This window comes from Allobosea sp. (genome assembly GCF_035944895.1).
In the GTDB taxonomy this organism is placed as follows: domain Bacteria; phylum Pseudomonadota; class Alphaproteobacteria; order Rhizobiales; family Beijerinckiaceae; genus Allobosea.
Window position 1 is genome coordinate 334,449 of the sequence record NZ_DASZAT010000006.1, and the last position, 57,671, is coordinate 392,119.

Genomic DNA, 57,671 nt, shown 5'->3' on the forward strand with positions numbered 1-57,671 from the left:
CACGACCAGCAGCGTGTAGCCGATCAGCAGGATGCGCTTGAGGACGTAACTCGGTGACACGGCGCTGCGGTCCCGTCCGGCTCAGCCGCGCTTCGGCGCCTTGGCGCCGAGCGAGACATGGTCGAGCCGGAAGACGGCGCCGCGTGGATGCAGCTGATAGCCCTCGACCCAGTCGCGCTGGGCGCCGAGCAGGTCGAAGAAGGCCGGGATGATCGAGGGCACTTCCGTATGCATCAGCTTCTGCGCCTCGGCATAGAGCGCGCGGCGCTTGGCCTCGTCGACCGTGGCCCTCGCCTCGAAGATCAGCTTGTCGAAGGCGGCGTTGTTCCAGCGCGTCTCGTTCCAGGCGGCGTTGGAGGTGTAGAGCAGCGAGAAGATGGCGTCGGCCGTCGCCTGCATGTTGTAGAAGCCGACATAGAACGAGCCCTTCTTCCAGACCTGGTCGAGATAGGTCGCGTGCGGCATGGTCTCGACCTTGATGTCGAAGCCGGCGGGCTTGGCCATCTCGCGCAGCGCGACCGCGAGCTGGGTGCGCTGGCCCGGCCGGTCGGAGGCGATCAGCGTCGCTTCCAGCCCTTTGGGATAGCCGGCCTCGGCGAGCAGCGCCTTGGCCTTGGCGATGTCGGCCTTCTTGGCCGGCAGGTCGGCATAGAAGCGATAGGCGGGATTGAGCGGCGTATCGTTGCCGGCCGAGCCGAAGCCTTCGGTGACGAAATCGACCATCGCCGCACGGTCGACGGTGAGCGCCAGCGCCTGGCGCACGCGCACGTCATTGAACGGCTTCTGATCGCACCCGAAATTGACGTTGCAGAACTGGCCCGAGGGCACGCGCAGCGCCTTGACTCCGGAGGCCTTCTGCAGGCGCCCGAACTCGGTCGGCGGGGTCGTGGTGATGAGGTCGGTATCGCCCGAGATCAGCGCGGAAGCCTCGGCGCTGACGTCCGGGTAGACCACCACCTCGATCTTATCGAGATAGGGCCGCTCCTTGTCGTAGAAGGCCTCGTTGCGGGCGACGACGATCAATCGCTCCGGCTCGAAGGAGACGAGCTTGAACGGACCGGTGCCAACAGCCTGCCGGTCGAGCTTGTCCAGCCCGCTTTTGATCACGGCGGCCGGCACGATCTTGGCGTTGGTATAGGCCAGCGTCACCGGCAGGTCGGCGAAGGGAGCCGACAGGTTGAAGACGACGGTATTGTCTTCCTTCGCCGTCACCTTGGCGATCGGCCCGACATTCTGGCGCGCGGGCGAAGCGGTCTTGGCATCGAGGATCGCCTCGAAGGTCGCGACGACGTCGGCGGCGGTGCAGGGCGAGCCGTCATGGAAGGTGAGGCCCTTACGCAGGACGAAGGTCCACTCGGTCAGATCGACGGAATTGGTCCAGGATTCAGCGAGATCAGGCTCGGCGCTCATGTCGGGCTTGAGCCGCGTCAGGCCGGAATAGAGCAGCTCGGCGACGAGATATTCGGGGTTCACCCGGGTGACGAGCGGATTGAGCTTGGCGACCGCCTGGTCGACGCTGACGCGCAGCGTGCCGCCGCGGCGCGGCGCCTGGGCGAAGGCCGGCACACCGGACAAGGCAAGGCCGCTCAGGGCGGCGGAGACGGCGAGGAAATCGCGACGATGGATGCTCGGCATGGGGCGCTCCTTCAGCTCTGGGACGGCGGGATGTCGGGGTTGAGATCGGGCCTGAAATCGGCGGCGAGGTAGGACAGCACGGCCTGCGCCAGCGAGACGATATCCGGCACCGTCGTGTATTCGCCGGGCGAGTGGATGTTACGGTCGGGCCGACCGAGGCCGCCGAGCAGCACCTCCTGCTGGCCGGTCGCGCGCTGGACCCAGCCGAAATCGGAGCAGCTCGCGGCGCCCCAGCGCCGGAAATCCTCTGGCGCGTACCCGAAGCCCTGCCCCATCGCCGCCTGCCAGCGCGGCCAATGCGGGCCGGCCGGATCGGCGGTGGGCATGAGATGGCCGACCAAGGCTGTCTCGACGGTGAGGCCCGGCACGGCGGCGACGCTCTGGCGGATCACCGCCTCGATCTCGGCCAGCGCCTCCTCGAAGCGCTCCTCGGGGGCATAGCGGCGGTTGATCGTCAGCTCGAGCAGGGCGGGAACCTGGCCACCGGCGGTGCCGCCCTCGATCGCGGCGAGGTTGAGCTGGGCAGTGAGCGGCGGCTTGCCGAGCGGCGGCGGCAGGGCGGAGGTCCGGGTCGCGATCTGCGCCTTCAGCGCCATCAGCCCATTGAGCAGCGGCAGGGCACCCTCGATGGCGTTGAGGCCGGAGCCCTTGCGATTGCCCTCGCCGGCATGGACGGCCTGGCCGTGGATGCGGACCAGCAGGTTGAACAGGCCGAAGCAACCGGCCCAAACCCGCGCCTCGGCGCTGCCGTTGAAGTTGAGGATGTGGCCGGAGAGCTTCCCCTGCTCGGCGAGATAGCGGATGCCGGGATAAAGGCCGCCCTCCTCGTCGGTGCAGAACAGCAGCATTGGGTCATAGGCGAGTTCGATCCCACAAGCCCGCGCCGCGCGCAGGGCCAGCAGAATCGCGGCGATGCTACCCTTCATATCGGCGGCGCCGAGGCCGATCAGGCGATCGCCGTCGCGCTCCATCCGGAGCGGATCGCGTTGCCAGCCGGCCGTGGCGGGTACGGTGTCGACGTGGAAATAGAGGCCGCAGACCGGCCGGCCGCTGGCGCGGCTAGCGACCAGATTGGTGCGCGGCCCGGCTGCCGGGCCGTTCGGCACCTTCCACAGGCTTTCGGGGACGGTCACACGCTCGGTCGCAAAGCCAAGTGGGGCGACGAAGCCCTCCATCAGCCCGGCGAAATCGTCATAGCCCAGGCCTGGCGGGAAGGAGGTGTCGACCGCGATCATCCGATCGAGCTCGGCGACGGCGCCATCGACATTGGCGGCGATCCAGTCGCAGGCCTCGGACAGCGCGCGCTCGTCGCGCAGCAGGGATTTGGACTCGCTCATCGCTCAGCCCAATGACGCCGCGCTTGTCCAGCGCCGGCGCGATCTGCGATGGAACCTCCGAAAAGCCGCAGCTGGCAATGCCATTTGCGGAGCTCCCTCTTTCATATAAACTATATAGAAATAGGAACCGACGGCATGCCCCCTGTCAATGCCAAAAAAGCGACGCTCGCTGCCGCCGGAACGGGCAACGGCGCCGGAGCCTCGGCGCCGGTCCTGCCGAACTTCGGCGCCGGGGAAGCCGCACCGCTCTATGAGCGCGTGAAACGGCACATGTCGGAGGCGATCCTGGTCGGCGAATGGCCGCCCGGCATGGTCCTGCCGAGCGAGACCTCGCTGGCCCAGGGCTTCGGCATCGCGGTCGGCACGGTCCGCCGGGCGATGACCGATCTTGTGGCGGAGGGGCTGCTGACGCGTCGCCGCAAGACCGGCACGGTGGTGACCGGGCGCACGCCGCATCACAGCCTGCGTTTCTTCTTCCAGTATTTCCGGCTGCACCGGGCCGATGGCAGCCTGGTGCGCTCGACCAGCCAGTTCCTCAGCGTCGAGGCCCAGCCCGCGACGCCGGCGCAGACCGAAACGCTGCAGATCAAGACGGGCGGGGTAATCAGGATCCATCGCATCCGTCATGCCGACGGCCATCCGGTGATGCATGACAAGCTGGTGCTGGCGCAGGAGCGCCTGCCGGACTGGCCGCGCGACGTGGCCGAGCTGCCGCCTCTGCTCTATCTCCATCTGCTGGAGCGCTATGGCATCCGGATCTCCGCCGTGCGCGAGCAGATCACCGCCGACCTCGCGGGTGACGAGGACGTTGCGCTGCTGGCGCTCTCCGCCGGCGAACCGGTGCTGACGATCGACGAGGTCGCCTATGACCAGGCAGGGACGCCGACGATCCTCGGCTGGCACCGCGCCACGACGCGAGCTCATATCTACGTCAACGAGGTGCGGTAGAATCGGCGCTTTCAGCAGCGCTCGTAGATGTCCTCGATGCGGATGATGTCGTCCTCGCCGAGATAGGAGCCGACCTGCACCTCGATGATCTCGAGCGGGATCTTACCGGGATTGGCCATGCGATGGACGCAGCCGATCGGCAGGTAGATCGCCTCGTTCTCGTGCACGAGGATGGTCTCGTCGTCGCGCGTCACCTGTGCGGTGCCGCGGACCACGACCCAGTGCTCGGCGCGATGATGGTGCTTCTGCAGGGAGAGGACGCCGTTCGGCTTGACGGTGATGCGCTTGACCTGATGGCGCTGGTCGAGATCGACGGAGAGATACTTGCCCCAGGGCCGGTGGATCTCGCGATGGCTGGCCGCCTCCGGCTCACGGTTCGCCGCGACCAGCGCGACGACATCCTTGACCTTGTCGGCCTGTGCCTTCGACGTCACCAGGATGGCATCGCGGGTGGCGATGACGGCGACATCGTCCAGCCCGACGACGGCGACGACCGCATCCTCGGAACGGACGAGGTTGTTGGCGCCCTCGAGCACGTAGCCGCGTCCCTGGACGACGTTGCCGTGCGCGCCTTTCTCGGAAAGCTGCCAGACCGCGCTCCAATTGCCGACATCCGACCAGCCGAAATGGCCGGAGATCACGGCTGCGGTATCGGCCTGTTCCAGAATGGGAGGCTCCGCCGCGATCGCCGGAAGATCGGCAGAACCGTCGGTTTCGAGCATGCGGATGCCGAGATTGGCTCCGTTCGCCTTGCCGTTGCCGATCGCCCCCCTGTTAGCCGCCTGGAGCTTCATCTGCATCGTCGCCGCATCGAAGACGACATTGCCGGAATTCCAGAGATAGCCGTCGGCGAGATAGCGCGCCGCGAGCGCCGCGTCAGGCTTCGCCGCGACATCCTCGACCCCGCGCACGCCCTCGGCGATCTCCGTTCCCGGGCGGATATAGCCATAGGCGCTCGCCGGATAGCATGGCGGTATGCCGATCGCGACGATACGGCCCTGGGCGGCGACCACCGCGGCCTTCGCGCAGGTTTCGACGAAGAGCTTGCCGTCCTGCACGACATGATCGGCGGGGAAGATGCCGACGAGCGCGGATTCACTCCGGGCGAGGCCGAGCTCGGCCGCGATCGCCGCGGCCGAATGGGCGCCGCGCCCGGCGGGCTCCAACACGACCTCGGCGCGCAGGCCGATCGCTTGCAACTGGTCGGCGACGGTGAAGCGGTGGTCCGCGTTCGTCACCACGATCGGCAGATCGAACACATCGGGATCGGACAGCAGCCGAAGCGTGCGCTGGAAGGAGGAATCCCGGCCGAACAACGGGATGAACTGCTTCGGCATCGTCTCACGCGCGATCGGCCACAGGCCGGAGCCATGTCCCGTGCACATCACGACCGGGATGATCTTCGGCATCGGTTCTGCTCCCAGAAAGCGGCTGCTGATCGCGCCGCAATACTGGAAGAGAAACCGCCGGGCTCAAGCGGCCATCTCGGCTGATCTGCCGAGCGAAGTTGCCGCATCTTCGGGCGATCGGCTCCTCCGATCGCCCTACCCCATCCGCGCTCACTCCTCCCGGAAGCTGGAGCGCATCGAGTCGGTCAGCGGCTGCATCAGATAGGCGATGGCGGTGCGCTCGCCGGTCGGGACATAGACCTCGGCCGGCATGCCGGGCCGGAGCTTGGCCCTGACCTTGGGCGGGAAGCCCGAGGCCGAGACGCTGACGCGCAGTTCGTAGACCATCTGCTGCAGGACCTCGTCGCGCAGCGCGTCTGCAGCGACCGATTTGACCTCGCCGACGGTGAACGGCGTCGCCCGGCCCTTGAAGGATGGCAGGCGCACTTCCGCGGCCATGCCCGGGTGCAGGTTGTTCACATCCATCGGCGAGACCTTGGCGGTGACGATGAGCTCGTCGTCCTGCGGCACGATCTCCATCAGCGTATCGCCCGGCTTGACCACGGCACCGACGGTGTGGACCTTCGAGGCGACGACCCGCCCGGCGCGCGGGGCGCGGACTTCGGCGCGCGCCAGCACATCCTCGGCGATGCGCAGCTTCTCGCGGGCATCGGCGAGCTTGACCCGACATTCGGCGAGCTTGGTCGAGGCCTCTTCGGAGGCTTTCAGGCCGATCTGGCTCATCTGCAGCCTGATCTCGTCATTGGCGACCGTAAGCCGCGCCAGATCGGCCTCCAGCGAGCCGATGCGGCCCTGCAATTCGGTCAGCGAGCGCTTGAGCGGGTTGATGCGCGTCGAGGCGACGAACCCCTTGTCGGCGAGAGGCCGCAGGCTGGTCAGTTCCTCGTTGACGCTCGCAGCCTGTCCGATCGCGGCCTCGCGCTGCGCCTCGTTCGACTGGTACTGCTTCTCGGATTGCGTCAGCCGTTCCTTGAGGATCGAGACCTCCAGCTTCTGCGTGGATTGCCGTTCCTTGAACAGGCGCTCCTGGTCGAGCATGATCCGGCGCGCCTCCTTTGCTTCACCAGCCTCGAGCAGTTCGCTCGGGAAGGTGATGCCGTCGAGCCGGTCGATCTCGGCCGTGAAGCGCGCTTCCTCCCCCAGGGCCTGCAACACGATCAGCCGCGCCACGCTGCGCTGCGCCGCCGCCTGCGTCGTATCGAGGCGCAGCAGGGTTTCGCCGGCCTTGACGTCGGCCCCGTCGCGCACCGCGATCGCTTCGACGAGCCCGCCTTCGAGATGCTGCACCGCCTTGCGGTCGCTTTCGACGACGATGCTGCCATGCGCCACCACGGCGCTGTCGAGGCGCGCGGTCACCGACCAGAGGCCGCCGGCCCCCAGCGCAAGGCCGACCACGACATAGCCCTTGCGCACCGGGGCGCGCCAATCGCCATCCCCCGCAGCGGGCAAACTCGTGCGCTGTAGCCATTGCCTCGCGATCCCGAGCACGGGTTCGAAGCGCTGGCGCCAGGCCAGCCGGTTCAGGATGGATTTCATTGTGTTCGGGACGCGCTTCAGCTTGTTCAGAACGGAGTTCATCGGCGTGCCCACCTTGCTGCCGAGAGCGGCTCGACCTGTCCTGTCTGGCCGCGCTGCGGCGGCTGGATGCGTGCGCCATTGCCCGGCTGCAGCAGCACCGGCAGGATTTCGTCGCGCCCGCCGACCCTGACGGCCTGGCCCTTCTGCATCAGGATGATCTTGTCGACCTGCGAGAGCAGTTGCGGGCGATGTGTGATCACGACGACGATCGCGCCGGCATCCCGCAAGCCGGCCAGGGAGCGCGCCAGCGCGGCATCGCCATCCATGTCGAGATTGGCATTCGGCTCGTCGAGCACGACCAGCGCCGGCTGTCCGTAAAGCGCCCGCGCCAGCCCGATGCGCTGGCGCTGCCCGCCGGAGAGGATCGCTCCGCCCTCGCCGATCTGCGTCGCATAGCCGTCCGGGAAGCCCTGGATCAGCTCATGCGCGGAGGCAGCCGAGGCGGCAGCGACGGCGGCCTCGTCGGTCGCGTCGGGATCGAAGCGGGTGACGTTGTCGCGCACGCTGCCGGCGAACAGTTCCACATCCTGCGGCAGATAGCCGAGGATGCGGCCGCGCTGCTCGTCGGGGAAATGCCTGATGTCGTTGCCGTCGAGCCGCACCACGCCATGGGCCGGGGACCAGACGCCGACCAGCGCCCGGGCCAGCGACGACTTGCCGGAACCGGTCAACCCGACCACGGCCGCGATCTCGCCAGGCTCGACCTCGAACGAGACGTTGTGAAGCAGCAAGGCGTTCCCGTTCGGGCTGCGCACGCTCAGGCCTTCGACCCGCAGCGAGCCGGCCGGATTCGGCAAGGTCATCGGCATCGCCTTATCCGACGGCGCCTTCAGGGTCCGGCTCAGTCGCTGCAAGGCGCTGCGGGCAGAGACGAAGCTCTTCCATTGGCCGACGGCGCCCTCGATCGGCGCGAGCGCCCGGCCCATGATCAGCGATGCCGCGAACATCGCGCCGGCCGCGAGGTTCTGGTTGATCGCGAGATAAGCGCCGACGCCGAGCACCGCGCATTGCAGCGCCAGCCGCAGCAGCTTCGTCGCCGCCAGCAGCGTCCCGCCCCAATCTGCCGCGGCCGTGTGGTAGGCCAGCGCCTGGTTGCGCTGGCGCTGCCATTGCCCGCGGATCGGCTGCCCCATGCCGAGCGCCTTGATGATCTCGGCGTTGCGCAGCGAAGCCGTCAGCCGCTCGTTCGCGCCATGGCCGAGCTCGGAAGCGCGGATCAGCGATCCCTTGGTGATGCGCTCGTTCAGCAGGGCGACACCCAGGATCGCGATGGCGCCGAGCGTGGCGACGGCGCCGATCGCCGGATGCAGGATGAAGCAGAGGGCGAGATAGATCGGAATCCAGGGCGCATCCATCAGCGACGGCACCAGGCTACCCGACAGCGTCGCCCGCAACGTCTCGACATCGCGAATGGGCAGGGTCGGCGAGCCCTTCGCATCGAGCGCGCCGTGGAAGGCGGCTTCGAAGGCCGGCTCGGACAGAGCCTTGTCGACGCACAGGCCGAGCTGGACCAGCGCCCGGCTGCGGAAATGCTCGAGCGCGGCATAGGCCGCGAACAAGGCGAGCACGATCAGCGACAGCATGACCAGCGTGGTGCCGTTCCGGCTGGTCAGCACCCTGTCATAGATCTGCATCGTGTAGAGCGGGGAGACGAAGACGAACAGGTTCAGCACGAAGGAAAGCCCGAACAGCGATGCGAAGGCGGGCGTCAGCTTGCGAACCGTTTGCGAGAGCATGTCCGTCGGTTTCCTTGGCGCGATTGCAGCCGTCGACGCCGGCGGATCCGGGCGAGCGGCAATCATTGGAGGAGGAAGGCGAGGCCCCGCGAAGCTCGCCGCGGAGAATGGCGACCCGGCCGCGGTGGCCGGGTCGCCGCAAGGCAGCGGCTAGGCGCTACCAGTGCCAGTGCGAGAGCTGGCTGTGGCTATGGTGGTCGTTGTCGTCGTCATGGCGCCACTGACTGCCTCGCCAGTCGTTGCGGCTGGCGCTGTCATCGCTGGCCGCCTGAGTGTCCCGCGACCAGTTGCGGCCGCCGCCATGATCGTCACCACGAGATGAGCCGCCATCCCAGGACCAGCGGCCGCCACTGAGGCCGCCCCAGCCGCCATGACCGCCCCAGCCGCCCCAGCCGCCCCAATGTCCGGAATTCGACGGGGTTTCGGTGTCCGTCCCGCCCGTGCCGGTATCGACATCGGGGATGGTGATCACGTCCGGGTTCCCACTGCCTGGCTCGGAGGTGCCGGGCGTCGCGCCCTCCCCGGTCGTAGGCGTCGTCGGCGTTTCCTCGCTCGGCGTCGACGGCTCGGCCGTCACCGGAGGCGTCTCGTTGCCGGGCTCGGAGGTGCCAGGCGACGTGCCTTCCCCAGTCGACGGAGTCGTCGGCGTCTCCTCGCTCGGCGTCGACGGCTCGGCGGTGACCGGAGGCGTTTCGGTAACCGGCTCGGAAGTCGCCGGCGGCGTGCTGCTCCCGTTCCCGCCCGACGGCGTCTCGACCTCGGGCGAGGTCCCGCTCAGTGAAGAGCCGACCGAGTCGAACGGCACCGAGTCGATGCCATGCGCCTGCGCCACCGATCCAGAAACGAAGCTGTAGTCACCGTTCGCCGCGTCCTTGAAACCAGCCTGGCTCGTCTCCGTGCTGCCGGTATCGCCGCCCTGGCGCTGGAAGCTCGCCAGCGAGACGTCGGCGATCGTCAACTCGCCGCCATTCGGGTTGTAGTAGACATTGTCGTGGATCAGGCTCGGATCGGTCTGGTCGGTATCGATCGTGTTGCTGCCGTCTCCCGAGACCTCGATGAAGTTGTTGTAGGTCTCGTTGCCGCCGATCGGATTGTCGTCGGCAACGATCGTCGAGATCCCGTACTTGCCGTTGTCGAGCAGCGTGTTGTCGTGGATCTCGTTGTTCGAGCCGCCATGGATGAGGATGCCGCTGAACGTCGTCCCCTCGACGTAGTTGCCGTAGATCTGGGCATTGCTCGCCATGTTGTCGAGATAGATGCCGGAGCTCCAGTCCTCCGCGAAGCCACCATCCTTGGTGTTCGTTCCACCGGTGTCGACGATGGTGTTGTAGCGGATGGTGCTGCCGTCCGCACCGGAGTCGTCGGCCGAGAACAGGTAGATGGCGCCAGTATCAGGCGTCTGCTGCCCGGAATGGCGGATGTCGTTGTACTCGATGGTGTTGCCACCGGACTGGATGTCCGGATCGTAATTGACCTCGGAGATGCCGAAGCGCGGTACGTTCGTGATCGTGTTGTGGTCGATCTGGTTGCCCGCCGACTCCTGCATGTCGACGGAGCCGTACTGGACGAACACCTCGTTCGAGTGGTCGACGGTGTTGTTGGTGACGCGGTTGTCGCTCGTGCCAGCCGTCATGGCGATGGCGCTCGACCAGGTGTGCTCGAAGCTGTTGCTCGAGATGGTATTGCCGCTGCTGTCGCCGTGCAGGGCGACGCCGACGCCGACATTGGTGAAGTGATTGCCCTCGACGACCAGCCCGGTCGCATCGTTTGCCTCGATCGCCGCGGTCGTCGGGTCGCCCGACTTCGAGGCGGTGTCGGTGAAGGTAATGCCCTTGATGGAGACGTTGTCGGCCCCGTCGACGGAAATGATGCTGTGGTCGCCAGAGACGACGCCGCCCTGTCCGGTGAAGCCGTCCGGGGCCTTGTAGGAAATGGTCTGCGTTTCGGCGTCGTAGGACCATTCGCCGACATTGTCGGGCGTGTCCTGCGACACATAATAGCGGCTCGCGGCGCCGAGATCGTAATTGGCCTCCGTGGTGAAGGTCATCACGTTGCCCTGGACCGAGGCGATGGTCAGCACTTCGCTGGAATAGCCGTTCTCGGTAAAGACCGTGACCGTGTCACCGGCTTTCGGCTGCTCGCCGGCCGGGTAGTCCGACGGATCGAACGCCATCGACTTCTGGGCGTCGTAGCCCGCCGGGAGATCCTGCCCCCAGAGCCAGCCGCCATGAACCGGATCGTTCGGATCGACGTCGGGATAACGGCTCTCGGTCTGCTTCTCGCCGTTGACGGTGAACTGCTGGACATCTTCAGCATCGACATGCGCCGTCCAGATCCCGTCCGCGCCCTGGGTCCAGCCGCTCACCTGCGTGCCGCCGCTGATCACGACGTTCTGTCCGGACATCGCCACGATGGACGACCCCGAATCAGCGGAGGTCAACTGGAGGGCGTCATCGACATAGTAGGTACCACCGGCGAGGTAGATCGTGTCTGCCCCATTGCTCTGGTGCATGGCTTCGACTGCCCGCTCCAAAGTCTGGAAAGATGAATTTTCATCCAATCCTGTATTGTTGTCGTTTCCGGTGGTCGAGACGTAAAATGTGGCCATAAAGGGGCTCCTTTTTTGGCGGGAACACATTAAGTGATCGCTGCCTAGATACCCTTGAGGCCTGATTCGGTGCTACCCGCACCGACGAACCCTTACTCCGAAGGATTAGTCCAAACGGACTATTCGTCTTGTTTTGGCACAATATATCAATGGATTATTTAGTAGCGGCGCCAGCCTAACCCTGTTGATGGATTGGCTTCATACGCCCCGAGGCACTGGTTTGCCTCGCAGATCGAGCCCTCAAATGGCCTTATTCTCGAAACCAGAGGGCGAAATCGCCGCTCATGTCAACGCCGTCGGGCCCGGCCCGGTTCCATCGTCCGAATGACAGACCGTCAAATGATGGTCGCAGAATCGGGCACTCGCGGCCAGGCGATCGACATAGGCGCGGAAGGCCGCCAGCGTCCCGACCGGGCGCTGGCAGCCGTCGCAGATCACCAGTGCGTCCCCCGAGAGATCGTTCGGCAGATGGACGGCCGGCGACCCGCAAGACCCGCAGCTGAACCCGCCAGCCTGCGGCGCCGGCGAAGATGCGCCGAGATCCGGGGCTGCGAGCAGCGCGGCGTAACGATGCAAGCGACTGCTCATGCCGAGGCCTGATAGAAGGACTTGTAGTTGCGATAGACCCGGCCGCGGTCGGAGACGTCGTAGCGGCCCTGCTCCTCGAGATCGACGCCGTTGAGCACGACGCCGGCAACATCCAGGCCGAGCTTGCCGAGATGATCGAGGGTCGCGGCGACGGTGCTCTTCAGCGTGTCGTTCCATTTGACGACGTGCAGAACCGTGTCGGCATGCTCGCGCAGCAGGGCGCTATCAGCCGACAGCAGCACCGGCGCCACCTCGAACAGGATGACGTCGTAGCGTGCCCGCGCCTCGCGCAGCATCGCCTCGAAGGCCGGGTTCGAATAGACGTTCTGGCTGTCGCGCAGGCCCGAGGCACGCCGGACCGTGGCGACCGGGCTCGTCCCCGGGCCGCCGGCGTCGCCCACCTGCGGCAGGCACTGGTCGAGCAACGCCTCGTGCGGGAAGTTCTGGCCGAGCAGCAGGCGCCGCGGCGAGCCGTCCACGACCAGGACCCGCTGGCCCATCATCGCCAACACGCGCGCCATGGCGGAGGCGACGAAGGACTTGCCCTCCCCCGGCGCCGAAGAGGTGATCAGCACGAATTTTGGCGGATTGCTGGCCGGGAACAGCTCGGCCACCATCGAGCGCACCGCCTCGGCAAAGACCAGGCTCTCCAGCCCGCCCGGATAATGCTCGAGATTCGGCAGCAGGCCGACGCAGTTGGTCCTGGTCTCGGTGGCGAACTCGTTCTCGCTGCGGAAGCCGCGATCGCGCTTCTCCAGAAGATAGGAGAGCCCTGCCCCGGCCATCAGCCCGCCCGCCATGGCCAGCCCCAGCACCAGCGACGGCTTGATCGAGCTCGGCAGCGAGGGAATGTCGGCCGGCGCGACGATCTGGGCGATGATCGGCCGCAATTCGCTGACGGCGCTGGCCTGCTGATGCGCATCCGATAGCTGTTTCAGCCGGTCGCGCGCCGCAGTGGCTTCGGCCTGCAAGGTACGCAGCTGGCCCTCCAGCCCCCTCGCCTCGATCGACTTGGTCTGCAGCGACGCGACGCGTTCGCGCAGCGCGGCCTCGGCGGCGCGGGCGGCCTGGACGTCGGTCTCTATATTGGCGACCGATTGGGCCAGTTGCTTCTGCAGCCGCTCCTGCACCGCCGTCAGCGACAGCCGCAGCCGCTGCACGGCCGGATGACGCTCGCCCGAAACCGCGACCATCTCGTCGAGCGCCCGGCGAGCCTTGCCCTCCTCGTCCAGGAGCTGCTGGACCACCGGCGAGCTGCCGAGATCGCTGGTCTGCGGGATGTTGCCGGCGGCAAGCGAGACCCGCGCGCGCTGGAGGCGTGTCTCCTCGGCGAGCCGCGTGGCGGAGACCGTATTGAGCTGGGTCAGCATGTCGCGAAGCTGCTGTTGCTGGATGTCGGCGCCGTCCTGCCCGAGCTCGACGAAGCCGGTCCGCATCCGGAAGGCTTCAATCTCCTTCTCGATCCGTCCCAGATTGGCGCGGGCCTCCTGAGCCTGCGCGCCATACCACTGGCTGGAGCGCTGTGAGGCATTCGCCGTGGCTTCCATCTTTCGACGCAGATACTCGTTGCCGAAGGTGTTGACGATCAGCGCCGCACGATCGGGGTCGGTGTCACGATAGGTCAGCGTGACCAGATAGGCCTTGGTATCGTTGCTGACGCCAAGCGATCCGAGCAGCCTCTGGGCGACGATGTCGCGCGTGGTCGGCTCGGCCGATCCGCCGCCGAAGCCGGTCAGATTGTGCAAGGTGTTGCGAACCGATGACGGGAAGACCAACTCGGTCGCGCCAGCCAGCAGGCGGGAGAACGACGAGGGCTCGCTCGACACTGCCTGGTCGAGACCCAGGCGCGCAGCGACGGCGCGCGCCGTCGCGAGCGAACGAATGATCCGTGCCTCGCTTTCGACCAGTGTCGAGGCATCGAGCGCGACGCTGCTCGCCTTGCCGCCACCACCGCTGTCTTCGCGCGTGAAGTCGAATTGCAGGACCAAGTCGGCGGTGTAGCGCTGCGGCGTCACCATCAGATAGAGGGCCGTCATCAGCATGATCCCGCAGGTGACTGCGGCGATCAGCAATCTGCGGCGCCAGAGCATGGAGAGGAAGTCGAAGGTCACCGCATCATAGTGCCTGGCGAGCGTCACAGGCTGACGGGGGCCTCGCATGTCGCTGAAGAGATCCATGGCCTCACGCCTCACCTGCGGTTTCACCCGGGGATACCGACCGACCCTGCCGGCGCCTCGCGAGCGACCGGCCTCGACTCAGATCGCTTGCGCGCTATTTCGCGCCGCGCCCATGCAGAACGGCCGGGACCGTCTGCAGCAGCACGTAGAAATCCAGCCAGAACGACCAGTTGTGGATGTAGAAGCTGTCCTGCCGCTTCTGGACGACGAGATCGCCGTCGCTGCGGTCCGTGACCTGCCAGAGGCCAGTCAGGCCGGGCGGCACGCTGGTGCGCAGCGCCTGGAAGGCAGTGTCGAAGCACTGGTTGTGATAGGCCGGGAACGGCCGCGGCCCGACGATGCTCATCTCGCCGCGCAGGACGTTCCAGAGCTGCGGCAGTTCATCGAGACTGGTGCTGCGGATGAACTGGCCGATCCTCGGCAGGATCCGGGGATCGCTCGACAGCTTGAAGAAGCGCTCCCATTCATGCCGGGCCGCGCTGTCGGCCTCCAGATGCGCGGCAAGCCGCGCCTCGGCGTCGGCATACATGCTGCGCAGCTTGTAGACCTTGAAGACATGGCCGTTCCGGCCGATCCGCGGCTGGGCGTAGAAGGCGGGTCCGTTGTCGACCGCCTTGACCGCAAGCGCCAGCACGGCGACCACCGGCAGGGCGAGAAGGGCGAGCGGGATCGCAACGATCAGGTCGAGCACCCGCTTCAGGCGCAGGTTGTGCGGCATGTGGATGGCGCTGCGCAGTTCGAGGCCGAGCAGCCCGCCCATGGCCCGCAATTGCGGATTGAGGACCTGCAGCATCGAGGCGTCGTGGACGACGAAGATCTGGCGCAGCGGCAGGCGCGCCAGCCAGTCGGCCTTCTCGACATGAAGGTCGCCCGAGGCGCAGAGCGCGACCTCGATCCCCGGCGAGATGATGTTGGCCTGGCCACGGGTGATCACCGGCAGTTCGGAAGCCTCCATGGCCTCGCTGAGCGCATCGGCCTCCTCGTCGGTGAGGATGGCGACCGGCTTCAGGCCGAGCTCCGGATGCGAAGCCAGATCGCGCGCCAGGGCCAGGCAGGCCGGCATCGTGCCGTAGAGCACGGTCTGGGCGCTCCAGAGATCACGGCGCACCAGTGCGCCGCGGACCAGCGCCTCGACATAATAGCCGAGAACGACCATCAACCCCGCGCCTGCGATCACGAAGCCCCAGAGATGGCTGGCAGGATCATCGAGCGCCAGCCAGGAGAGCACCACGGCGGCGGCGACGACATTGCCGAGCGTGCGCCGGCGCAGGCGATCGACGGGCTCGGCCCGGTCGGAGCCGTAAATCCCGAAGCCACCGAGGGCCCCGCAAAGCGCCAGGGCCCAGACCAGAGTCAGGCTCGCCATGTTGGTGTCGGTGTCGGACACCGCGATAGCCGCGCCCAACTGCAGCAGCCCGTTGACGATGATCAACGTGACGAGATCCCCGACCATCAGAGCGGCGGCGACAAGCCGCCGCCGCTCTGCCGGAGTGACATTGGCGCCGACCAGCCGGCCCGGCTTTGCCATGCCGACCGAGGCGGGCACGACAGTCGTGACTACATCCGGCATGACAGGCTCCCGGGATCTCGATCGGTTGGGCAGAAGGCAGCGGCGCTACTGCGCCGCGATCGTGGGGATGTGTTCGATGCCGGCCTCGCGCTCGGCCCTCGCCTTCACCTCGCCCGAGATCCAGGCATAGGTCGGGATCAGCCCCTGGCCGAGATGGATCGAGGGTTCCCAGCCGAGCACCTCGCGCAGGCGGTTGTTGTCGCTGTTGCGACCGCGCACGCCCTGCGGACGGTTGATGTTGAAACGCTTGTGGATCGTCTTTCCGGATATCCCGGCGATGATGTCGACCAGCCCGCTGACATCGACCAGCTCGTCCGTGCCGAGGTTGAGCGGCCCGGAATAGTCGGAGCGCATGATGCGGTAGATGCCCTCGACGCAGTCGTCGATGTACATGAAGGAGCGGGTCTGCTTGCCGTCGCCCCAGACCTCGATCGCATCGCCCGACTTCGCCATCGCGACCTTGCGGCAGATGGCGGCCGGCGCCTTCTCCTTGCCGCCGTCCCAGGTGCCGAGCGGCCCGTAGACATTGTGGAAGCGGACCAGCCGGGTCTGGAAGCCGTAATCCTGCGTGAAATACTCGCACAGCTTCTCGGTGTAGAGCTTCTCCAGCCCGTATCCCGGCTCGGGATCGGCAGGGAAGGCATCATCCTCCTTCAGGGGCACGACCGAGGGCACGTCCTGGAGATATTGCGGATAGACGCAGGCCGAGGACGAGAACAGGAAGCGCTTGACCTTGGCGTCGTAAGCCGCCTTCAGCATCTGGGCGCTGATCATCGTGTTGTTGAAGGTGATCGAGGCGTGCGCGCCGGAGATGTAGCCGATACCGCCCATGTCCGCGGCGAGATTGTAGACCTCGTCCATCCCCTGGACCGCTTCGCGGCAATCATCCATCTCGCGCAGGTCCAGGATGCGGAACTCATCCGCCGCGCTGGCTTGGTATTCCGGGTCCTTGATGTCGACTCCTCGGACCCAATAGCCTCGATCCTTGAGGTAATTGACAAGATGGAAACCGATAAAGCCGCCGGCGCCGGTAACCAGCACAGATTTCTTGGACATTACTTCGCTCCACTGAAAAATGGAACTCAGTGATAGCGTTTTTATCTTTTTAAATCAGGTGGTTAAACCGAACTATAACCCTTTTGGGACTAGTTATCTGTTGGGGTTAGGCCGGCCTCTTGGAAGCAGCGAGCTCGGTCCTCCGCCGAAGCAGTTGCAGGCTGGCGCCGAACATGAATTGCGGCACGATCTTGCCGTAGCGGCGCCAGAGCCGCCGCGGTTCCGAGAGCAATCTGAACAGCCATTCGAGCCCGCGCTTCTGCATCCAGGCCGGGGCCTGGCGCTTGGTACCGGCGAGGAAATCGAATGCGGCGCCGACGCCGATCATGACCGGCGCCTCGATCCGGTCGAGATGCGCGGCCATCCAGTATTCCTGCTTGGGCGTGCTGAGCCCGACCCAGACGATGTCCGGCTTGGCCGCGTTGATCATGCGCACGATTTCCTCGTCCTCCTCCGCCGATGAAGGACGGAACGGCGGCGAGAAGGTGCCCGCGACAGCGAGCCCGGGAAAGCGCGCGGTGAGACGCTCGCGCAGCCGTTCGGCAAGGCCGGGCGCGCCGCCGAAATAATAGTGGCGATAGCCCTTCTGCGCCGACAGCTCCGTGAGACGCAGCATCAGGTCCGGGCCGTAGACCCGCTCGGTCCGGCCATGGCCGAGCTTGCGTGCCATCCAGACCAGCGGCATGCCGTCGGGCGTCGCCATCCCCGCACGCTCATGGATCGCCATGAGCCTGGGGTCCGACTGGCTCTCGATCACGCCGTGGACCCCGGTGATGCAGACGTAGTTCCGATCTCTGCGAGCGATCCAGCCCTCGACCGCGCCGAGGGCGTCCGCCATGGTGATGGCGCTGACATTGACGCCCATGATCCGCGCGCGGGGAAGCGTCCCGTCCTGCGTCACGAGCTCATCCTCGCGACCTCGACCCGGCGTACCGGGTCATGCATCTTCGACAGCACGCCTTCGAAATAGGAGATCGTCCGCTTCAGCCCGTCCTGCAGCGGCACCTTGGGCCGCCAGTGCAGCAGCTCATGCGCCTTGCTGATGTCCGGGCAGCGCTGGCGCGGGTCGTCCTGCGGCAGCGGCCTGAAGACGATCTGCGAGCGCGATCCCGTCAACTCGATGATCAGCTCGGCGATCTCGGCCATGGAGGTCTCGACCGGATTGCCGAGATTGACCGCGCCATCGAGCTTCTGGGTCACGTTCATCAGGCGCATCAGCCCCTCGACCAGGTCGTCGACGAAGCAGAAGGCGCGGGTCTGGCGGCCATCGCCATAGAGCGTGATCGGCTCGTTGCGCAGCGCCTGGACGATGAAGTTGGAGACGACGCGGCCATCTTCGAGATTCATCCGCGGCCCGTAGGTGTTGAAGATGCGGGCGATGCGGATCTCGACGCCGTGGCGCCGCTTGTAGTCGTAGAACAGCGTCTCGGCGCAGCGCTTGCCCTCGTCGTAGCAGGCGCGCGGCCCGCTGATGCTGACGAGCCCGCGATAATCCTCGACCTGCGGATGAACGTCCGGGTCGCCATAGATCTCGCTGGTCGAGGCCTGCAGGATCGGGATGCCGAGCCGCTTGGCCATGCCGAGCATGTTGATCGCGCCGAGCACGCTGGTCTTCGTGGTCTGCACGGGGTCGCGCTGGTAGTGCACCGGCGAGGCCGGACAGGCGAGATTGTAGATCTCGTCGACCTCGAGATAGAGCGGGAAGGTCACGTCATGCCTGAGCGTCTCGAAATTGGGCAGGCCGAGCAACGCCGTCAGGTTCTCGCGGCGCCCGGTGTAATAGTTGTCGACCGCGATGACCTGGTGCCCCTGGGCGACCAGCCGCTCACAGAGATGGCAGCCGAGGAAGCCGGCGCCACCAGTGACGAGGATACGCTTCTGCATGTCTGAGCTCCGCCGGATCGTGCACGGGAAGGAGCCGAAAGCTTTGCTGCAAGCGCCGCCTTCTCAAAGGACGCTTTGGGAGGTGAGCGCCCCGGCGCGAACAAGGAAGGGCTACTCCCACGCGATGAGAATGGCACCTCGCCCCGAGGATGGCCGCCGCGCTCGACTATGGGATTAATCCGGTAGCGACGCGCCTTGGCCCGAATGCCAATGCGGAAAGCGGCCCTGCCCTGACATCCTGCCGGCATCGCATCGCCCCTCTGCGGGCAAGACGGTCGGAGCCGGCTTTGGACACGTCAATCCACCCCCGGAAATCTCACCATGCCTCGCGCGCCGTGGTCCTGGCCCAGCCGCCGCGGCCGCATCGACTTTGGCCGCTCGCCCTGGCGCTGATGGCATGGGCGCTCCTCCTGATCGCGACCGCAGTGGCGGCCGAGCGCGAGGCAGCCGACACGCTCTCGATCGGCGACAAGGTCACGATCTCGGTCTTCGGCCAGACGGACCTTTCCGGCGACTTCGTCCTCGACGGCTCCGGCGCTGTGAATATGCCGCTCGCCGGGCGGATCAGGATCGCCGGGCTATCGGCGCCGGAAGCGGAAGCGCGGATCCGCAGCGCGCTGATGGACGGCTATCTGCGCGATGCCGTGGTCAGCCTGCGGGTCGCCGAGCTGAAGCCGGTCTACATCATGGGCGAGGTGCGCTCACCGGGAACCTATCCCTTCCGGCATGGGCTCAACATCCTCGCGGCCGTCGCACTGGCCGGCGGCTACCGGGTCGGCGACGAGTCGATCGCCGTCCTCAAATCCGAGCTCCTGCTCGCCGACGAGCGCGAGCAGCTGCTCAACGCCTCGCTTCAGACCCTGACGGCGCGACGCCAGCGCCTCGAAGCCGAGCGCGACGGCGTCAAGCAGCTCGTGGCCGATGCAAGAAGCGCGGGCAGTGCCCAGATCCTGGCCGGCGAACAGGAGATCCTCGACTTCCAGCGCCGGGCGCGCGAGGGCGAGCGCGACTTGCTGAGCCAGCAGGTCGCGCGGCTCCAGTCTGAAAAGGCCGCCCTGACCGACCAAGCCCGACTGGTCGAGCGACAGGTCGAGCTGACCCGTGAGCAATCGACCGAGTACAACAAGCTGGCGACAACCGGCCATGGCCTGCGCACAGTCCAGGTCGAGCGCGAGCGCGACTATGCCCGCACGCAGGGCGAAGCCGCGCGCCTGCGGGCGGAACTGGCCAAGAGCGAGACGGCGCTCGGCGAGCTGACGCTGCGGCTGCGCGAGCTCGACACCACCTATATGCGCCGCGTCGTGCTCGAGCTGCAGGAAACCCGGCAGAAGATCCTCGAGGTCGAACGCAGCCTGCCGACCGCGCGCGAGATTTCCGAAAGCCGGCGCCGCAGGCTGGTAGCGAGCCAGGGCTCCGGCGCAGCGGCGGATTGGGACATCAGGATCACACGACAGGCCGGCCTCGCGCCGGTGACGATCCAGGCGAATTTCGAAACCACGCTGCAACCCGGCGACATCGTCCAGGTAACCCCGAAGACGCGCGCTGCGGAGAGCTCCCTTCCCGGGGAGGCAGCAAAGACGCCGGTACGCCAGCTCACCGGCCTCGCCAGCCAGCAATGACCCTGTCACGACCCACGCGCGGGCGCCGTCATGCCTGAAGGGCCAGTCATCGACCACATGACAGACCGCGATCCAGCTCGGTGAGCGAGCAATATCGAGGCGACAGGGAGAGGAAACCCTCTCCCGGCCAGGACGGAGGCACTCTTGACGAGTTCGGAGAAGCACAGCCGGGACGATGGCAGCAGCGCACGCACCGCCCCCTCGCTTCCGGCGGTGCGGAACTCCGCCTTCGCGAAACATTGGCTCGCTATCGACGAAGGCGGCGCTGAGCTGACCAAGGCCGTGTTCGGTGCGCCCGCCAAGCGAGCGGCACCCCGGCCAATTCCGAACAAACAGGTACAGTCTTCAATCCCGTCGATGCCCGCCTCGCCGAGCGCACCCGTGCCCTCTCGTTTCCGGGCGACCGTCGCCCTGCTCCTGCTCGTCCTGGCCGTGCTCTTTGCGCAGCCTGCCGCCAGGCTGCTGGGTTTCGCGTCGCAGCCGGAGCGGGCCGGCACAGCCGAAGTATCGCCGCGTGGCAAGGCGCCTCCGATGAAACCCAGCGCTCGCCCCGAGGCGAAGCGTGCCGGTGAGGCCTGAACGATGTCCGCCAGCGCGACATGGAAACAGAGTTTGCGCCTGACCGCGCGCACGGCCTCTGCCCGCTGGCCCGGCATCGCCCAGTTCCGCCGGAAGCTCTACGAGGCCCGCTTTCGCGCCGGCCGATATCACTGCGGCTACAGCGGCAGGTTTGCCGGCTTCGAGGCGGCCGAGCGCGCCTTGCCGGCCGGGCTCGCCGGCTTCGACCATGACGCGATGGCGGACATCGACCACTATACCACCATGGCCGGCGGGATCGAGCCGATGCCCGCGACCGAGTATCCGTTGCTGTTCTGGCTGCGCGGCGCGCTCGACGAAGGCGCCCGGACGCTGCTCGATCTCGGCGGTTATGTCGGGCATGCCTTCCGCCAGTACGACCAGTATCTCGGCTTCCCCGATGACTTCCGCTGGACCGTCTTCGACCTGCCGCACATCACCCGGGCGGGACAGGCGATCGCCGCGCGGCAGCCCACCTCGCGCCTGCGCTTCACCAACAGCGTCGATGACGGCTGCGGCATGGACATCCTGCTCGCAGCGGGCTCGCTGCAATACCTGCCGGAGAACTATCTGCACGAGAGGCTGAAGGCCTGGCCGAAACGTCCCCGGCATCTGATCGTCCAGCGTACGCCGCTCCATGCGCGGCACTCCTTCGTGACGATCCAGTCGGTGATCACGCGAACGGGCGAGGTTTCCTTCTGTCCCTACAGCGTTCCGGCACGCGCCGGTTTCATCGATGGCCTGCTCGCGCTCGGCTATGAGCTCGTGGATTCCTGGGAGAAGCCACGCAGCCTCGACGTGCCCTTCCATCCGGAATGCCATGTCGAGACCTATTCGGGGCTCTACTTCCGGCTGGGATCCTGAAGTCCCCGAACCACGTCCCCCGCATCCACAGCCCTTTCGGACATGCATCCCTCGGCTGAGCGCGCCCGGCGTGCATCATCCGTGCGCGGCACGCCTACCCCATGGGAAGATGGCGTTACTCCACCTGCTCCAATGTCGTCACGCCGGCTTGGCGCATAGCCTTCCCTGCATGACACAGACCGTCGACAGGAAAGCAGCCCACAAGGCCCCGCGTCGTAGCCGGCCTCGGGCGTCCGCCGCTCCCGATCTCGCTGGAGCCATCCGCCCGCAAGCCGCCCGGCAAGAGACGCCGCAAAGCGCGCCAACCGCACCGGCAACCCTGGTCGACCTCTTCGCCGCGCAGGTCGCCGCCCGGCCACGCGCAGTCGCCTTGTCCTTCGGCGGGGCCCATCTCTCCTATGCCGAGCTCGATGCGCGCGCCGAACGACTGGCCGGGCAATTGACCGCAGCGGGCGCCGGCCCCGGCGCGATGGTCGGGCTTTGCCTGCCGCGCTCGCTCGACCTGATCGTCGCGTTGGTCGCGATCCTGAAGAGCGGCGCCGGCTATCTGCCGCTCGACCCGGCCTATCCGGGCGAGCGCCTCGCCTTCATGGTCGAGGACGCCAATGCCTTGCTGATCGTCGCCTCCGAGCACGCCGACTGGCTGCCGCCAGGCCGGCAACGGATCGATCCGCATCAGGCCGAAGACGCCAAGGCGGCACCTTCGCCGACGCAGACCGCAGCTGCCGCCAGCGACCTCGCCTATGTGATCTACACCTCCGGCTCGACCGGCAAGCCGAAGGGCGTCGCCATCGAGCATGCCGCCGTGACGCGGCTCTTCAGTGCGACGGATAGCTGGTTCGGCTTCCGGTCCAGCGATGTCTGGACCCTGTTCCATTCCGTCTCGTTCGACTTCTCGGTCTGGGAGATCTGGGGGGCGCTGCTTCACGGCGGGCGTCTCGTGATCGTGCCGGAGAGCACGACGCGGGACCCCGCCGCCTTTTTGCGGCTGCTCGCCGACGAGGGCGTCACGGTCCTCAACCAGACGCCGTCGGCCTTCGCCGCCCTCGACCGCGCCGATCATGACCGGAGCGGGCGCGACCAGCTCTCCCTGCGCCTCGTGATCTTCGGCGGCGAAGCGCTCGATCCGCGCCGCCTCGCCGGCTGGTATCAGCGCCGCGGCGAGCATGCCCACCTCGTCAACATGTACGGGATCACGGAGACGACGGTGCATGTCACCTATCGCCCCCTCTCCCCTGCAGATGCGGAACAGCGGTCGAGCCTGATCGGACGGCCGATCCCGGACCTCAAGCTCCTGCTGCTCGACGGCGAAACCATGCGCCCGGTGCCGCGTGGCGAGGTCGGCGAGATCTTCGTCGCGGGAGCAGGCCTCGCCCGCGGCTATCTGAATCGGCCCGAGCTCAATGCCGCGCGCTTCGTGCCGCATCCGAACGAGCCCGGCGCCCGGCTCTACCGCTCCGGCGACCTGGCTCGCCAGGTCGACGAGGACGACTATGAGTATCTCGGGCGGGCCGACCAGCAGGTGAAGATCCGCGGCTTCCGCGTCGAGCTCGGCGAGATCGAGACGGCGCTGATGGCCCATCCTGGTATCAGGCAAGCCGCGGTGCTGCTCCGCTGCGATGACGGGAACGAGCGGCTCGTCGGCTATCTCGTGGCCGATGGAGCGGAACGTCCCTCCCCGGCAGCGCTGAAGGCCCATCTCGGCGCGAGCCTGCCGGAGCATATGGTACCGGCGGCCTTCGTCTTCGTGCCTGATATCCCGCTGACGGTGAACGGCAAGCTCGACCGCGCGGCGCTGCCGGCGCCCGGCCGGGCACGGCCGGAGACCGCCGCGCCCTATGCTGCGCCCCGCAATGCGATGGAGCGGCGCTTCGCCGATGCCATCGCCGACGTCTTCCAGATCGACATCGTCGGCATCGACGACAATTTCTTCGATCTCGGCGGCAATTCCCTGCTCGTCGCCGAACTGCACCGGCGCCTCGTTCGGGACCTGCCCTGGTTCGCTCTGGTCGATCTCTACCGCTACCCGAACGTGCGGGCCCTGGCCGGCCATCTGACGCCGCAGAAGCCGAGCGTGCTCGGCAGCCTCGCAGCGGCACGCGAGCGCGGCCTGCGCTCGCGCGGCCTGCCCTCACCCTTCCCTGAAAGCACGTCGATAGGCGGCTCGCATGACTGACCCCCTCCCCGAGCGCGCCATCGCGATCATCGGCATGGCCGGCCGCTTCCCCGGCGCACCGACCGTCGGCATGCTCTGGCAGAACCTGCTGGCCGGTGTGGAGTCGATCACGAGGTTCGAGCCCGCCGCGCTTGAGGACAGTTTCGACGCGGCAACACGCGCGCTCCCGAACTTCGTTGCGGCAAAGCCGGTGCTCGACGGCGTCGACCAGTTCGACGCGCCCTTCTTCGGCATGATGCCGCGCGAGGCCGCGCTCACCGATCCGCAGCAGCGCCTGCTGCTGGAATGCGCCTGGGAAGCACTCGAAGATGCCGGCTACGACCCCGCCGCGCCCGGCCAGTGCATCGGCGTCTTCGCCGGTGCCACCTCCAGCACCTATCTGCTGCAGAACCTGCTGCACGACCGCTCGGCGATCGCCGGCTACACCTCCGGCTTCCAGATCGGCAACCTGCCGATGCTGGTCGGCTCCGCCGCGGATTTCACCGCGACACGGATAGGTTACAAGCTCGGCCTGACCGGCCCCTGCGTCGCCGTCCAGTCGGCATGCTCGACCTCGCTGCTGGCGGTCGCCCAGGCCGTGCAGAACCTGCTCTGCCATGGCTGCGACATGGCCCTGGCGGGCGGCGTCTCGATCACCTTCCCGCAACGGCGCGGCTATCTCGCCCAGGAGGGTGGCATCGTCTCGACGGACGGCCATTGCCGCCCCTTCGACGCCGGCGCCAGCGGCACGATCTTCGGCAGCGGCGCCGGCCTCGTCGTGCTGAAGCGGCTGGAGGATGCGGTTGCGGATCGCGACCAGATCTACGCCGTCATTCGCGGTGTCGGCGTCAACAATGACGGCGCCGGCAAGGTCGGCTTCACCGCCCCGAGCGTCGACGGCCAGGCCGCGGCGATCGCCATGGCGCACGCCGCCGCCGATATCGATGCGCGCTCGATCGGCTATGTCGAATGCCACGGCACAGGCACGCCGATGGGCGATCCGATCGAGGTCGCCGGTCTGACCGCCGCCTTCCGGCTGACGACGGAGGATCGCGGCTTCTGCGCGCTCGGCTCGGTCAAGTCCAATATCGGCCATCTCGACGCCGCCGCCGGCGTCACCGGGCTGATCAAGACCGCGCTCTCGGTGAAGAGCGGGATACTGCCGGCGAGCCTGCACGTCACGCGGCCCAACCCCGCGCTGGAGTTGCCGGAAAGCCCGTTCTTCATCGCTGACCACAGGCAGGAATGGCCCGGGCATGAAGGGCCCCGCCGCGCCGGCGTCAGCGCCTTCGGATTCGGCGGCACCAATGTCCATCTCGTGCTGGAGCAGGCCCCCGCGAGCCAAACCGTGGCACCGGCCCGCCGCAACCAGGTCCTGACGCTCTCCGCCCGCAGCGCTGCGGCGCTCGGCAAGGCGCGGGACCGGCTGGCGGAGCATCTCGAAGCCCAGCCCGAACAGAGTCTCGCCGACATCGCCTTCACCTTGCAGACCGGGCGACGGCCTTTCCCCTACCGCCTCGCCGTAGCCGCCGGCAGTCATGCCGAGGCGGCTGCCGCCCTGCACAAGCAGAACACCGAGCGTGCCACGGCCGTGACCGGCGTCGGCGATCTCGTCTTCATGTTCCCCGGGCAGGGCTCGCAGTATCCGCAGATGGCGCGGGAGCTTTATGCCGGCGAGCCGGTCTTCCGCCGGACGGTCGATCTGTGCTGCGAGTTGCTGAAGCCTGAGCTCGGGCTCGACCTGCGCGGGCTGCTCTATCCGAGCAATGGCGGCGATCCCGAGCGGCTCTCGGCGACGCTGCTCGCGCAGCCGGCGATCTTCACGGTCGAATACGCGCTGGCGCAGCTCCTGCTGAGCTGGGGCCTGCAGCCTGCCGCCATGATCGGCCACAGCGTCGGCGAATTCGCCGCCGCCTGCCTCGCCGGCGTCTTCTCGCTGGAGGACGCCCTATCGCTCGTCGCCCGGCGCGGCCGGATGATGCAGGAGCTGCCCGGCGGGGCGATGCTCGCCGTGCGCCTTCCCGACGCCGAGATCGCGGCGCTGGCGCAAGGCGGCGTCAGCCTGGCAGCGATCAACGCCCCCGGCATGGGCGTGCTTGCCGGCCCCTTCGAGGCGATCGAAGCGCTGGAAGCCGAGCTCGCGCAGCGCAGCGTCACGCACCGGCGCCTGCAGACGTCGCATGCCTTCCACTCCGCCATGATCGACCCTCTGGTCGCGCCGTTCACCGAGTCGGTCGCGGCCATTCGCCTCAACGCGCCGGAGCTGCCCTACATCTCCGGCGTGACCGGCGACTGGGCCAGCGCCGAACAGACCACCGATCCCTCCTATTGGGCGCGGCATGCGCGCGAGCCGGTGCGCTTTGCCGACGGCATCGCCACGCTGGCGCGCAGCCTCTCGCCCATCCTGCTCGAAGTGGGACCCGGCGCCGCGCTGGCCAGTTTCGCGTTGCAAGGCGCTGGCGCGGGCCGGGCCGCCATCTCCTGCCTGCCCGATGCGCAAGGCGATGCCGAAGCCATGCTGGCCACCGCGCTCGGACGTCTCTGGACCGCTGGCACCGCGCCGGACTGGTCGGCCTGCCAGGCCGGCGACCGCCCGCGCCGCGTCTCGCTCCCGACCTATCCGTTCGAACGCAGCCGGCACTGGGTCGAGGCGCCAGTCGCCTCGGCTGCCGTCTCTGTCGCCGCGCCTGCGGTCGCCCCCGTTCAACCTCTTCCCACTCAACCCGAGCAGGAACCGGCCATGCCTCCCCATGCTGACACCGACATTCCCCTGGGCCGTTCGGAGCTCGGCGGCCGGATCGCAGCGATCTTCGAGAACCTGTCGGGGCGGCCCTTCGGCGCGGACGAGACGGGCGCGAGCTTCCTCGAGCTCGGCTTCGACTCGCTGCTGCTGACGCAGGCGGCGCAGGGTCTGCAGACGACCTTCGGCGTCCAGATCCGCTTCCGCCAGCTGCTCGACGATCTGCCGAGCGTCGACGACGTCACGCGCCATATCGCCGAGCTCTGCCCGCAGGAGATGGCGAAGCCGGCGCCGGTCGTTCAGGCGGCGGCTCCGGCCGCGCCTGCACCTGCCATGTCGGCGCCCGTCACAAGCGTTCCCGCGGCCGCCAGCGCGCAGCCAGCCGGTTCGGGCCTGGACGCGCTGATGCGCGAGCAGCTCGATGTGATGTCGCGTCTGATGGAGCGCCAACTCCAGGCCTTGAGCGGCCAGGCGGCAGCACCGGCCATCGCGGCCGCGGTGCCGGCCTTGCAGCCCTCGCCTGCTCCACTGCAGCCGGCAGCCGTCCAGCGGCAGCTTGCCCCCGCCCCCTCGGCTTCGACAAGCACCACCACCGGCTCAACGGCACGATTCAAGCCGCTGATCCGCACAGGCAACGAAAGCCTCAGCGAGGCTCAGCGCGCGCATGTCGCCCGGCTGACCAAGCTCTATGTCGGCAGGACCGCGACCTCGAAGCGGCTCGCCGACCAGCACCGCCCGGTCCTGGCCGATCCGCGCACCGTCTCCGGCTTCGCCGCCGACTGGAAGGAGATGGTCTACCCGATCGTCTCCGCCCGGGCGAAAGGTGCCCGGATCTGGGACGTCGACGGCAACACCTATATCGACCTCGTCAACGGCTACGGCCAGACCGCCTTCGGCCATGCGCCCGATTTCGTCGTCGAGGCAGTCCAGGCCCAGCTGACGGACGGTTTCGCGATCGGGCCGCAATCGCCGCTGGCGCATGAGGCCTCGAGACTGTTCTGCGAACTGACCGGCCACGCCCGCGTCGCCTTCTGCAACACCGGCTCGGAAGCGGTGATGGCGGCGATGCGCGTCGCCCGCACCATCACCGGCCGTGACAGAATCGTCGCGTTCTCAGGCGCTTATCACGGCCAGTTCGACGAGGTTCTGGTCCGCGGCGTCGGCGAGCAGCACCGCTCGGTGCCGGCGGCTCCGGGCATTCCGGCGGACGCCGTCGGGCGCATGACCATCCTGGACTACGGCACGGACGAGAGCCTCGCCTGGCTGCGCGAGCATGCGCAAGAGCTCGCCGCCGTCCTGGTCGAGCCGGTGCAGAGTCGCCGGCCGGGCTATCTGCCCGTCGCCTTCCTCAAGGAAGTGCGCGCGATCACCGAGCAGGCCGGCACGGCACTGGTGCTCGACGAGGTCGTCACCGGCTTCCGCGTCCATCCGGCCGGCGTGCAGGCCCTGCTCGGCATCAAGCCGGACCTCGCCACCTATGGCAAGGTCGTCGGTGGCGGCCTCCCCGTCGGCCTCCTGGCCGGCACGCCGCGTTTCATGGACGCGCTCGACGGCGGCGCCTGGCGCTTCGGCGACGACAGCGTCCCCGAGGTCGGCGTCACCTTCTTCGCCGGCACCTTCGTCCGGCATCCACTGGTGCTGGCGGCGACGGTCGCCGTGCTCAGGCATCTCAAGGAGAAAGGGCCGGCGCTGACCGAGGCCCTGACGCAGCGCATGCAGGGCCTCGTCGAGGCGCTGCGGCGCGCCTTCGCCAAGGTCGGCTGGGACGTGCCGATCGAGAGCTATGGCAGCGTCGCCTATTTCGAGCCGGGCCGCGATCATCGTCTCGGCAGCCTGCTGCACTACCATCTGCGCGCCCGCGGAATCTTCATCCAGGAACACTATCCCTGCTTCCTGACCACCCAGCATGGCGATGCCGAGATCGCGGCGATCATCGCCGCCTTCGAGGACAGCCTCGCCTTGATGCGCCGGGATGGGATGTTGCCCGGAACGGCCGCCGAGAGCCTGCCGCCGGACATGCCCGCCGCTCCGTCGGAGATCGAGCTGCCTCTGACCGAGGCCCAGACCGAGATCTGGTTGTCGGACCAGACCGGCCCCGAAGCCAGCGCCGCCTTCAACGAATCCGTCAGCCTGACGCTGGACGGCCATATCGATGCGCTGCGCCTCGCCGAGACGGTCAGGCAGGTCGCGGCACGGCATGCGATCTTGCACGCGCGGTTCTCCGCCGATGGCGAGACGATGCAGCTCCCGCCTTCGGGGACGTTCCCGGTTGCGATCAGCGACCTGCGCGGCGAGCCTGATCCGCAAGCAGCCCTGCAAGCGTTGATCGAGGGCTATGCCAGCCGCCCCTATGACCTTGTGCAGGGACCGGTGGCGGAAGCCGAGATCATCCGGCTCGGCGAGCAGAAGCATGTGCTGATCCTCTCGGCGCATCACATCGTCTGCGACGGCTGGTCGACCAACATCCTGCTCGACGAGATCGCCACCGCCTATCGCTCCGGCGTGGATGGGCTGCCGGCAGCGATGCCCTTCGCGGACTACGCCACGGAAACGCGGCAGGACCCGCGCACGGAAGAAGCGGCAACTTACTGGACCAAGACGTTCGCGGAGCTTCCCACCCCGCTCGAGTTGCCGACCGACCGGCAACGGCAGGCGCCGCGCAGCTTCAATGGCGGCACGCGCACCAGCTTCATCGAGGTCGAGCTCTATCGCCAGGTGAAGGCGGCGGGTGCAAAGCGCCGGCGGACATTGTTCGCCACGCTGTTCGCCAGCTTCCAGGTGCTGTTGCTGCGGCTCTCTGGCCAGCGCGACCTCGTCATCGGAGTGCCTGCTGCCGGGCAATCGCAGCTCGAAGGTCCCTCGCCCGTCGGCCATTGCGTCAACTTCCTGCCGATCCGCGGCGGGATCGATCCGGCCGAGCCGTTCTCGGCCCATCTCGACAAGGTCGGGCGCCTCATCCTCGACGCCTATGACCATCAGAGCTTCACGCTCGGCGCGTTGCTGAAGCGGCTGCGCGTCCCGCCGGTCTCCGGGCGGCTGCCGCTCGTCGAGGTGCAGTTCAACCTCGAGCGGCTGGCCGGCAATCTCGACTTCGGCGCCGGCGTCAAGGCGAGCGCCGAGCCGAACCCCAAGGCCTTCTCGACCTTCGATCTCTATTTCAACATCGGCGAATCCGACGATGGCTTGCGGATCGACTGCTGCTACGGCGCCGATCTCTTCGACGCGGCGACGATCGACCGCTGGCTCGGCCACTACCGCACGCTGCTCGCCGCCTTCGTCGCCAACCCCGACATGGTCATCGCAGCGATGCCGCTGATCGAGGGCGACGAGCGCCAGCGCCTCGTCTCCGAGATCAACGATACGCAGGTCGCGCTGCAGAGCGACGACGGCACGATCCAGGCTTTCGAACGCCAGGTCCAGCAGCAGCCCGAGGCGATCGCCGTCTCCTGCGGCGACCAGCAGCTCTCCTATGCCGCCCTGAACGCCTGGGCCGACCGGATCGCGGCCGAGCTGACGGCGCGCGTCGACGTTCCCGAAAGCCGCATCGGCCTCTTGCTCGAACGCTCGCCCGCGCTGATCGCCGGCATGCTCGGCGCACTCAAGGCCGGCTTCCCCTATGTACCACTCGACCCCGTCATGCCGAAGGCGCGCATCCAGCGGATCCTCAGGGATTCCGAGGCCGTCGCGCTGCTGACCGCCGGTCCGCTCGACCCGGCCATCGTCGAGCCCGACGAGAGCGTCATGCTGATCGATGTCGACCGGACCACGGCGAACCTCGCCGGGATCCGGGTGGCCGCGATCGCCCCCGACCAGCTCGCCTACGTGATCTACACCTCCGGCTCGACCGGCGCGCCGAAGGGCGTCGAGGTCAGCCATGGCGGACTATCGAACCTGCTGTTCGCGATGGCGCGCGAGCCTGGGTTCTCCCGTTCCGACACGATGCTCGCCGTCACCACGGTGACTTTCGACATCGCCGCGCTCGAATTGCTGCTGCCGCTAATCCAGGGCGGCCGGGTCGCGATCGCGACTTCGGACGAAGCCAAGGACGGCGCCGAACTGCTGGCGCGGCTGCAGCAGAGCGGCGCAAACGTGCTGCAGGCGACGCCGATGACCTGGCGCCTGCTGCTCGAAGCCGGCTTCCGCTCACGGCCGGGCCTGCGCATGCTCTGCGGCGGCGAAGCGCTGCCGCTCGACCTCGCACGCAAGCTGCTCGAAGGCGGCGGCGAACTCTGGAACATGTACGGGCCGACCGAGACGACGATCTGGTCCTCGGTCGCACGCATCCAGCCGGAGGACGAGATCGTCACCATCGGCCTGCCGATCGCCAATACGCAGTTCTATGTCGTCGACGCCAACAACGAGCCTGTCGGCGTCGGCATCCCCGGCGAGCTGCTGATCGCCGGCACGGGCCTGGCGCGCGGCTACGCCAACAATCCCAAGCTTACCGCCAGGAGCTTCATCGCCAACCCGGTCGACCCCGGCACGAGCGCCAAGGCCTATCGCACCGGCGACCGCGCCAAATATCTCCCGGACGGCCGCATCGTGCATCTCGGGCGGCTCGACCATCAGGTGAAGCTGCGCGGCTTCCGCATCGAGCCCGGCGAGATCGAGGCCGTGCTCGCCCGCAAGACCGGCATCGTCTCGGCGGTGATCCTGCGCGAGGACGTGCCGGGCGAGCCACGGCTCGTCTGCTACTACGTCACCGGTGCGGACAGCCCCCCGCCGTCCGAATTGCGAGCGGCGCTGGCGCAGGACCTGCCGGACTACATGGTCCCGACCGCCTGGGTCGGCCTGCCGGCCCTGCCGCTGAACTCGAGCGGCAAGCTCGATCGCGCGGCCCTGCCGGCGCCGGATGCCCAGAGCCCAGCGCCCAAGGCCGAGAAGACGGCGGACAAGGCTGCGCCACGGACCCCTGTCGAGGACACGCTGATCCGCATCTGGAGCGAGGTGCTGCGGCGCGAGGACATCGATGTCCACGACGACCTGTTCGACCTTGGAGCCGATTCCCTCAGCATCTTCCAGATCACCAGCCGGGCCCGCCGCGAAGGCCTCAAGGTCGCTGCCCGGGACTTCTTCCGGAACCGGACGATCGCCGCCGTCGCAGCCGCGCTGCCCGACGAGCCCGCCGCCGAAGCGGCCGCGCCTGCCGCGACGTTCTGGAAGCGGCCATGGCGACGCCCGCGCGACGGTGCGCAGCAGCCGAACGAGCCGAGCGCCGCCTCGCAGCGCGAGAGAGGGTGAACGATCATGGCAAACCAGTTCACCCGCGAACCGGAACCGCATCTCCGCGAACCAGAGCACATCGTGATGACCGCCCGGTGCTCGTCGGCGCAGCAACGCTATTGGGAGATCGACGCCAGGGATCCCGGCACGCCGGCGCTCAACATCGCCGTGAAATGGCGGATCCGCGGGCATCTGGACGCGTCCCTGGCGCGGGATGCATTCCAGGCGATCCTCGACCGCCATGAATCCCTGCGAACGGCGATCCGGCTGGAGGATGGGCGGCCCGTCCAGGCGATTGCCGAGCACGTTCCTTTCAAGCTGCCGGAGATCGACCTTTCCGGCCTGCCTGAGGCGGACAGGGCCCGGGAGGCCGATCGCATCGCCCAGAGCGAAGCCTGCACGCGCTTCGATCTCGGGGAAGCCCCGTTGCTGCGGGCGACGCTACTGCGCAAGAGCCGCGCCGAGGCAGTAATCCTCGTCGTCGCCCATCACATCGTCAGCGACGGCTGGTCGATGGGCCTCATCGCCAAGGATTTCGTCGCAGCCTACCAGGCGCTCGGCCGCGGCCGCGAGCCGGTCCTCTCCGAGCTTCCCCTGCAATATTCCGACTTCGCCGAGGGCAGCCAGGACAGCATGGAAGGCGGCGTGCTCGCGCGCGAGGAAGCCTATTGGCAGGGCAAGCTCGCCGAGTTGTCCATCGTCGAGGTGCCGGGCGATCGTCCGCGGCCGGCGACGCGGAGCACGAACGGCGCCTCGCTGTCGCGACTGCTTCCCCGCCACCTGACAACAGGCCTGGCCGATCTTGCACGGAAGGAAGGTACGACTTTCTTTTCAGTCGCTTACGCCGTTCTCCTGACCTTGCTCCGGCAACGGACCGGTGCCTGCGACCTCGTGCTGAGCACGCAAATGGCGAACCGGGACGATGTCGAGCTGGAAGCGATCGTCGGCCCGTTCGTCAACACGCTCGTGCTGCGGACCAAGGTCTCCGAGGAGCAGAGCTTCCTCGATCTCTGCCAGGCCGCGCGCGACACCTTCGAGGACGCGGTCGATCATCATCTATGGCCGTTCGACAGGCTCGTGTCGCTATTGCCAACCCGTGGCGACACCGGCCGTCCGCCGATCTCGATCAATTTCATCGTCCAGCGCGCCTTCATCGGCGAGCTCGCCAATGACAGTTTTCAGCTATCAGGGATTCCATCGCCCTTGCCAGGCGCGCTCTACGACCTCAACTTCATCCTGGTCGAGCGCGAGGAGGGCTGGCGCCTGACCTGCGAGTATCATCTCGACCTCTATGACGAAGCGACCGCTCATGAGCTGGCGGCGCAATTCGAGAGCCTGGCGGAGACACTCGTCGCCAATCCAACCGCACATCTGCCGCGCCCGGCGCCGACCTCCCTGCCGATCGCATCGCCACTCTGGCTGCCGGCGACGCCGGCCCCGCCGCCGGTGATCGACGTGACGGCCCTGCGCCGGACCTGGCTGCAGAAGGCCGGCACGCAACCGACCTTGTTCGCGCTCAACCATACCGCCCATAATCTGCGCCTGTATCGACCTCTGGCGCAGGAACTCGGTCCCGACCAACCTTTCGCCGCACTGCAATTGCTCGATCCATTGGTGAATGGCGCTGCGCCGAATTCGATCGAGCAACTCGCTTCCGCCTATTGCGAAGCGATCGTCGCGACGGAACCGAATGGCCGCTATCGGCTCGCGGGCTTCTGCCGCTCCGGCGTGATCACGCTGGAAGTCGCAAAGCAATTGCTGGCGAGCGGCAAGCAGGTCGACCTGGTCATGCTGATCGACTGCTGGGCGCCGGGCTACTTCCTGCGACTGCCCTATGGCGCACGCCTATGGTTCCGACTGAAGCGGGCCGGCCGCTTTGCCCGACGCTTCTGGCAAGGCGGGCCACGCAGCTTCGTGACGCGCATGTCGTTCTGGTTGCAATCGACCGCCGCCGTCCGGCAGGCGAAGCGCCTGATCTTCTGGCGCCCGGCCGAGGAAGCGGCCGACGAGGCCGATTTCTGGCGGACGACCGACGAGCTCGAGGCCCTGGTCCAGCGCTATGCGCTGCCGAACTATGACGGGCGCGTCCTGATCTTCCGGAGCGGCGCGATCCCGGCCGGCTGGCCGCCCGATGCCACCCTCGGCTGGGCTGGGCATCTCAGGCCCGACACGCCCTGCTTTTCGGTCGATGGCGAGGGCCATGAAGGCGCCTTCTCCGAGGCAGGCTCGCGGACGATGGCCGAGCGGATCCTCGAGGCCACGGCGCAGACCCGGAGCTGATCCGGACACCGTTCCGCCGGCGAGGCTATGGCCGGGCCATCCAGACCGGCGACCAACCGCGATGGCGCGCCGCCAGCGTGCCGCAATAGCCCGGAGCCGGTTCCAGATCGGCGAGCTGCCAGAGATCGGCCTCGGCCGGGTCGGATTCCACCGTCAGAAGCCGCGCCCTGAACGGATCCAGCGAGACTTCGAAGCTCGACGGCGAGCCATTGAGGCCGACGCCGATCGCCTTCAGACAGGCCTCCTTGCGTGTCCAGCAGCGGATGAAGGATTCCTCGCGCAGCTCCGGCGTCAGCGCGGCGAGCATGGCGAACTCCCGCGGCGCGAGGCAGCCGGCGAGGAGATCGGCCGAAACCGGCCGGATGCGTTCGATGTCGATTCCGACCGGCATGCCCTGCGCAACCGCGACGATCGCGAGCTCGCCGGAATGGCTGAGATTGAAAGCGATCGGGGGCCCGCTACACTCATTCACGAGGAACGGCTTGCCGAACGCCGTCTCGCCGAAGCGGAGCCGGGGCGGCGAAATGGGAACGTAGAGCGCCAGGACGCGCCGCAGCCAGTTGCGCGCCACGACGAAAGCAATCCGTGCCTTGGCGTCATGGAAGCGGTCGGCGCGCGCGCGCTCCTCATCCGACAGGATACCGCGACGCCCGGCCGCCTCGATCGCAGGCAGATCGACCCGGCAGCACCAGAGATGCACCTGGGAGGGCGGAAGCGGCATCATGGCGAGGGCGCCGCCATCATGCGGCCGCTGGCCGGTGCCGTCGGTGGACTGGAGAGGAGGCCCGGAATCCGCAGCGCAAGCATCGCCAGGACGGCGAGAGCGGCGAGTTCCGACAGGAGGGTCACCGCGACCAGCCCGGCGACGCCGAAGGTCGCCGCCGCCGGATAGACCGCGAGCAGGTTGAAGCACCCCCCGACGAACGATGCGACGAAGACCGGCCGCGTGCGCTCCAGCGCCCGGAAGGCGCAGCCGAGGACGAGGCTCGTCAGCGCCATCGGGAAAGCGAAGGCGTACCAGATGATCACCCAGTCGTATTCGAGGATCTCGCCGCCATAGAGCTGGTGAAGCAGCCAGGGACCGAACAGGCCAAGGCCGATAACAGTCGCGCCCCCGGTCAACCCGGCAAACAGCATGGCGCGGCCGAGCGTGCGGTGGAGCCCCGGCATGCCACGCTCCACGAACGCCTTCCCGGCCAGGGGCGGCACGATGTTCTCCAGCGCCTCGCGCACCACGTTGAGCACGGCGAGCAGGCTCTGCGCCGCCCTGAGGGCGCCGAGCACCTTCGGCCCGAACAGGCCGGCCGTCACCAGGAGTCCGCTATAGCTGAGCACCCATTGCACCGAGCCGGTCAGGACGAGCCAGCGCGCCGAGTGCCATTGCCGCGCGGTGACGCTGGTCAGGATCTGCCGGCGCCACAGCAGCGGTCCCGACATGCTCAATCCGCACAGGGTGGAGACGGCAGCAGCGGCGGCAACGGCCCACAATGCATTCGCGACGCCAATCATCCCGGCCTGCCAGAGGGCGGCGAGCGCGCCGAGCTTGAGGGCCTGGTTGATCATGTCGATCAGCAGGATTCCGGCGGGTCGGCGGCGGGCGAACAGATAACGCCGCAGGAAGTCCTGCGTCAGATAGGAGGCCGCAGCCATCGCGCCCGGCAGCGCGACATCGGCCAGGGCCGAGTCCGCGCCTGCGACGAAAGTCAGGGCAAAAAAGATCGCGCCGCTGGCGACGACGACATAGCCGGCCTGATGCAGGAAGACGATCGTGTAGTAGGCCTCGGCCTTCGCCCCCTGCTCCTTCGTGCCGATGCTCATCATCGGGCTGACGATCAGGCCGAGCTGCAGGCTCATCGCGAGATAGAGTGCGAGCCAGACCATCGTGTAGACGCCGAAAGCTTCGAGGCCGAGCGCGCGGGCGAGCAGAATGGTCGTCAGGAAATTGCAGGCGCTCGACAGTGCCTGGTCGGTGAAGGACAGCGCTGGATCGCGCATCGCGCGAAGGCGAGCCCGGATACCCTCGGATACCTTGCCGGGCCTGCGCTGACCCGAGGCGGCACGACCCGGCTCGCGCCGCGCCCGGCCGAAATACCCACCCATCCTGCCCGTGCTGAACGTCATCGGGCCTCCGTCGACGATTACCCGGCCGCATCTTCTCGGGCGAAGTCTAACGTCGCCCTCTTCCTGACGGCGCTGGGCATACGGACTGCCCAGAAGGAAGGTGGGCCGGCTGCCTCGCCGGCATGGCTACCTCGGATGCCCAGCCTGCTCCGGCCCGGCCGGGCGTTACGCTCCTCCCGAGACGGCAGCCGCCGCGCAGAGCAAGGGTGGACCGTGAAGGGAATGCCACGAGCACCGGCCGGCGTTGCGAGTGACCAGCGAGCGACCGACCGTTACCTGCCGATCCTGGCGCTCGGCTTTGCCGGCTATGTCGTCTTCGGCAAGAGCTTCGCCTATCTCGGCCTGCCGCCGCTCTTCGTCGGCGAGATGCTGTTCGCGCTCGGCCTGCTCGCCTTCCTCGCCTCGGGCTGCACCGCGGCGCTGCTCACAACCGTGCCGGCACTCAGCGCGGCACTGCTGATGGGCTGGGTTCTGTTGCGAACGCTGCAAGGCATTGGCGCCCACGGGGTCGACGCGCTGCGCGACGGCGCGGTCGCTCTCTATGGCGGCTTCGCCTTCATCGTTGCGGCGCTGATCGTGGAGCGTCCGATCCGCATCGCCCAGATCATGGGTTATTTCCGGATACAGGCGCGGGTCCTGATCCCGATCGCGATCGTCCTCTATCTGATCGCGCGGTTCTTCTTCGCCTCTATCCCGAAACTGCCCGGCCAGAATGTCGAGATCATCTCGGTGCGCTCGGGCGAGCTCGCCGCGCATCTCTGCGGCGCGCTCGTGCTCGTCCTGGTCGGCCTGTGCAAGGTCAGCCGGACCTGGCTCGTCGTCGCGCTCAGCGCGGCCCTGCTGATCGCCAGCCAGAGCCGGGGCGGCATGCTGGCCCTGCTGCTCCCTTTGGTTCTGGCCATGGTCCTGACCGGTCAGATCGGCCGCCTCGCAACCATCACCGCCGCCCTCACGGTCGCGATGCTCCTGGCCGCCGCCGCCGATCTCGAGATCGATTTGCCGCGAGGCGAGCGGCCGATCAGCGCGGCCGCCGTGGTCGAGAACCTCGCCAGCGTCGCCGGATCGAGCGACGCCAACAATCTCGACGGGACCAAGCAATGGCGGCTGAGCTGGTGGCAAGCCATTCGCAACTACACCGTCCACGGCCCCTATTTCTGGACGGGCAAGGGTTTCGGCATGAATCTGGCGGAGGCGGACGGCTTCGTCGTCGGCCTCGAACGCGGCGGGCCGACTGTGCGCAGCCCTCACAGCGTGCATATGACCTATCTCGCCCGGGGCGGCGTGCCCGGCCTGGCCCTCTGGCTCCTGACCATCGGCAGCTGGACGATCGCGCTGCTGCGGGCCGCCCATCTCGCCTGGCGGCGCGGCGACCTCGACTGGGCGCGCTATTTCGTCTTCCTGGTCTGCTATTTCGCCTCGATCATCATCGACGCCTCCTTCGACGTCGCGCTCGAAGGACCGATGCTCGGCATCCCCTTCTGGATCCTGTTCGGGATCGGCTTCGGCTCGCTGATGGTCTATCGCGCCTGGCATGTCGTCGAACCACCCGTCCGCGTCGGTCGCACCGCGCGCAAGGGAGCCCAGATCGCTGGCGCAATCCTCCTTGGCGCGGTGACACTGCTCGGCAGCCCTCCTTCCGAGGCGGCCGACAGCGCCCCCTGCCCGCCCGGTTCCATTCCGGTGCCGGTCGGCGCGTCCATCCAAGCGCTCGTCGACAAGGCCCCACAGGGAGCGACCTTCTGCATTGCGGCCGGCATCCACCGCACCCAGATGATCGTCCCCAAGGACCGGCAGACCTTCATCGGCAAGCCCGGCGCCATCCTGAACGGAGCCGAACTGATCACCGATATCAGCCAGAAGGACTCCTTCTGGACGACCGCCATGCCGCAGTTCGGGATCAAGCCATTCGGCTCGTGCCTGCCCAGCCGCGCCCGCTGCAACGATCCGCGCCGCTTCTTTCTCGATGGCCAACCGCTGGAGCCGGTCTCCGACCGTGCCGACCTGCGATCGGGACGCGTCTATTCCGATGCCGCGACAGGGCTGAGCTATTTCGCGGACGATCCGCGCGGCCGAACCCTGGAACGGACGCGCGTGCTCTATGCGTTCAACAATCGGGGCGCGCGCGGCGTTACCGTCAAGGGCCTGATCGTCGAGAAATATGCGACGCCCGCCCAGCAGGGCGCGATCTTCGGCGACGAGCATCCCCGCGCCACCGACTGGGTGATCGAGGACAACGAGGTCCGCTTCAACAGCGGATCGGGGATCGCGACCGGCGAGAGGAGCATGGTCCGCCGCAACAGGGTGCACCATAACGGCCAGCTCGGCATCTCGCCCAACGGCAGCGATGTCGTGATCGAGAACAACGAGATCTACGAGAACAACATCTACGGCTTCGACGCCGCCTGGGAGGCCGGCGGTGTCAAGGCCGGCAAGGTCGAGCGCCTGACGCTGCGCGGCAATCATGTGCACGACAACTACGGCTCGGGGCTGTGGTGCGATGTCGACTGCCGCCACGTCCTGTTCGAGAACAATCTCGTCGAGCGCAATTCGGACGCCGGAATCTTCTACGAGATCAGCTTCGACGCCATCATCCGCAACAATACGGTTCGCCTGAATGGAACCGGACGCGGCGGCCAGCAGGGCAGCGCCTGGATCTGGGGCGCCGGCATCCAGATCGCCGCGTCCGAAGGCGTGAGCGTCTACGGCAACAAGGTCACCGTGGCCCCAGGCGGGACTGGCATCGTCATCGTCGACCAGGGCCGCGAGCGGCTCGATCAACCCAGGCTGAAGGACGGCCAAAAGAAGCTGTTCTACCTGACGGCGCGCAACTCCGTGCACGACAACGAAGTCGTCTACGACGGCAACTCCGGCCTCTCCGGCGGAGCAAGCGACGTTCCCGATGCCAATCCGAATTTCAGGATCATCGAAACAGGCGGAAACCAGTTCGACCGCAACACCTATGTGCTGCGCGGGCCGACCGAGGCCCCGCTCTTCATCTGGGGCGGTGAGCCGGTCTCCTACGAGCGCTTCCGCGCTCTCGGCCAGGAGGCGAACGGCCGGATCATCCGGGCCGATCAGGCCCCCCCTGCCCAGAACGGCTTAGTCCAGAAGCCCTAGCGCTCAGTCGTCAGACCGGGCTGCCGGCCGAACGCCCAACGCTAGGATCGTTATCGGGAACCGGCAGGTCATCGCGAGGCGAAGAGCTCATGAACATGATTCCGCGCTCGTTCCGCCGCTCCCAGTTCCGTGAGGAACGCTTCAAGACCTATGTCCGCCCGATCATCGACTCCGTGATCGAGAAACGAGGCTCCTGCCGCATCCTCGATCTGGGCGGCGACGCCGACTACTGGCAGTTCGACCTACCGCCTTCGGGGGTGGAGATCTGGCTCCTGAACATCGAAGCCAAGCCGCCCTCGCCCGATCCGCGCTTCCATGTCATCCAGGGCGACGCGCGCGACGTCCATGAATTCGACGACCGAAGTTTCGACTTCGTCCACTCCAATTCGCTGATCGAACATGTCGGCCGCTGGGCCGACATGAAGCGCGTCGCGGCCGAGGTCAGACGTCTCGCGCCGAACTACTACGTGCAGACGCCGAACTTCTGGTTTCCGCTCGATCCGCACAGCAATGCGCCAATCATGCACTGGCTGCCACAGCCGCTGCAGCGGCGGATGGTGTCGAGCAAGGCTCGCGGCTTCTACGCGAAGGCAGGCTCCCTCGACCAGGCCATGCAGATCGTCGAAGGCACCACGATGCTTGACCGGGCCCAGCTCGCCGAGCTCTTTCCGGACGCGGAAATCCTGACCGAGAACATCCTGTTCCTGCCGAAATCGCTGATCGCCATCAGGGCCCCCGCAACGTGAGACAAGCGGGGGACATCCGGCCGGATTTCGCCTTCCTGGCTCTGGCCAAGGATTGTGCCGTCACGATCCCACCCTTTCTTGAGCTCCTGCAGACGCTGAAACGCAGCGGCTCGAGCGTCGTCGCCTTCGTCGGCGAAAACGGCTCGCGGGACGGAACGCACGCGCTGCTCCAGCAGGCCCAGTCGCGCGGTGAGATCACCCTCGTCCCGACGGCTTTCATGGCGGACGAGCCGGAGCGGCTCAGGCGGATGGCGCTGGGTCGGGAACGGCTCAAGAGCGAGCTCGAAGCGTCGGGCCTCGAACCCCGCTTCGTCTGCGTGCTCGACATCGACAATGTCATCGCCACGCCGCCCCCGATCCCGGCGCTGCTCGCCGCCGCCGCGAAGCTCGATCGACCAGGCATCTTCGGGGTGTCGGCGAGCTCGCGCCCGCACTATTACGATCTCCTCGCCTATGAAGACGAGCACAGATCCTTCACGACACTGCTCGGCGACCTCGCGGGAAACCGATCCGACATCGTCAGATACTACCGCTTCTTCTGCTCACGCATCTATCCGCACCAGCGCGCCCTCACCTCCGATCACGAGATCGCCTGCGCCTCGACCTTCAACGGCCTGTGCCTCTATCGTGCCGGGACATATCGTCTCGGTAGCTATCGTCAGGAAGGCCCCGCCATCTGCGAGCACCTCGTCTTCAATCGCCGCCTCGCCGCGCTGACCGGCGGAGCAATGCTGATCGATCCCGATCTGGTGCTGCGCACGCCTCGCGATCACGCCGAGCAGAGCTTTCTGCCCTTTGCCTGGCGGCGCTTCCGCAAGCTGATCTCGCAGCCCCATCAGCGATACATTCGCCTGCCGAATCCACCGGCATGATGACGTAACGGAACTCAGCCATGACCGGCACCTTCCCAAATGTGAACGGCTGTCAACATTGACCTGGCGGCTACCGGGCATTCCAATGCCTTACGCGGCACTTTCGCTACGAAATCGTGCGTATGGACGCACCGATCACGAAATTCTTACCAGGAGGATGATTTGGCGATCCGCCATCATTTGTACAGCTATGAATTTTCCAGATGACCGAAAATTGGTCATATCCAGCTTAAACTATCAATTATCATAGCTTACAAGCTTATTATCTGCCAATAACGATCAATTTTAAATTGTTTGAATCTGATTTCAAGCATTAAATTAATAAATATATCTAATTAATACTTTATCGTTCCCTTTCCTGCTCACCCCAAAAGGCGACAACACCGGCCCTTGAGAATTCGAAACAGAATCGACGATACAACTTATGTTAGAATTCACAATTTAAAAAAACCGTTTTGGAAATACATCCTCAATTCGGGGCAGACAAACACCGATAATGTGCTATTATCAGCCTGAAGATAGGCGCCTCGAACTGAGATAGCCTGCACGATCTGCTCTAGTGATACCCTGCTAATCGCTGCTTTCCTGCCTCTTTTGCCGGCATATCCAACATAAATATCCCGGCAAAATTTGAGCAGAGCTACCTTGAGGGAACGGATAAATCTAATACCTTTATGCTTTTAGAGAAAAGACCAATTTCACAAAATCTCATCTTGGATTTTTATGTAAATTAAACTTTATCTCAAAACTTGGCTAATTCTATTATTACTCATATAATTTCCTAAATAATAGAAAGATAAATGGAGATTCATCTCTGAGCTAGGAGGTGATTTTCTGAACTGAGCTGTTCCGAAAACCGTCGAAGAAGGGCTGTTATCCTGGTTATCATAGCGAGTGAGCGATCCCGCACGGAGCTGCGCACGAAACATATTCGCCTGGGACATCTGTCAATTCGGGGGCTAGCGAGCGTGAATCCATCCGTCTCCAATATTTCGCCGAGCATCGGCGCGCTCGATATCGACTTCGACCATCATGGTCTTTTCAACACTTTGGTCGCCGACATGGCTGACCTGTTGGAAAGCATCGCAGGGGTCGACGATGCCTGCGCCTATGTCAGCGGCATCGCCGCGCGCCTGGGTACCGATATCGAAAGACAGTACAAGACGGCACTCGGAGTCCAGCACCTCAACCGAGATCAACTGCTCGAGATCCTGATCGACCTGAAGAACCGCGCCGGCGGTGCATTCTCGATCACCGAGCAGGACGAAGACCGGGTCGTGTTCAGCAATTGCTCGTGCCCTCTTGGCCGGGCAGCGGCGAACCACCCCTCACTGTGCATGCTGACATCGAACATCTTCGGCCGCCTGACCGCCAACGCAGTCGGGTACGCCGCGGTCGATCTGGAGGAGACGATTGCCTCAGGGGCAGCTGGATGCCGTGTGGTCCTCCATCTGAAGCGGATGGAGCCGGGCCCAGGGACGAGGGAATATTTCCGAGATGATGCATCTGCAGCTTCGGCATGAGCCGGATCTCGAGGTCTATCTCGAGCCATCTGTCATCGCCCTGACCGATGGAAGCATCCGCGCGCTCAATCGCGCCGCAAGCCAGCTGCTTGCCCCCGGCCACGCAGCCACGTCGCTGTTCGATATCTGCGCGAGCCGGGTCGATGCCTTGCGGACCTATCTCCAGGCCTGCTCGGGCTCGCGCCACCCCCTGATCGAAAGGGTCGGTTTCAATGGTCCCGATGGCGCCGGCGACTATCGCTGCTTCGGCAATGTCCTGGTGCCGCGGCGCAAGAGCCAGCCGGCGACGCTTCTGCTGCGGCTCTTCCCCCTGCTCGACTCGCGATTTTCGGCGGCTGCTGAACGGATGAGACGCTTGACGGCTGAGAGGCAGCGCAGCGTTGCCCTGCAGCAATTCGACGAGTTGCGCAGCGACCGCCTCCGGCTGGTCGAGCAATATTGCTTCGTCGCCGAGGCGCTGCGGGTCGTGGAAGCGCGGACGCATCAACTTGAGAATGAGCTCAACCATATCCGGGCCGACGAGCGTGAGCGCATAGCACGGGACCTGCACGACCATGCCGGGCATGAGATGGCCCAGGTCCTCGTCGAGCTGAGAGCCTTGCAGGAGAGCACGAAAGGACCGGCGAGGCGGCGCGTCGAAGAGATCGTCGAGCACGTCGCCGGGGTCGGGCGCAAGATTCACCATGCTGTCGTCAGTGGCCGGCCACGCATCGTCGAGGAGCTCGGCTTCAGCCGAGCCATCGAGACCATGGCAACCTCGTTCGCCGCGGATGGGCGGCTCCAGCTCTGCTTCAGGAGGAAGGGAGCCGAGCCCGACCCGATGCCTGCCGCCATCGAGGAGGCTCTCTACCGGGTGGCGCAGGAGGCGTTGACGAACTGCCTCAAACACGCGCTCGGCGCGCGAAAACTCGATATCGTCCTGGACTTCGCAGGGACATCGGTCTCGCTCACCATAGCCGACGATGGTGCCGGGCTTCAAAACGTGCCCGAGCGGCCGGGAGATGACATCCACACCGGCATCGGACTTCCTGGCATGCGTCAGCGCATGGCGGATGTGGGGGGGACGCTGGGTATTGGGCCACGCTGCGACAAAGGCACGATCGTCACCGCAATCGCGCCCCTGACCGATAGCGCGCCGCGGAGCGCCCCGTCGTGACGACGCGGATCATCCTGGTCGACGATCACCCGGTCGTTCTGGCGGGGCTGAGGGCCCTCGTGCTGGACATGCCGGATTTCGAGCTGGTTGGACAGGCGAGTTGCGCGGCGGAGGCGCTTGCGCTCGTCCGCGGACAGCGCCCCGACCTCGCGGTCCTCGACATGGGGCTCCCAGGCATGAGCGGCCTGACGCTGGCCGAACGCATCCTTGAAGAGATGCCCGACACCCTGATCGTCATGCTGACCCATTACGAAGAGCCGAGCTATGTCCAGAAGGCACTGCGGGCCGGCATTCGCGGCTACGTCCTCAAGGCATCCGCAGGCGACAAGGTGGCACAGGCACTTAGAACGGTCCTGAGCGGCGGGGTCTATATCGATTCGGACCTTGAGGACTTTCGCTCGGAATGGATCCGCAAGCTTTGCCCGACGGCCGGCATGCCCACGGCAGCCGCGAGCGACACACTGACCTATCGCGAGATGCAGGTCCTGCGCCTGGCTGCAGTCGGCCACTCCAACAAGGAGATCGCCCGGCGCGTCGGCCTCGGCATCAAATCGGTCGAGACCTATCGCTACAGGGCCTGCAAGAAGCTGATGCTGCACTCCCGTCTCGACATCATCAGATACGGCGCCAGCCATGGCTGGATTCTCGACGTCTGACGGCCGTGACTAAGCCGTTGGCGCGCTGAACTGCCGGACCTGCTCCTGTGCGGAGTACTCAACTTGGCGTGACTGGAACAATTATGGCCACGCGCCCCGCGACGGCATCTCCAGAAGAGCGTCGCGACTTGCCGGGCCGTTCCCGCTACCAAAGTCTCCGGGGATAGGGGCCTGCGCCCGGGACCCGCCAGCGACTGGCGGAGCCCGACATCACGGTCGCATCCCCACCGAAAAGCGACCAGAGCGGCGGCACGACCATGGCAAGGATCCTCGTTGCCGACGAACATGCGCTCTACCGCACGGGCCTGCGCACGATCCTGCAGGCCGCCCTGTCGGAGGCCGAGCTTCTCGAAGCCGAAGACTTTGACGGCCTGATGCGCAACCTGATGGAGGAACAGCCGATCCATCTCGTTCTGGTCAGCCTTGGCCTGACGGGATCCACCGATCCGGCGGTCATCTGGGATTTCAAGCGCGCCTCCCCGACGACGCGCTATGTCGTCATCTCGAGCAACGGCACCTTCGACCAGGTCCTCCACTATATCGCGGAGGGGTTTCACGGCTTCATCTCGAAGCTGCAGCGGGACGACGAGATCATCGAGGCGGTCCAGGAGGTTCTCGCCGGGCGCCTTGCGGTCCCCCGCGGCCTCACTCCATTCGGCTCCACGGCCGAGGCCTATCGCTCTCGCGAGATACCGCAGCGCCGGGCCAGCTCGCAGCAGGACCCGTTCGGACTGACGCGCCGACAGCGGGACGTCTTGACACTGCTGGCGGACGGGCTCTCGAACCGGGAGATCGCCCAGGCGCTCCATATCGCGGAACCGACGGCCAAGATCCACGTCTCCGCACTGATGCGGACGCTCAACGTCCGCAATCGCACCGAGGCCGCCGTACTCGCCAAGGATCTGATCCGCATCCTCAAGAGCGACCAGACCGGCTGAAGCAGCTCGCGCGGAGAGTGCGCCGAGCCGTGGATCCTTCCTCTACGGCAACCTGAAGACAAGCTCCACACCACTTGCAAGCCAAACACGTAAAAATGGACGCTTTGTCGCAGGTCGCATGTAAGGATTTTCCTGACGCGATCGTATTTTTCCTGACAAGACGACTACATCCGAATGAACTAATTATTAACGATGACATTCTGGGTGCTCGCATCCCTTAGTGTCATCGTGTGGCCGTATCGGATTAGTCACCACCTGCCTCATTTCGGAATTTCTCAAACAGCACAACGGAATACCTCCGCTGATGCGGCTGGGGCGATATGCGCTCCATCGCTTCCGCTATCCTTGTTTTGCGTCGAGTAAGAGGGGAGTACCGATGTCAGACATCATCGAGACCGCTGTATTGAGTGACAATGCACTTCTTCGGGAAGGCATAACCAAATTATTGGACGGCGCCCGCTTCCATGTCAGCCAGAGAACAACCAGCCTCGACTTTCAACGATACGATCAGAGCCAGCAAACACCGGACCTCTTCATCGTCGTGATCGACGATATGTCCTGCTCTATAGTCGGCGACCTCAAGAGGCAGTTCAAGAGCGCCAAGATCGTCGCGCTCGCCCTGCGCGGCAGCCGGGAATTGATGCACCGAGCCATGCAGCTCGGCGCGGTCGGTTATCTCGTCGAATCCGTGTCCGCGCAGGATCTCATCACCTCGCTGGAAGTCGTCATCGCCAACGGCGCGGTATTTCCGCCTGAACTTCTGTCGCAACTCTCCGAGGTCGCAGTCGAGCCGCAGCGCCTGCTGCAGGGCGTGCAGCGCCGGGCCGACGGCTCGCCGTTCCAGGGCCTTTCGGCCCGGGAGGTGAGCATCCTGGAGGGGCTCATGCTGGGTGAATCCAACAAGGTGATCGCGCGCAAGCTGGAGATCGCCGAAGCCACCGTGAAGGTGCATGTCAAGGCGATCCTGCGGAAGGTCCGGGTCCGGAACCGCACCCAGGCGGCGATGTGGGCCATGCAGAACGCGGTGACCCGGATTCCGGTGGTCGAGGAGCCCGATTCCGCGGAGGACACAACGCTGCCGATGATCCCGGCGAGGCCGGACATGGCGCTCGCCTCCCGGCACGTCTGACAGCACCGGCTCCAGCAGCGGAACTGCGCCAATGATCGTGACAATCGTGACCCCGACGCTGAACGCCGTCGACTATCTCAAGGAATGCATCGAATCCGCGCGTCGCAATGCGACGCGCGGGATCGAGATCGAGCACGTCATCGTCGATGGTGGCAGCACCGACGGGACCGTCGAACTCGCCCGGAGCTACGGGCTGAAGGTGATGCAGGGCAAGGACAGCGGCATCTTCGACGCCATCAACAAAGGCTCCTTCAATTCCTCGGGCGAATTGCTGGGCTTCCTGGGCGCCGACGACGTGATGCTCCCGGGCGCTGCGGCGGCAGTCGTGGACGCCTACCGCACGAGCCGCCGGCGCTGGGTGGTCGGCGCGATCCGATGGATCGATTCGAGCGGGCACGGCCTCGGCGGGCTCGCGGCGCCGCCGAACTGGATGACGCCCGCCATGCTCGTCTGCCTGGGCTGGAATCCGATCATGCACATGGCGACTTACTTCTCCCGGACCTTTTTCGAGGAACTGGGTGGATTCGACATCGCCTACAAGGATGCCGGCGACTACGACATGTTCTGCCGGGCCCTGGCGAAGGAGCCCTATGGCCGGATCACCCAGCCGATCGCCTGCTTCCGGCGGACGGGCGTCAACAACAGTGCGATCCATGGCAGCCGCACGGTCGCCGAATGCGCGAGGGTCTACGCCCAGCACGGGCCTTCATCGCAGGCTGAGCGCCTGTTCTGGCGGGCCCTGCTGAAAGCCTATTTCAATCTCGGCAACCCCGACTGGCTGCTGTCGAAGATGGCTGACACGACGCGCGCGACGCTGAAGCTTCAGCCGAAGGCGCATTTCTGATCCGCGCCGCCAAGGCGTCTGCCTTGGCAAACTGCGCTCCGGCGGACTGCACACAGTCCGCCGGAGCGCGGATTTTTTCATTGCTGAAGCGTCAGCGTGCCGCGGACAGGAGCTCGCGTTTCCGAGGACGAAGCTTCCGGCATGCCTGCATCGGCAGGAGGGCACAGCCGACAACCGGCCAGGTCGCGCTAACCAGAGCGACAACAAGGATGTCCTTCGCGCTGAGCCGGGCGCGCTCGGCTTCGAGAACCGAATTGAGCGCGATCAGGGCCGCAATCACCAAATAAGCGGCCGTGAGGATGACGAGCGCCGTGACCATCTGAACCGCCTCTCGGCGAATGGCTTCTGCACGTCACGCTAGCGCCGACGAAGGCATCGGCAACGACGCAGGAAGATATCCCTGCCGACCATTCGGGATTACCGCATCGGCCCGGCGAACGGCGCAATCTCCTGCTGTGGGTCCGCACTCACCGGCCCTTTGCTCCGACCGCCGGCGCCGCCTTCATCCCGGCATCCTTCAGCCGAACCGTGGACACGGCGCGATCGCAGGCCGGTGCAAACTCGGCCGCCTTGTCCTCGCGATAGATGCATTCGAAATTATAGGCCTTGCCGTTCGCCACCGTGAACACATAGCGCTTGATCTGTGGCCGCTCCTTGCTGAACGGCCACCGCGCATTGCTGAAGACCATGTCGACCGCCGGCTGCTGGAGCATCCTGGTCATCGTCGACGATTGCAGCGTGATCGTCGGCCGGACGGCGATCGCCCTCCTGAATTCGTCGGCGATCGCCTGACGCGTCCGCTCGCTGACTTCTGTGATTCCAGCGGGATCGCGCGGTCCAAGGAAGGTGATGATCACATCGCCATTGGTCGGAGAGGAGGCCTTGACGCCGGTCACATCGCCGCTTCCGTCGGCAAATTGACGATCCAGCTGGAAATTCGACGGATACTGAAAGCTGTAGGCGCCATCGGCCGCCGCGAAAGTACGGTTCTGCTGGGCGATGCTCGCCGACGGGAGAGCGACGGCCAGCACCAGCAGCGCGACCCTTGTCGACAGCGACATGGGCATCTCCCGTTAGAAGCCGGCGGAACGAACCCAGTTTGGGGTCTACCGCAGCGGGCGGCGGTCTACTGAAACCGCTCTACCGCCCCTGTCTTCACTCCCACTCGATCGTGCCGGGCGGCTTGCTGGTCACGTCGTAGACCACCCGGTTGATGCCCTTGACCTCGTTGATGATGCGCGTCGCGGTGCGCCCGAGGAAGGCCATGTCATAGGGGTAGAAATCCGCCGTCATGCCATCGACCGAGGTCACGGCGCGCAGCGCGCAGACATGGTCATAGGTGCGGTAGTCGCCCATCACGCCGACGGTGCGCACCGGCAGCAGCACGGCGAAGGCCTGCCAGATCACGTCGTAGAGGCCGGCCTTGCGGATCTCGTCGAGATAGATCGCATCCGCCTTGCGCAGGATGTCGAGCTTCTCCTTGGTGATCTCGCCGGGGCAGCGGATGGCAAGGCCCGGCCCCGGGAAGGGATGGCGGCCGACGAAGACCTCGGGCAGGCCGAGCTCGCGGCCGAGCACGCGGACCTCGTCCTTGAACAATTCGCGCAGCGGCTCGACGAGCTTCATCTTCATGCGCTCGGGCAGGCCGCCGACATTGTGGTGGCTCTTGATCGTGACCGAAGGCCCGCCGCTGAACGAGACGCTCTCGATCACGTCTGGATAGAGCGTGCCCTGGGCGAGGAAGTCAGCGCCGCCGAGCTTGGCCGCCTCGGCATCGAAGACATCGATGAAGAGCCGGCCGATGGTCTTGCGCTTGGCTTCCGGATCGGCGCCGCATTTGGCAAGCTCGGAGAGGAAAAGTTCCTCGGCTTCAACATGAACCAGCGGGATGTTGTAGTGGTCGCGGAACAGCGTCACCACCTGCTCGGCCTCGCCGAGGCGCATCAGGCCGTGGTCGACGAAGACGCAGGTGAGCTGGTCGCCGATCGCCTCATGGATCAGCACGGCCGCGACGGCCGAGTCGACGCCACCGGAGAGCCCGCAGATCACCCGGCCGGTGCCGACCTGGTCGCGGATCTTCTTGATCATCTCGGCGCGATAGGCCGACATGCTCCAGTCTGGCTTGCAGCCGCAGATGTCGACGACGAAGTTGCGCAGCAGCTTGGCGCCATCAGGCGTATGCACCACCTCGGGGTGGAACATGGTCGAGTAGAAGCGCCTGGCCTCGTCGCTCGCCACCGCATAGGGCGCGTTCTCCGAGGTCGCTTTGACGGTGAAGCCGGCCGGCAGCTGCGTGACGCGGTCGCCATGGCTCATCCAGACCGGATAACGCCCGCCCTGCTCCCAGACGCCGGCGAACAGGGCCGAGGGGGTGACGATCTCGACATCGGCGCGGCCGAATTCGGCGGCGTGACCGCCCTCGACCGTGCCGCCGAGCTGGTGCGCCATGGTCTGCTGGCCATAGCAGATGCCGAGCAGCGGCAGCTCCGCGGAGAACACTTCCTGAGGCGCGCGCGGCGAATTGCCGTCGGGCACCGAGGCCGGGCCGCCGGAAAAGATCACGCCCTTCGGCTTCAGGCGCTGGAACGCCTCGGAAGCCGACTGGAACGGGGCGATCTCGCAATAGACCCCGATCTCACGGATCCGGCGGGCGATCAGCTGCGTGACCTGGCTGCCGAAGTCGATGATCAGGATGGAGTCGTGATGGGCTGGGTTCTGGGGCTGAGCGCTCATCGCGCTCGGTTACGCCATCGCGCGCGAGCACGCAACGGCGCTGGATGCGGATCAGGCCGGCGCCGCAAGGCAGCTCAGGTAAAACCCGTCCGTCCCCGTCCGCCGCGGCGAGAGCTGCAGGCCAAAGCGCGTGGCGAAGCGGGCAAGCAAGCCGAAATCAACCTCGCCGGTATCGAGCAGCGAGCGCGTCGCCACCGGCGCGAAGCCGGCATGGCGCGCCAGGAAGGCCTCGACCGCGCCGTCATTCTCCTCCGGCAGCATCGAGCAGGTGATGTAGGCGATGCGCCCGCCCGGCTTCACCAGGCTGGCGGCGCGGCCCAGCACCTGCGCCTGCTCCTTGACGCGCTCGGCCAGCGCACCGGGGCGCACCCGCCATTTCGCATCCGGATTGCGCCGCCAGGTGCCGGAGCCGGTGCAGGGCGCATCGACGAGCACGAGGTCGATCGTGCCGGCAAGATCGGCGAGCGCGTCGTGGCCACGGCTCCTGGGCACGCGGACCTCGACATTGGCGGCGCCGGAGCGGGTGAGCCGGTCATGCAGCGGCGCCAGCCGGCGGCTGTCGAGATCGGTGGCGAAGATACGCCCCTCGCCGCCGAGCACCGCGGCGAGCGCCAGCGTCTTGCCACCGGCGCCGGCGCAGAGATCGACGACACTCATGCCGGGCTGTGCGCCTGCGAGCAGCGTCACGAGCTGCGAGCCTTCGTCCTGGATCTCGAACTCGCCGTTGAAGAAGCTCGGCTCGCTCTGCAACGACGGGCCGCGGCCATCGGGGCCAGGCAGGAAGCGCAAGGCATCGGGCGACCAGGCGCCCGGCTCGGGCTGAAGATGAGCCAGCGCGGCGCGCAACCTGTCGCGATCGGTCTTCAGCCGATTGGTGCGGATATCGGCCGGCGCGCGGCCCGCCAGGGCCTGCCCTTCGGCAACCGCATCGTCGCCGAAGCCAGCCATGAAGGAGGGCCAGAGCCAGTCAGGTACATCGGCCTGCATCCAGCCGGGCGCGGCGTTGAGATCGAAGGCGGCGAGCCCGGCGACCTCGAACTCGGTCAGCGGTGCGGGCGCATGATTCTGCCCGCTGAACAGTTCCGAGATCTCCTCGACGCCCAGGTCGCGCTGGCTGACCAGCATGCCGAGCACGAGCGCCCGCGGCGTCTCCTCACCGAGCGCATGCACAGAGGACGCGCGGCGGCGCAACGCGTCATAGACCAGCGAAGCGACAGCGGCGCGATCCTTGGAGCCGGCGAAACGACGTGACAGTCCCCAGTCCTTCAGCGCGTCGGCCGCCGGCCGCCGGCGCTCGATCAGGTCCGCCAGGACTTCGATGGCGGCGCTGATGCGGGCGGCGGGAGTCATGTCCGGCAGTTCCTGTGCTTGCTTTGCATTGCGGCTCTCGAGCCCGTCACCATTTGGAACGATTCCGAAGCGCGACGGCACCCTTGACGCCCTCGTCCCACAGGGCGCAAGACGATACAACTCCTTCCGCAACGCCAACCGCCCAGGAACCTCTGCAATGACCACCCTCTCCCGCCTCGCGCTTGCCGGCCTGTTCTGCCTGTCGCTCGCCGCCTGCGCCACCCAGCCGGTCGACACCACGCCGCCGCCGGCCAAGCGCCTGGACGCCAAGACCACGCTCGAAGGCCGCCGCTGAGTTTTCGCGGGGCGGGACAGGATTGGCGGCGCCACGCCCGGCCGGCCCCGTTCACGTCAGCGACCACGCGAAGCCCACTCCAACCTCTGTCGGAGTGGGCTTTTTCTTGGCGGGATTACAGAGCAAGGCATATGAGCAAGCCCCACGCCCTGGCAGTGCTCATTTTCTGCGAACGTCCAGGCCCAAAGCCCTGGCAATGACGATAGTCTGGTCGATCGTGATGATCGCGCCGCCGAGCTGCGTGTTGGCGGGCTCCAGCGCACTCAGATCGCTTCCTCGCAGATCACAATTCGAAAAATCGGCGCTGTGCAGCCAGGCGCCGGACAAATCGACCTCCCGGATCGAGCCACCCTGGCAGCGTGCGCCGGTCAGATCGGCCTCCCGCAATCGGGTGCCGCGGAAGCGCGCTTTCCGTAAATCCGCGCCGGGAAGGCCGACGAAGGACCAGTCGCCATCGACGACCTCCATGCTGTCGAACTGACAGCCGTCGAACATGCTTCCCACGAACTTGCATTCGGTGAAGGTGGTGTCGAAGAAATTGCAGGCGACAAAGGTGCAGTTCACGAAAGCCGCGCTGTGATGCTTGGAGCCGTTGAAGCGCGCCCGGCGAAAGGTGCATTCATTGAAGACGCAGCCGGTGTTCCGGGCCTCGCTCAGGTCGAGATCGGCAAACAGCGCGTTTTGAAAGCGTCGCCGATCGAGCTCGTCGCCATACCAATCCGCACCGGCAATCGTTTCGACCGTCTTGGGGGCGGGTTCGCCATATCGTCGCTCAGCCATGATGTCTCTGCTCGCTCGAAACCTGGCCAGCTTACGGAAGGTCCCGGTCCGCTTCTGTCTGCAGTGCCGAAATTCGCGTGCGGCGCGAACCTGCACCCGAGCCGATACCCGGCCACCTCAAATCCGCACGAGAGCCACGACGCTTTCCGCGAATCTGAGCTCTCGCTTTCATGGCCATGTCATATCCGCTGCCATAAGGTCGTGCGCATTTCCGCGAGACTAGGTCAAACCATGCTGAAGAACCTCCTTCTCTCGACATCGCTTCTCTCCGCGCTGGCGCTCCAGGCTCCGGCCGCACAGGCGCAAAACCCAGTGCCGACGCTCGACGGAAAGCCGGCCCTGATCGCCGGCCATCGCGGCGCCAGCGGTTACCTCCCCGAGCATACTCTCGAAGGCTACAAGCTCGCGATCGAGCAAGGTGCCGACTTCATCGAGCCTGATCTGGTCGCGACCAAGGACGGCCATCTCGTCGTCCGCCACGAGCCGATCATGTCGGGCACCACCGATGTCTCGACGCGGCCGGAATTCGCCGCGCGCAAGACGACCCGGAAGATCGACGGCGTCGATACCACCGACTGGTTCGCCTCCGACTTCACGCTCGCCGAGATCAAGACGCTGCGGGCCAAGCAGGCCTTCGCCGACCGCGACCAGTCGCATAACGGCAAATACGAGATTCCGACGCTGCAGCAGGTCATCGATCTCGCCAAGGCCGAGAGCGCCCGCACCGGCCGCACCATCGGCATCTATCCTGAGATCAAGCACTCGACCTATCACTCGGCCCTGGGCCTGGCGATCGAGGACAAGCTGCTCGATCAGCTCAAGGCCGCCGGCTGGAGCGAGAAGACCTCGCCGGTGATCATCCAGAGCTTCGAGACCGCCAACCTCAAATATCTGCGTGGCAAGACGCAACTGCGCCTGGTCCAGCTCGTCGACGCCGATGATGTCGACAAGGATGGCGGCATTGTCCTCGCTGCCCCGTTCGACAAGCCCTATGACTTCGTCGTCACCGGCGACAAGCGGACCTTCAAGGACCTCGTCAGTGCCGAGGGGCTGAAGGAGATCAAGACCTATGCCGACGGCGTCGCCCCCTGGAAGCCCTATCTGATGCCGGCCAAGCAGGTGATCGGCGACGACGGCAAGCCGCGCGACCTCAATGGCGACGGTACGATCGACGAACGCGACCGTGTGCTGCTGCCGCCGACCGACGTGGTGAAGAACGCCCACGCCGTCGGACTCTTCGTCCACACCTGGACCTTCCGCAGCGAGCCCAAGCGCCTCGCCTCCGACTTCAAGGGCGATCCGGCGGCCGAGTACAAGGCCTATCTGGCGCTCGGCATCGACGGGCTGTTCTCGGACTTCCCGGACCAGGCGGTGAAAGCCCGCAACGCCAAGTAGGCACGCCGCAAAACAAGACCGCCGCACCGACTGGGCGCGGCGGCCTCGTTTACGCGACGCAACTCAACTCGACCTAATCGCAGACCCGCACCGTGCGACGCACTTCCCCACGCGGGGTTTCGCGAATCCGCGTCTCGGTGCGGCAGTCACGCTCGGCGCGATAGGCCCGGCGCCGCTCCCAGCGATCACGCTCGCGCCAGCGATCCTCGCGATCCATCGCGCGCTGATGCGGCGTGCGCGGGTCGATCCTGACGCCGCCCGGCCCGATATCCACGGATTGAGCGAAGGCGCCGGAGCCGGCGAGCAGCAGGCCCGCGGCCAGAGTCGATGCAAGCAGTTTCATCGGCTTTTCCTCCTGTGTTGGGAAAAGCAACGGCGAGCGCCGGCAAAGGTTCCTTTCGACGCCGCCTCCGGATGTCGTGTCACCAACGCAAACGGCGCCCGCAAGGGCGCCGTCGTGGCCGGCAAGACCAGCTGGATCAGTGCAGGATCTGGCTGAGGAAGAGCTTGGTGCGCTCGTGCTGCGGGTTCTTGAAGAACTCGTTGGGCTCATTCATCTCGACGATCTGACCGGCGTCCATGAAGATGACCCGGTCGGCGACCTGGCGGGCGAAGCCCATCTCGTGGGTGACGCAGAGCATGGTCATGCCTTCGTCCGCCAGCGAGACCATGGTGTCGAGCACCTCCTTGACCATTTCCGGATCGAGCGCCGAGGTCGGCTCGTCGAACAGCATGATCTTGGGGCTCATGCAGAGCGAGCGGGCGATGGCGACGCGCTGCTGCTGGCCGCCCGAGAGCTGGCCAGGATACTTGCCGGCCTGCTCGGGGATCTTGACGCGCTTGAGATAGTGCATCGCGATCTCCTCTGCGTCCTTCTTGGGCATCTTGCGAACCCAGATCGGCGCCAGAGTCAGGTTCTCGAGGATCGTCAGATGCGGGAACAGGTTGAAGTGCTGGAAGACCATGCCGACATCGCGACGGATCTCGTCGATCTTCTTGAGATCGTTGGTGAGCTCGGTGCCGTCTACGATGATCTGGCCCTTCTGGTGCTCTTCCAGCCGGTTGATGCAGCGGATCATCGTCGACTTGCCCGAGCCGGACGGGCCGCAAATGACCAGCTTCTCACCGCGCGACACCTTCAGGTTGATGTCGCGCAGCACATGGAACTCGCCGTACCACTTGTTGACGCCGATCATCTCGACGGCGGTCGCGGTGTTGAGCGCGGTCTGCTTCAGCGCGGACGGGCGCGAGCTGGTGGTTTCTGCCATAGCCATGATTTGATCCCCTCAACGCTTCTGGCCGGCGGCGAGCCGCTTCTCGACCGCGATCGAGTAGCGAGACATGCCCCAGCAACACAGGAAATAGAAAACTGCAGCGAATGCATAGCCCGTCGAGCGGGTGGTCGGTGTCGCCCAGGTCGGATCGACCAGGGTCGCCTCGATGGTGCGCAGGAAGTCGAAGATACCGACGATGGTGACCAGCGTCGTGTCCTTGAACAGCCCGATGAAGGTATTGACGATGCCCGGGATCACGATCCGCAGCGCCTGCGGCAGGATGATCAGCCGCATCATGCTCCAATAGCCGAGGCCGAGCGACATCGCGCCCTCGTACTGGCCCTTGGGCATGGCCTGCAGGCCGCCGCGTACCACCTCCGCCATATAGGCGGCCGCGAAGAGCGCGACGCCGACAAGCGGACGCAGCAAACGGTCCGGCGAGTATTCCTGCGGCACGAACAGCGGCAGCATGGTGTTGGCCATGAACAGCACGGTGATCAGCGGCACGCCGCGGACGAACTCGATGAAGATCACCGAGAGCAGCTGGATGATCGGCAGCTTGGAGCGCCGGCCGAGCGCCAGGACCACGCCGAGCGGCAGCGAGAAGACGATGCCGACCGCCGCGATTAGGAAGGTCACGGTCACGCCGCCCCAGAGGCCGGTATCGACCCTGGGCAGACCGGGGCTGCTCGCCAGCAGGCTGAGGAAGCCGAACACCACCAGCGCGAACAGGACGAGCTGCTTCGGCCCGAAGAAGCGTTTCCAGATCGGAAGCTGCTGGACCACGCCAACCGCCGCCTCGCCGATATAGAACCGGACGATCTGGGGCACGAAGGAGAGCACGACGTAAAGCGCGGCGAGCGCCAACGTCAGCGTCAGGCAGATGCCGAGGAAACGCTCGGCGCCAGGGCCGCCGAGCAGCAGCACATAGGCCGAGATCGGCAGCAGCACGAAGAAGAAGAAGATACCGAGCTTCTTCTTCGGCGCATTCGTCCAGAGCAGCCAGACCACGCCGAGCGCGAACATGGCGAAGACGATGTTCACGCGCCAGCGCTGCGGGATCGGATAGGAGCCGTAGATGAAGTACTGGAAGCGGTCGGCGATATAGGCCCAACAGGCGCCGACGGGCCGGCCGACCTTCTCCGCGAGGCAGGCATCGCGGCTTGTGCCGGACCAGACGGCGTCGAGGAAATAGAACCTGATCACCCCCGGCACCGTATCGACGACGAGATAGAGACAGAGCAGCGTCAGCGCGATGTTGAGCGGGCTGGAGAGCAGGTGCTGCCGGATCCAGGCGAGTGGCCCGGCAACAGAGAGCGGCGCCGGTTGCTGCTCCAGCGTTTCCTTGCGGACAAAGGCGAAGGGAGCCATTTCGGTGGTTGCGTCGGTCATTGTGGCGCCCTCACCGTTCCACCAGCGCCATGCGCTTGTTGTAGATGTTCATGAACAGAGACGTGACCAGCGAGATGGTCAGGTAGACCGCCATTGTGATGGCGACGACCTCGACCGCCTGGCCCGTCTGGTTCAGCACCGTGCCGGTGAAGACCTGGACGAGATCGGGATAGCCGATCGCGACCGCGAGCGAGGAATTCTTGGTCAGGTTGAGATAGTTCGAGGTCAGCGGCGGGATGATCACCCGCATCGCCTGCGGGATGACGACGAGCTTCAACGTTGGCCCAGCCCGCAGGCCGAGCGCGTTGGCGGCCTCGGTCTGCCCCTTCGAGACGGCGAGGATGCCGGCGCGGACCACCTCGGCGATGAAGCCGGCGGTATAGGTCGTCAGGCCGATGAGCAGCGCCACGAACTCCGGGAAGATCTGGATGCCACCACGCAGGTTGAAGCCGGCGAGCTCCGGATAGACGAAGGTGATCGGCCGGCCGGTGACGAAATAGACCAGCGTCGGCAGAACGACGATCAGGCCGAGGGCGACGAGGCCGATCGGATACTGCTTGCCGGTCGCGGCCTGCTGCTTGCGGGCCCAGGATCGGAAGACGAAGGTCGCGACGAGGCCGATCAGAAATGCCCAGACGATCAGGCTGCCGCCGGGCCCGAACTGCGGATCTGGAACATAGAGGCCGCGGTTGTTGAGCAGGAAGCCGGCCGGCAGCGCGATCGATTGGCGCGGATTGGGCAGTGGCTTCAGCACCGCATTGTACCAGAAGAACAGCTGCAGCAGCAGCGGCACGTTGCGGATGACCTCGACATAGATCATCGCGATCTTCGAGACGATCCAGTTGCTCGACAGCCGGGCGACGCCGACGAAGAAGCCGAGGAAGGTCGCGAGCACGATGCCGATCGAGGCGACGAGCAGCGTGTTCAGCAGGCCGACCCAGAAGGCGCGACCATAGGTGCCGCTCGAGGCGTCGTAGGGGATCAGCTTCTGGTTGATGTCGAAGCCGGAAGCATTGTGCCAGAAGCCGAAGCCCGAGGCGATCTTCTGCGCTCTGAGGTTCTCGATCGCGTTCGAAGCTGCAGACCAGATCAGGAAGCCTACGACAGCGAGTAGCAGGAACTGGTAGGCATAGCCCCGGATCTTCGGGTCGTAGAGCAGCGAGGCCTTGCCCGGCTTGATCTCTGCGGAAGTGGTCGACACGTCTGACGCCCTTTTCGAGTGTTGGCGACCGAGGGTCCGGCAGCGCCCCGAGAGGGCAACTGCCGGCCGGTATTCTTATCCGGTTCGCCGGAACAAGACAGCTTCAAGGATCAATGCGCGGTGGATGCCGCGCATTGGTGGTTCTCAGCGGATCGGCGGCGCGTAT

At 66.2% G+C, this 57,671-nt stretch carries 42 protein-coding genes (2 of these 42 cut by a window edge); 18 read left to right on the forward strand and 24 right to left on the reverse strand.

The features are described 5' to 3' along the window. The 3 genes in view from VGV58_RS10190 to VGV58_RS10200 are tightly spaced (at most 21 nt apart) and all read right to left on the reverse strand, a layout consistent with a single transcriptional unit that may run on beyond the window. A protein-coding gene (locus tag VGV58_RS10190; RefSeq protein WP_326873894.1) for an ABC transporter permease crosses the window boundary here: on the reverse strand, positions 1–60 show its beginning. 888 nt of this gene lie to the left of the window's left edge; the window shows 60 of its 948 coding nt (coding positions 1–60); the start codon lies at positions 58–60; the stop codon falls past the left edge of the window. 21 nt (positions 61–81) lie between these two features. Beyond that, positions 82–1,635 carry an ABC transporter substrate-binding protein gene (locus VGV58_RS10195; protein ID WP_326873895.1) on the reverse strand — a complete coding sequence of 518 codons (1,554 nt, stop codon included), beginning with the start codon at positions 1,633–1,635 and terminating at the stop codon, positions 82–84. An 11-nt stretch (positions 1,636–1,646) separates the two neighbouring features. Further along, positions 1,647–2,972, reverse strand: a complete 1,326-nt coding sequence (locus tag VGV58_RS10200; RefSeq protein WP_414643925.1) for a M20 family metallopeptidase — start codon at positions 2,970–2,972, stop codon at positions 1,647–1,649. 135 nt (positions 2,973–3,107) lie between these two features. On the opposite strand from VGV58_RS10200, the gene VGV58_RS10205 reads away from it, so the two are divergent. Beyond that, a complete protein-coding gene (locus VGV58_RS10205; RefSeq protein ID WP_326873896.1) occupies positions 3,108–3,920 on the forward strand; it encodes a GntR family transcriptional regulator in 813 nt (270 codons plus the stop codon). Positions 3,921–3,931: 11 nt separating this feature from the next. Here the strand turns inward: VGV58_RS10205 and VGV58_RS10210 are convergent, their stop codons facing one another. From VGV58_RS10210 to VGV58_RS10250, 9 genes are all read right to left on the reverse strand, one after another. Continuing rightward, positions 3,932–5,329: a mannose-1-phosphate guanylyltransferase/mannose-6-phosphate isomerase gene (locus VGV58_RS10210; RefSeq protein WP_326873897.1), complete on the reverse strand. Its 1,398-nt coding sequence runs from the start codon at positions 5,327–5,329 to the stop codon at positions 3,932–3,934. A 150-nt stretch (positions 5,330–5,479) separates the two neighbouring features. Then, positions 5,480–6,907: an HlyD family type I secretion periplasmic adaptor subunit gene (locus tag VGV58_RS10215; RefSeq protein ID WP_326873898.1), complete on the reverse strand. Its 1,428-nt coding sequence runs from the start codon at positions 6,905–6,907 to the stop codon at positions 5,480–5,482. After that, complete coding sequence (locus tag VGV58_RS10220; protein WP_326873899.1) at positions 6,904–8,643, reverse strand: type I secretion system permease/ATPase; 1,740 nt, start codon at positions 8,641–8,643, stop codon at positions 6,904–6,906. The genes VGV58_RS10215 and VGV58_RS10220 overlap by 4 nt, the downstream gene beginning before the upstream one ends. Before the next feature lie 157 nt (positions 8,644–8,800). After that, a complete protein-coding gene (locus VGV58_RS10225) occupies positions 8,801–11,155 on the reverse strand; it encodes a right-handed parallel beta-helix repeat-containing protein (protein WP_326873900.1) in 2,355 nt (784 codons plus the stop codon). Between the two features lie 680 nt (positions 11,156–11,835). Then, complete coding sequence (locus VGV58_RS10230) at positions 11,836–14,016, reverse strand: GumC family protein (protein WP_326873901.1); 2,181 nt, start codon at positions 14,014–14,016, stop codon at positions 11,836–11,838. A 94-nt stretch (positions 14,017–14,110) separates the two neighbouring features. Continuing rightward, positions 14,111–15,586 (reverse strand): exopolysaccharide biosynthesis polyprenyl glycosylphosphotransferase, encoded by a 1,476-nt coding sequence (locus tag VGV58_RS10235; protein WP_326873902.1) that lies wholly within the window; start codon positions 15,584–15,586, stop codon positions 14,111–14,113. A gap of 45 nt (positions 15,587–15,631) precedes the next feature. After that, a complete protein-coding gene (locus VGV58_RS10240) occupies positions 15,632–16,642 on the reverse strand; it encodes an NAD-dependent epimerase/dehydratase family protein (protein ID WP_326873903.1) in 1,011 nt (336 codons plus the stop codon). 106 nt (positions 16,643–16,748) lie between these two features. Continuing rightward, on the reverse strand, positions 16,749–17,507 hold the full coding sequence (locus VGV58_RS10245) for a WecB/TagA/CpsF family glycosyltransferase (protein ID WP_326874120.1): 759 nt from the start codon (positions 17,505–17,507) through the stop codon (positions 16,749–16,751). Positions 17,508–17,539: 32 nt separating this feature from the next. Further along, positions 17,540–18,526 carry a UDP-glucuronic acid decarboxylase family protein gene (locus tag VGV58_RS10250; protein WP_326873904.1) on the reverse strand — a complete coding sequence of 329 codons (987 nt, stop codon included), beginning with the start codon at positions 18,524–18,526 and terminating at the stop codon, positions 17,540–17,542. 392 nt (positions 18,527–18,918) lie between these two features. On the opposite strand from VGV58_RS10250, the gene VGV58_RS10255 reads away from it, so the two are divergent. The 6 genes from VGV58_RS10255 (at position 18,919) to VGV58_RS10280 (ending at position 33,983) form a co-directional block, all read left to right on the forward strand. Then, positions 18,919–20,145, forward strand: a complete 1,227-nt coding sequence (locus VGV58_RS10255) for a polysaccharide biosynthesis/export family protein (protein WP_326873905.1) — start codon at positions 18,919–18,921, stop codon at positions 20,143–20,145. A 144-nt stretch (positions 20,146–20,289) separates the two neighbouring features. Then, complete coding sequence (locus tag VGV58_RS10260; protein ID WP_326873906.1) at positions 20,290–20,724, forward strand: hypothetical protein; 435 nt, start codon at positions 20,290–20,292, stop codon at positions 20,722–20,724. A 33-nt stretch (positions 20,725–20,757) separates the two neighbouring features. Then, positions 20,758–21,585, forward strand: a complete 828-nt coding sequence (locus VGV58_RS10265; RefSeq protein ID WP_326873907.1) for a methyltransferase, TIGR04325 family — start codon at positions 20,758–20,760, stop codon at positions 21,583–21,585. Positions 21,586–21,754: 169 nt separating this feature from the next. Beyond that, positions 21,755–23,761 carry an amino acid adenylation domain-containing protein gene (locus VGV58_RS10270; protein WP_326873908.1) on the forward strand — a complete coding sequence of 669 codons (2,007 nt, stop codon included), beginning with the start codon at positions 21,755–21,757 and terminating at the stop codon, positions 23,759–23,761. Further along, on the forward strand, positions 23,754–31,721 hold the full coding sequence (locus tag VGV58_RS10275) for a hybrid non-ribosomal peptide synthetase/type I polyketide synthase (RefSeq protein WP_326873909.1): 7,968 nt from the start codon (positions 23,754–23,756) through the stop codon (positions 31,719–31,721). The genes VGV58_RS10270 and VGV58_RS10275 overlap by 8 nt, the downstream gene beginning before the upstream one ends. 66 nt (positions 31,722–31,787) lie before the next feature. Next, entirely contained in the window at positions 31,788–33,983 is a 2,196-nt protein-coding gene (locus VGV58_RS10280) for a condensation domain-containing protein (protein WP_326874121.1), read from the forward strand. Between the two features lie 25 nt (positions 33,984–34,008). Here VGV58_RS10280 and VGV58_RS10285 read toward each other — a convergent pair whose 3' ends face one another. Further along, entirely contained in the window at positions 34,009–34,707 is a 699-nt protein-coding gene (locus VGV58_RS10285; RefSeq protein WP_326873910.1) for a 4'-phosphopantetheinyl transferase family protein, read from the reverse strand. After that, the gene (locus VGV58_RS10290; protein WP_326873911.1) at positions 34,704–36,104 is read right to left on the reverse strand and encodes a lipopolysaccharide biosynthesis protein; all 1,401 of its coding nucleotides are present in this window, start codon (positions 36,102–36,104) and stop codon (positions 34,704–34,706) included. Before VGV58_RS10290 ends, VGV58_RS10285 begins: the two co-directional genes overlap by 4 nt. Positions 36,105–36,326: 222 nt before the next feature. On the opposite strand from VGV58_RS10290, the gene VGV58_RS10295 reads away from it, so the two are divergent. The 9 genes from VGV58_RS10295 to VGV58_RS10335 all read left to right on the forward strand — a co-directional run bounded on the left by VGV58_RS10295 (position 36,327) and on the right by VGV58_RS10335 (position 47,085). Next, the gene (locus VGV58_RS10295; protein WP_326873912.1) at positions 36,327–39,221 is read left to right on the forward strand and encodes a right-handed parallel beta-helix repeat-containing protein; all 2,895 of its coding nucleotides are present in this window, start codon (positions 36,327–36,329) and stop codon (positions 39,219–39,221) included. 89 nt (positions 39,222–39,310) lie between these two features. Continuing rightward, positions 39,311–39,967: a class I SAM-dependent methyltransferase gene (locus VGV58_RS10300; protein WP_326873913.1), complete on the forward strand. Its 657-nt coding sequence runs from the start codon at positions 39,311–39,313 to the stop codon at positions 39,965–39,967. Further along, on the forward strand, positions 39,964–40,839 hold the full coding sequence (locus VGV58_RS10305) for a glycosyltransferase family 2 protein (protein WP_326873914.1): 876 nt from the start codon (positions 39,964–39,966) through the stop codon (positions 40,837–40,839). Before VGV58_RS10300 ends, VGV58_RS10305 begins: the two co-directional genes overlap by 4 nt. A 968-nt stretch (positions 40,840–41,807) precedes the next feature. Beyond that, complete coding sequence (locus VGV58_RS10310) at positions 41,808–42,362, forward strand: methanogen output domain 1-containing protein (RefSeq protein ID WP_326873915.1); 555 nt, start codon at positions 41,808–41,810, stop codon at positions 42,360–42,362. Beyond that, positions 42,337–43,518, forward strand: coding sequence for a sensor histidine kinase (locus VGV58_RS10315; protein ID WP_326873916.1), 1,182 nt, complete (start codon positions 42,337–42,339; stop codon positions 43,516–43,518). The genes VGV58_RS10310 and VGV58_RS10315 overlap by 26 nt, the downstream gene beginning before the upstream one ends. Further along, positions 43,515–44,174 (forward strand): response regulator transcription factor, encoded by a 660-nt coding sequence (locus tag VGV58_RS10320; RefSeq protein WP_326873917.1) that lies wholly within the window; start codon positions 43,515–43,517, stop codon positions 44,172–44,174. The genes VGV58_RS10315 and VGV58_RS10320 overlap by 4 nt, the downstream gene beginning before the upstream one ends. A 257-nt stretch (positions 44,175–44,431) precedes the next feature. Next, positions 44,432–45,112: a response regulator transcription factor gene (locus VGV58_RS10325; protein WP_326873918.1), complete on the forward strand. Its 681-nt coding sequence runs from the start codon at positions 44,432–44,434 to the stop codon at positions 45,110–45,112. Positions 45,113–45,488: 376 nt separating this feature from the next. Beyond that, positions 45,489–46,241 carry a response regulator transcription factor gene (locus VGV58_RS10330; RefSeq protein WP_326873919.1) on the forward strand — a complete coding sequence of 251 codons (753 nt, stop codon included), beginning with the start codon at positions 45,489–45,491 and terminating at the stop codon, positions 46,239–46,241. Positions 46,242–46,272: 31 nt separating this feature from the next. Next, the gene (locus VGV58_RS10335) at positions 46,273–47,085 is read left to right on the forward strand and encodes a glycosyltransferase family 2 protein (protein WP_326873920.1); all 813 of its coding nucleotides are present in this window, start codon (positions 46,273–46,275) and stop codon (positions 47,083–47,085) included. Positions 47,086–47,176: 91 nt separating this feature from the next. On the opposite strand, the gene VGV58_RS10340 is transcribed toward VGV58_RS10335, so the two are convergent. From VGV58_RS10340 to VGV58_RS10355, 4 genes are all read right to left on the reverse strand, one after another. Then, positions 47,177–47,404 (reverse strand): hypothetical protein, encoded by a 228-nt coding sequence (locus VGV58_RS10340; RefSeq protein ID WP_326873921.1) that lies wholly within the window; start codon positions 47,402–47,404, stop codon positions 47,177–47,179. A 148-nt stretch (positions 47,405–47,552) separates the two neighbouring features. Further along, complete coding sequence (locus VGV58_RS10345) at positions 47,553–48,116, reverse strand: hypothetical protein (RefSeq protein ID WP_326873922.1); 564 nt, start codon at positions 48,114–48,116, stop codon at positions 47,553–47,555. A gap of 124 nt (positions 48,117–48,240) precedes the next feature. Continuing rightward, positions 48,241–49,818, reverse strand: coding sequence for a glutamine-hydrolyzing GMP synthase (guaA, locus tag VGV58_RS10350; RefSeq protein WP_326873923.1), 1,578 nt, complete (start codon positions 49,816–49,818; stop codon positions 48,241–48,243). Positions 49,819–49,869: 51 nt separating this feature from the next. Then, positions 49,870–51,168 carry an RsmB/NOP family class I SAM-dependent RNA methyltransferase gene (locus VGV58_RS10355; protein ID WP_326873924.1) on the reverse strand — a complete coding sequence of 433 codons (1,299 nt, stop codon included), beginning with the start codon at positions 51,166–51,168 and terminating at the stop codon, positions 49,870–49,872. 157 nt (positions 51,169–51,325) lie between these two features. Here VGV58_RS10355 and VGV58_RS10360 point away from each other — a divergent pair, with 157 nt between their 5' ends. Continuing rightward, a complete protein-coding gene (locus VGV58_RS10360; protein ID WP_326873925.1) occupies positions 51,326–51,463 on the forward strand; it encodes a hypothetical protein in 138 nt (45 codons plus the stop codon). A 159-nt stretch (positions 51,464–51,622) separates the two neighbouring features. Here the strand turns inward: VGV58_RS10360 and VGV58_RS10365 are convergent, their stop codons facing one another. Then, positions 51,623–52,243, reverse strand: a complete 621-nt coding sequence (locus VGV58_RS10365; RefSeq protein ID WP_326873926.1) for a pentapeptide repeat-containing protein — start codon at positions 52,241–52,243, stop codon at positions 51,623–51,625. Between the two features lie 231 nt (positions 52,244–52,474). Here VGV58_RS10365 and VGV58_RS10370 point away from each other — a divergent pair, with 231 nt between their 5' ends. Further along, on the forward strand, positions 52,475–53,638 hold the full coding sequence (locus VGV58_RS10370) for a glycerophosphodiester phosphodiesterase (protein ID WP_326873927.1): 1,164 nt from the start codon (positions 52,475–52,477) through the stop codon (positions 53,636–53,638). Between the two features lie 73 nt (positions 53,639–53,711). On the opposite strand, the gene VGV58_RS10375 is transcribed toward VGV58_RS10370, so the two are convergent. From VGV58_RS10375 to VGV58_RS10395, 5 genes are all read right to left on the reverse strand, one after another. Beyond that, positions 53,712–53,981 carry a hypothetical protein gene (locus VGV58_RS10375; protein WP_152014481.1) on the reverse strand — a complete coding sequence of 90 codons (270 nt, stop codon included), beginning with the start codon at positions 53,979–53,981 and terminating at the stop codon, positions 53,712–53,714. A 136-nt stretch (positions 53,982–54,117) separates the two neighbouring features. Further along, complete coding sequence (locus VGV58_RS10380) at positions 54,118–54,834, reverse strand: amino acid ABC transporter ATP-binding protein (RefSeq protein WP_326874122.1); 717 nt, start codon at positions 54,832–54,834, stop codon at positions 54,118–54,120. A 90-nt stretch (positions 54,835–54,924) separates the two neighbouring features. After that, entirely contained in the window at positions 54,925–56,304 is a 1,380-nt protein-coding gene (locus tag VGV58_RS10385; RefSeq protein ID WP_326873928.1) for an amino acid ABC transporter permease, read from the reverse strand. 10 nt (positions 56,305–56,314) lie between these two features. Next, positions 56,315–57,505, reverse strand: coding sequence for an amino acid ABC transporter permease (locus VGV58_RS10390; RefSeq protein ID WP_326873929.1), 1,191 nt, complete (start codon positions 57,503–57,505; stop codon positions 56,315–56,317). Between the two features lie 144 nt (positions 57,506–57,649). Beyond that, a protein-coding gene (locus VGV58_RS10395) for an amino acid ABC transporter substrate-binding protein (RefSeq protein ID WP_414643942.1) crosses the window boundary here: on the reverse strand, positions 57,650–57,671 show its 3' end. The gene runs 956 nt beyond the window's last position; only the last 22 of its 978 coding nucleotides appear in the window; the start codon falls outside the window, past its right edge — the gene reads right to left on this strand; it ends in the stop codon at positions 57,650–57,652.

Coding starts and splice junctions, on each gene's coding strand:
- VGV58_RS10195 (WP_326873895.1), bottom strand. CDS start 1,635: ATGCCGAGCATCCATCGTCGCGATTTCCTCGCCGTCTCCGCCGCCCTG.
- VGV58_RS10200 (WP_414643925.1), bottom strand. CDS start 2,972: ATGAGCGAGTCCAAATCCCTGCTGCGCGACGAGCGCGCGCTGTCCGAG.
- VGV58_RS10205 (WP_326873896.1), top strand. CDS start 3,108: ATGCCCCCTGTCAATGCCAAAAAAGCGACGCTCGCTGCCGCCGGAACG.
- VGV58_RS10210 (WP_326873897.1), bottom strand. CDS start 5,329: ATGCCGAAGATCATCCCGGTCGTGATGTGCACGGGACATGGCTCCGGC.
- VGV58_RS10215 (WP_326873898.1), bottom strand. CDS start 6,907: ATGAACTCCGTTCTGAACAAGCTGAAGCGCGTCCCGAACACAATGAAA.
- VGV58_RS10220 (WP_326873899.1), bottom strand. CDS start 8,643: ATGCTCTCGCAAACGGTTCGCAAGCTGACGCCCGCCTTCGCATCGCTG.
- VGV58_RS10225 (WP_326873900.1), bottom strand. CDS start 11,155: ATGCACCAGAGCAATGGGGCAGACACGATCTACCTCGCCGGTGGTACC.
- VGV58_RS10230 (WP_326873901.1), bottom strand. CDS start 14,016: ATGGATCTCTTCAGCGACATGCGAGGCCCCCGTCAGCCTGTGACGCTC.
- VGV58_RS10235 (WP_326873902.1), bottom strand. CDS start 15,586: ATGCCGGATGTAGTCACGACTGTCGTGCCCGCCTCGGTCGGCATGGCA.
- VGV58_RS10240 (WP_326873903.1), bottom strand. CDS start 16,642: ATGTCCAAGAAATCTGTGCTGGTTACCGGCGCCGGCGGCTTTATCGGT.
- VGV58_RS10245 (WP_326874120.1), bottom strand. CDS start 17,507: ATGGGCGTCAATGTCAGCGCCATCACCATGGCGGACGCCCTCGGCGCG.
- VGV58_RS10250 (WP_326873904.1), bottom strand. CDS start 18,526: ATGCAGAAGCGTATCCTCGTCACTGGTGGCGCCGGCTTCCTCGGCTGC.
- VGV58_RS10255 (WP_326873905.1), top strand. CDS start 18,919: ATGGCATGGGCGCTCCTCCTGATCGCGACCGCAGTGGCGGCCGAGCGC.
- VGV58_RS10270 (WP_326873908.1), top strand. CDS start 21,755: ATGACACAGACCGTCGACAGGAAAGCAGCCCACAAGGCCCCGCGTCGT.
- VGV58_RS10275 (WP_326873909.1), top strand. CDS start 23,754: ATGACTGACCCCCTCCCCGAGCGCGCCATCGCGATCATCGGCATGGCC.
- VGV58_RS10280 (WP_326874121.1), top strand. CDS start 31,788: ATGACCGCCCGGTGCTCGTCGGCGCAGCAACGCTATTGGGAGATCGAC.
- VGV58_RS10285 (WP_326873910.1), bottom strand. CDS start 34,707: ATGATGCCGCTTCCGCCCTCCCAGGTGCATCTCTGGTGCTGCCGGGTC.
- VGV58_RS10290 (WP_326873911.1), bottom strand. CDS start 36,104: ATGACGTTCAGCACGGGCAGGATGGGTGGGTATTTCGGCCGGGCGCGG.
- VGV58_RS10295 (WP_326873912.1), top strand. CDS start 36,327: ATGCCACGAGCACCGGCCGGCGTTGCGAGTGACCAGCGAGCGACCGAC.
- VGV58_RS10300 (WP_326873913.1), top strand. CDS start 39,311: ATGAACATGATTCCGCGCTCGTTCCGCCGCTCCCAGTTCCGTGAGGAA.
- VGV58_RS10315 (WP_326873916.1), top strand. CDS start 42,337: ATGATGCATCTGCAGCTTCGGCATGAGCCGGATCTCGAGGTCTATCTC.
- VGV58_RS10325 (WP_326873918.1), top strand. CDS start 44,432: ATGGCAAGGATCCTCGTTGCCGACGAACATGCGCTCTACCGCACGGGC.
- VGV58_RS10330 (WP_326873919.1), top strand. CDS start 45,489: ATGTCAGACATCATCGAGACCGCTGTATTGAGTGACAATGCACTTCTT.
- VGV58_RS10335 (WP_326873920.1), top strand. CDS start 46,273: ATGATCGTGACAATCGTGACCCCGACGCTGAACGCCGTCGACTATCTC.
- VGV58_RS10340 (WP_326873921.1), bottom strand. CDS start 47,404: ATGGTCACGGCGCTCGTCATCCTCACGGCCGCTTATTTGGTGATTGCG.
- guaA (WP_326873923.1), bottom strand. CDS start 49,818: ATGAGCGCTCAGCCCCAGAACCCAGCCCATCACGACTCCATCCTGATC.
- VGV58_RS10355 (WP_326873924.1), bottom strand. CDS start 51,168: ATGACTCCCGCCGCCCGCATCAGCGCCGCCATCGAAGTCCTGGCGGAC.
- VGV58_RS10360 (WP_326873925.1), top strand. CDS start 51,326: ATGACCACCCTCTCCCGCCTCGCGCTTGCCGGCCTGTTCTGCCTGTCG.
- VGV58_RS10365 (WP_326873926.1), bottom strand. CDS start 52,243: ATGGCTGAGCGACGATATGGCGAACCCGCCCCCAAGACGGTCGAAACG.
- VGV58_RS10370 (WP_326873927.1), top strand. CDS start 52,475: ATGCTGAAGAACCTCCTTCTCTCGACATCGCTTCTCTCCGCGCTGGCG.
- VGV58_RS10375 (WP_152014481.1), bottom strand. CDS start 53,981: ATGAAACTGCTTGCATCGACTCTGGCCGCGGGCCTGCTGCTCGCCGGC.
- VGV58_RS10380 (WP_326874122.1), bottom strand. CDS start 54,834: ATGATCGGCGTCAACAAGTGGTACGGCGAGTTCCATGTGCTGCGCGAC.
- VGV58_RS10385 (WP_326873928.1), bottom strand. CDS start 56,304: ATGACCGACGCAACCACCGAAATGGCTCCCTTCGCCTTTGTCCGCAAG.